General features: G+C 53.9%; 49 protein-coding genes (1 of these 49 running past the window's edge). 25 read left to right on the forward strand and 24 right to left on the reverse strand.

The genetic code is table 11. From position 1 onward, the window contains the following. The first annotated feature begins 216 nt into the window (after nt 1-216). Both ADG72_RS01385 and ADG72_RS01390 read left to right on the forward strand, forming a co-directional pair. Entirely contained in the window at nt 217-765 is a 549-nt protein-coding gene (locus tag ADG72_RS01385; RefSeq protein WP_080978626.1) for a DUF3000 domain-containing protein, read from the forward strand. A 3-nt stretch (nt 766-768) separates the two neighbouring features. Then, entirely contained in the window at nt 769-2,007 is a 1,239-nt protein-coding gene (locus tag ADG72_RS01390; RefSeq protein WP_048711639.1) for an HRDC domain-containing protein, read from the forward strand. Here the strand turns inward: ADG72_RS01390 and dxs are convergent. Further along, on the reverse strand, nt 1,993-3,900 hold the full coding sequence (gene dxs, locus ADG72_RS01395) for a 1-deoxy-D-xylulose-5-phosphate synthase (RefSeq protein ID WP_048711641.1): 1,908 nt from the start codon (nt 3,898-3,900) through the stop codon (nt 1,993-1,995). The two genes, ADG72_RS01390 and dxs, sit on opposite strands and share 15 nt — an antisense overlap. Before the next feature lie 149 nt (nt 3,901-4,049). Here dxs and ADG72_RS01400 point away from each other — a divergent pair, with 149 nt between their 5' ends. Further along, complete coding sequence (locus tag ADG72_RS01400) at nt 4,050-6,047, forward strand: alpha/beta hydrolase family protein (RefSeq protein ID WP_048711643.1); 1,998 nt, start codon at nt 4,050-4,052, stop codon at nt 6,045-6,047. Nucleotides 6,048-6,157: 110 nt separating this feature from the next. On the opposite strand, the gene ADG72_RS01405 is transcribed toward ADG72_RS01400, so the two are convergent. Together ADG72_RS01405 and ADG72_RS01410 are read right to left on the reverse strand one after the other, a co-directional pair. After that, nucleotides 6,158-7,420: a class I SAM-dependent RNA methyltransferase gene (locus tag ADG72_RS01405; RefSeq protein WP_048711645.1), complete on the reverse strand. Its 1,263-nt coding sequence runs from the start codon at nt 7,418-7,420 to the stop codon at nt 6,158-6,160. A 14-nt stretch (nt 7,421-7,434) separates the two neighbouring features. Continuing rightward, nucleotides 7,435-9,423 carry an APC family permease gene (locus ADG72_RS01410; RefSeq protein ID WP_048711647.1) on the reverse strand — a complete coding sequence of 663 codons (1,989 nt, stop codon included), beginning with the start codon at nt 9,421-9,423 and terminating at the stop codon, nt 7,435-7,437. A 122-nt stretch (nt 9,424-9,545) separates the two neighbouring features. Between ADG72_RS01410 and ADG72_RS01415 the strand changes: the two genes are divergently transcribed. Next, a complete protein-coding gene (locus tag ADG72_RS01415; RefSeq protein ID WP_048712045.1) occupies nt 9,546-10,196 on the forward strand; it encodes a potassium channel family protein in 651 nt (216 codons plus the stop codon). 3 nt (nt 10,197-10,199) lie between these two features. Beyond that, nucleotides 10,200-10,883 (forward strand): potassium channel family protein, encoded by a 684-nt coding sequence (locus ADG72_RS01420; protein WP_048711648.1) that lies wholly within the window; start codon nt 10,200-10,202, stop codon nt 10,881-10,883. Between the two features lie 9 nt (nt 10,884-10,892). Here ADG72_RS01420 and ADG72_RS01425 read toward each other — a convergent pair whose 3' ends face one another. Genes ADG72_RS01425 through ADG72_RS01440 form a run of 4 tightly spaced genes read right to left on the reverse strand, consistent with a single transcriptional unit; the run spans nt 10,893 to nt 12,889 of the window. Next, on the reverse strand, nt 10,893-11,564 hold the full coding sequence (locus tag ADG72_RS01425; RefSeq protein ID WP_048711650.1) for a DUF3159 domain-containing protein: 672 nt from the start codon (nt 11,562-11,564) through the stop codon (nt 10,893-10,895). Beyond that, on the reverse strand, nt 11,554-11,931 hold the full coding sequence (locus ADG72_RS01430) for an OB-fold nucleic acid binding domain-containing protein (RefSeq protein ID WP_048711652.1): 378 nt from the start codon (nt 11,929-11,931) through the stop codon (nt 11,554-11,556). Before ADG72_RS01430 ends, ADG72_RS01425 begins: the two co-directional genes overlap by 11 nt. Beyond that, a complete protein-coding gene (locus ADG72_RS01435) occupies nt 11,924-12,568 on the reverse strand; it encodes a DUF3710 domain-containing protein (protein ID WP_048711654.1) in 645 nt (214 codons plus the stop codon). Before ADG72_RS01435 ends, ADG72_RS01430 begins: the two co-directional genes overlap by 8 nt. A gap of 18 nt (nt 12,569-12,586) precedes the next feature. Continuing rightward, complete coding sequence (locus ADG72_RS01440) at nt 12,587-12,889, reverse strand: DUF4193 domain-containing protein (protein WP_019126066.1); 303 nt, start codon at nt 12,887-12,889, stop codon at nt 12,587-12,589. A 173-nt stretch (nt 12,890-13,062) separates the two neighbouring features. Here ADG72_RS01440 and sepH point away from each other — a divergent pair, with 173 nt between their 5' ends. Continuing rightward, complete coding sequence (gene sepH / locus ADG72_RS01445; RefSeq protein ID WP_048711656.1) at nt 13,063-14,034, forward strand: septation protein SepH; 972 nt, start codon at nt 13,063-13,065, stop codon at nt 14,032-14,034. On the opposite strand, the gene ADG72_RS01450 is transcribed toward sepH, so the two are convergent. Beyond that, on the reverse strand, nt 14,031-15,173 hold the full coding sequence (locus ADG72_RS01450; RefSeq protein ID WP_048711658.1) for an alkaline phosphatase family protein: 1,143 nt from the start codon (nt 15,171-15,173) through the stop codon (nt 14,031-14,033). The genes sepH and ADG72_RS01450 overlap by 4 nt on opposite strands. After that, nucleotides 15,163-15,696, reverse strand: coding sequence for a DUF5998 family protein (locus ADG72_RS01455; RefSeq protein ID WP_048711659.1), 534 nt, complete (start codon nt 15,694-15,696; stop codon nt 15,163-15,165). Before ADG72_RS01455 ends, ADG72_RS01450 begins: the two co-directional genes overlap by 11 nt. 66 nt (nt 15,697-15,762) lie before the next feature. On the opposite strand from ADG72_RS01455, the gene ADG72_RS01460 reads away from it, so the two are divergent. Further along, complete coding sequence (locus tag ADG72_RS01460; RefSeq protein WP_048711661.1) at nt 15,763-18,228, forward strand: DNA gyrase/topoisomerase IV subunit A; 2,466 nt, start codon at nt 15,763-15,765, stop codon at nt 18,226-18,228. 31 nt (nt 18,229-18,259) lie between these two features. Here the strand turns inward: ADG72_RS01460 and ADG72_RS01465 are convergent, their stop codons facing one another. Continuing rightward, nucleotides 18,260-19,870 (reverse strand): ABC-F family ATP-binding cassette domain-containing protein, encoded by a 1,611-nt coding sequence (locus ADG72_RS01465; protein WP_048711663.1) that lies wholly within the window; start codon nt 19,868-19,870, stop codon nt 18,260-18,262. A gap of 93 nt (nt 19,871-19,963) precedes the next feature. Here ADG72_RS01465 and ADG72_RS01470 point away from each other — a divergent pair, with 93 nt between their 5' ends. Genes ADG72_RS01470 through ADG72_RS01485 form a run of 4 tightly spaced genes read left to right on the forward strand, consistent with a single transcriptional unit; the run spans nt 19,964 to nt 25,080 of the window. Beyond that, complete coding sequence (locus tag ADG72_RS01470; RefSeq protein ID WP_048711665.1) at nt 19,964-20,641, forward strand: queuosine precursor transporter; 678 nt, start codon at nt 19,964-19,966, stop codon at nt 20,639-20,641. Further along, nucleotides 20,638-21,957: a tRNA guanosine(34) transglycosylase Tgt gene (tgt, locus tag ADG72_RS01475; protein ID WP_048711668.1), complete on the forward strand. Its 1,320-nt coding sequence runs from the start codon at nt 20,638-20,640 to the stop codon at nt 21,955-21,957. Before ADG72_RS01470 ends, tgt begins: the two co-directional genes overlap by 4 nt. A 32-nt stretch (nt 21,958-21,989) precedes the next feature. Beyond that, on the forward strand, nt 21,990-23,792 hold the full coding sequence (locus ADG72_RS01480) for an AMP-binding protein (RefSeq protein WP_048711670.1): 1,803 nt from the start codon (nt 21,990-21,992) through the stop codon (nt 23,790-23,792). Further along, on the forward strand, nt 23,785-25,080 hold the full coding sequence (locus tag ADG72_RS01485; RefSeq protein WP_048711671.1) for an AI-2E family transporter: 1,296 nt from the start codon (nt 23,785-23,787) through the stop codon (nt 25,078-25,080). Before ADG72_RS01480 ends, ADG72_RS01485 begins: the two co-directional genes overlap by 8 nt. 7 nt (nt 25,081-25,087) lie before the next feature. Here ADG72_RS01485 and ADG72_RS01490 read toward each other — a convergent pair whose 3' ends face one another. The 4 genes from ADG72_RS01490 to ADG72_RS01505 all read right to left on the reverse strand — a co-directional run bounded on the left by ADG72_RS01490 (nt 25,088) and on the right by ADG72_RS01505 (nt 33,662). Continuing rightward, nucleotides 25,088-28,348: an error-prone DNA polymerase gene (locus ADG72_RS01490; protein ID WP_048711673.1), complete on the reverse strand. Its 3,261-nt coding sequence runs from the start codon at nt 28,346-28,348 to the stop codon at nt 25,088-25,090. Between the two features lie 61 nt (nt 28,349-28,409). Beyond that, nucleotides 28,410-31,589 (reverse strand): DEAD/DEAH box helicase, encoded by a 3,180-nt coding sequence (locus ADG72_RS01495; RefSeq protein ID WP_239667619.1) that lies wholly within the window; start codon nt 31,587-31,589, stop codon nt 28,410-28,412. 32 nt (nt 31,590-31,621) lie between these two features. Continuing rightward, the gene (locus ADG72_RS01500) at nt 31,622-33,217 is read right to left on the reverse strand and encodes a hypothetical protein (RefSeq protein WP_157857677.1); all 1,596 of its coding nucleotides are present in this window, start codon (nt 33,215-33,217) and stop codon (nt 31,622-31,624) included. Further along, complete coding sequence (locus tag ADG72_RS01505; RefSeq protein WP_048711677.1) at nt 33,192-33,662, reverse strand: hypothetical protein; 471 nt, start codon at nt 33,660-33,662, stop codon at nt 33,192-33,194. Before ADG72_RS01505 ends, ADG72_RS01500 begins: the two co-directional genes overlap by 26 nt. A gap of 98 nt (nt 33,663-33,760) precedes the next feature. Here ADG72_RS01505 and ADG72_RS01510 point away from each other — a divergent pair, with 98 nt between their 5' ends. Beyond that, nucleotides 33,761-34,300, forward strand: a complete 540-nt coding sequence (locus ADG72_RS01510; protein WP_048711679.1) for a YbhB/YbcL family Raf kinase inhibitor-like protein — start codon at nt 33,761-33,763, stop codon at nt 34,298-34,300. Nucleotide 34,301: 1 nt separating this feature from the next. After that, the gene (locus ADG72_RS01515; protein ID WP_048711680.1) at nt 34,302-34,763 is read left to right on the forward strand and encodes a tRNA (cytidine(34)-2'-O)-methyltransferase; all 462 of its coding nucleotides are present in this window, start codon (nt 34,302-34,304) and stop codon (nt 34,761-34,763) included. Here the strand turns inward: ADG72_RS01515 and ADG72_RS01520 are convergent. After that, nucleotides 34,760-35,290: a hypothetical protein gene (locus ADG72_RS01520; RefSeq protein ID WP_048711682.1), complete on the reverse strand. Its 531-nt coding sequence runs from the start codon at nt 35,288-35,290 to the stop codon at nt 34,760-34,762. The genes ADG72_RS01515 and ADG72_RS01520 overlap by 4 nt on opposite strands. A gap of 192 nt (nt 35,291-35,482) precedes the next feature. On the opposite strand from ADG72_RS01520, the gene lpdA reads away from it, so the two are divergent. From lpdA to ADG72_RS01555, 7 genes are all read left to right on the forward strand, one after another. After that, nucleotides 35,483-36,856, forward strand: coding sequence for a dihydrolipoyl dehydrogenase (lpdA, locus tag ADG72_RS01525; RefSeq protein ID WP_048711683.1), 1,374 nt, complete (start codon nt 35,483-35,485; stop codon nt 36,854-36,856). Nucleotides 36,857-36,881: 25 nt separating this feature from the next. Continuing rightward, nucleotides 36,882-38,654 carry a 2-oxoglutarate dehydrogenase, E2 component, dihydrolipoamide succinyltransferase gene (gene sucB, locus ADG72_RS01530; protein WP_048711685.1) on the forward strand — a complete coding sequence of 591 codons (1,773 nt, stop codon included), beginning with the start codon at nt 36,882-36,884 and terminating at the stop codon, nt 38,652-38,654. Between the two features lie 194 nt (nt 38,655-38,848). Next, nucleotides 38,849-39,427: a YagU family protein gene (locus ADG72_RS01535; protein WP_048711687.1), complete on the forward strand. Its 579-nt coding sequence runs from the start codon at nt 38,849-38,851 to the stop codon at nt 39,425-39,427. A 95-nt stretch (nt 39,428-39,522) separates the two neighbouring features. Continuing rightward, nucleotides 39,523-40,218, forward strand: coding sequence for a DUF4191 domain-containing protein (locus ADG72_RS01540; protein ID WP_048711689.1), 696 nt, complete (start codon nt 39,523-39,525; stop codon nt 40,216-40,218). A gap of 133 nt (nt 40,219-40,351) precedes the next feature. After that, nucleotides 40,352-41,281 carry an ABC transporter substrate-binding protein gene (locus ADG72_RS01545; RefSeq protein WP_048711691.1) on the forward strand — a complete coding sequence of 310 codons (930 nt, stop codon included), beginning with the start codon at nt 40,352-40,354 and terminating at the stop codon, nt 41,279-41,281. A gap of 35 nt (nt 41,282-41,316) precedes the next feature. Further along, complete coding sequence (locus ADG72_RS01550; protein WP_048711692.1) at nt 41,317-42,213, forward strand: amino acid ABC transporter permease; 897 nt, start codon at nt 41,317-41,319, stop codon at nt 42,211-42,213. Beyond that, entirely contained in the window at nt 42,210-42,986 is a 777-nt protein-coding gene (locus tag ADG72_RS01555; RefSeq protein ID WP_048711694.1) for an amino acid ABC transporter ATP-binding protein, read from the forward strand. Before ADG72_RS01550 ends, ADG72_RS01555 begins: the two co-directional genes overlap by 4 nt. Before the next feature lie 43 nt (nt 42,987-43,029). Here ADG72_RS01555 and ADG72_RS01560 read toward each other — a convergent pair whose 3' ends face one another. From ADG72_RS01560 to ADG72_RS01570, 3 genes are read right to left on the reverse strand one after another with little or no spacing between them, the layout of a single operon-like run. Next, nucleotides 43,030-44,058 carry an N-acetyltransferase gene (locus tag ADG72_RS01560; RefSeq protein WP_048711695.1) on the reverse strand — a complete coding sequence of 343 codons (1,029 nt, stop codon included), beginning with the start codon at nt 44,056-44,058 and terminating at the stop codon, nt 43,030-43,032. A 15-nt stretch (nt 44,059-44,073) separates the two neighbouring features. Beyond that, the gene (locus ADG72_RS01565) at nt 44,074-45,093 is read right to left on the reverse strand and encodes a GNAT family N-acetyltransferase (protein WP_048711697.1); all 1,020 of its coding nucleotides are present in this window, start codon (nt 45,091-45,093) and stop codon (nt 44,074-44,076) included. 54 nt (nt 45,094-45,147) lie between these two features. Then, nucleotides 45,148-47,256 (reverse strand): DNA gyrase/topoisomerase IV subunit B, encoded by a 2,109-nt coding sequence (locus ADG72_RS01570; protein ID WP_048711698.1) that lies wholly within the window; start codon nt 47,254-47,256, stop codon nt 45,148-45,150. A 150-nt stretch (nt 47,257-47,406) separates the two neighbouring features. On the opposite strand from ADG72_RS01570, the gene ADG72_RS08500 reads away from it, so the two are divergent. From ADG72_RS08500 to ADG72_RS01580, 3 genes are read left to right on the forward strand one after another with little or no spacing between them, the layout of a single operon-like run. Next, the gene (locus tag ADG72_RS08500) at nt 47,407-47,628 is read left to right on the forward strand and encodes a DUF7455 domain-containing protein (RefSeq protein ID WP_080978627.1); all 222 of its coding nucleotides are present in this window, start codon (nt 47,407-47,409) and stop codon (nt 47,626-47,628) included. Between the two features lie 60 nt (nt 47,629-47,688). Then, entirely contained in the window at nt 47,689-48,144 is a 456-nt protein-coding gene (locus ADG72_RS01575) for a YbjN domain-containing protein (protein ID WP_009409333.1), read from the forward strand. Nucleotides 48,145-48,160: 16 nt separating this feature from the next. Next, nucleotides 48,161-48,628, forward strand: coding sequence for a YbjN domain-containing protein (locus ADG72_RS01580; protein ID WP_009409332.1), 468 nt, complete (start codon nt 48,161-48,163; stop codon nt 48,626-48,628). Nucleotides 48,629-48,709: 81 nt separating this feature from the next. Here the strand turns inward: ADG72_RS01580 and ADG72_RS01585 are convergent, their stop codons facing one another. Continuing rightward, a complete protein-coding gene (locus tag ADG72_RS01585) occupies nt 48,710-50,341 on the reverse strand; it encodes an RNA polymerase sigma factor (RefSeq protein ID WP_048711700.1) in 1,632 nt (543 codons plus the stop codon). A gap of 107 nt (nt 50,342-50,448) precedes the next feature. Further along, nucleotides 50,449-50,850: a universal stress protein gene (locus ADG72_RS01590; RefSeq protein ID WP_048711702.1), complete on the reverse strand. Its 402-nt coding sequence runs from the start codon at nt 50,848-50,850 to the stop codon at nt 50,449-50,451. Nucleotides 50,851-50,924: 74 nt separating this feature from the next. Between ADG72_RS01590 and ADG72_RS01595 the strand changes: the two genes are divergently transcribed. Then, nucleotides 50,925-52,016, forward strand: coding sequence for a polyprenyl synthetase family protein (locus ADG72_RS01595; RefSeq protein ID WP_048711703.1), 1,092 nt, complete (start codon nt 50,925-50,927; stop codon nt 52,014-52,016). A 52-nt stretch (nt 52,017-52,068) separates the two neighbouring features. On the opposite strand, the gene ADG72_RS01600 is transcribed toward ADG72_RS01595, so the two are convergent. After that, entirely contained in the window at nt 52,069-52,419 is a 351-nt protein-coding gene (locus tag ADG72_RS01600; RefSeq protein WP_192831720.1) for an Rv2175c family DNA-binding protein, read from the reverse strand. A gap of 96 nt (nt 52,420-52,515) precedes the next feature. On the opposite strand from ADG72_RS01600, the gene pknB reads away from it, so the two are divergent. Continuing rightward, the gene (gene pknB, locus ADG72_RS01605) at nt 52,516-54,498 is read left to right on the forward strand and encodes a Stk1 family PASTA domain-containing Ser/Thr kinase (protein WP_048711706.1); all 1,983 of its coding nucleotides are present in this window, start codon (nt 52,516-52,518) and stop codon (nt 54,496-54,498) included. Between the two features lie 146 nt (nt 54,499-54,644). Here pknB and ADG72_RS01610 read toward each other — a convergent pair whose 3' ends face one another. The 3 genes from ADG72_RS01610 to ADG72_RS01620 form a co-directional block, all read right to left on the reverse strand. Further along, nucleotides 54,645-56,060, reverse strand: coding sequence for a class II 3-deoxy-7-phosphoheptulonate synthase (locus ADG72_RS01610; RefSeq protein ID WP_048711708.1), 1,416 nt, complete (start codon nt 56,058-56,060; stop codon nt 54,645-54,647). A gap of 2 nt (nt 56,061-56,062) precedes the next feature. After that, entirely contained in the window at nt 56,063-57,277 is a 1,215-nt protein-coding gene (locus ADG72_RS01615; RefSeq protein ID WP_048711710.1) for a pyrophosphate--fructose-6-phosphate 1-phosphotransferase, read from the reverse strand. 119 nt (nt 57,278-57,396) lie between these two features. After that, a protein-coding gene (locus ADG72_RS01620; protein ID WP_048711712.1) for a lysophospholipid acyltransferase family protein crosses the window boundary here: on the reverse strand, nt 57,397-57,671 show its end. It continues 550 nt past the right edge of the window; the window shows 275 of its 825 coding nt (coding positions 551-825); its start codon lies beyond the right edge, outside the window — the gene reads right to left on this strand; its stop codon occupies nt 57,397-57,399.

A 57,671-nucleotide genomic window follows, 5' to 3' on the forward strand; every position in this document is an offset into this window, starting at 1 on the left:
ACCCGCGACCCTCACCTTGGCAAGGTGATGCTCTACCAACTGAGCCACATCCGCGTTATCAAACCGCCGGAACGGTTTCGCAACGGATGAAAGGCTAACAGGGTTTGCACCTCGAACACAAATCAAGACGGCGTGTCCCCGCTCACACCCGATTTTTTCAGCGCACGGCGGCGCGCCTTCCGCTGCGAGATAACACAGACTCATAAAGTCGAGGACGTGATCGAAGTGGCACCACCCGAGGATTTTCGAACAGCACTCATGTCATTACGCAGTGCTGTCCATCCTCATGTCGAAATTGAGGAAGTTCCCGCACCGCGCGCACTTGCTCCTTTCACTGCTGCACTTGCACTTCGCACGACACAAACCGCCCACGACGAAGCCCTTTCCTTCGGTCGTTTTGTTATCCTCCATGATCCCAACGGACAAATGGGTTGGAACGGTCCATTCCGTCTTGTCGCACAGCTCCGTGCACAAATTGATGCTGATATGAGTTCCGATCCCCTGCTTTCTGAAGCACTGTGGAACTGGACTCACGACTGTCTTGAAGAGCGCGGTGCCGGTTTCCATGACCTTACCGGCACTGTGAGCAAAGAAGTGAGCGAATCTTTTGGAGGCTTGATCCTCATGGGGTCGACACTCGCTGTTGAGATTCGCGTTTCGCTCACGCCAAATACCCCCTGGATTGGCGAGCATCTTCTGGCGTGGCAAGATCTCATGTGTCGAATTGCCGGTGTTGAAAATCAACGATTCCTTGAGAGGGCATAGAACGTGCTCATTGAGAATCCCTACGGCATCGCCGTGGGAGACAGCGAGGACCCTGAGCTCATTGCTTTCCCTCGCGATGGAATCCCAGAAATTATTGACACCCAAAGTGCTTTGGAACGGGCAGCTAAGGACCTCTCAGCTTCTTCCCTTCCGGTTGCAGTGGACGTCGAGCGGGCTCAAGGGTTTCGCTACGGATCTTCGCCCTATCTCCTCCAGCTGCGGCGTGAGGACGTTGGCTCCTTCCTGATCGACACTGCGGCTCTCCCCCACCTCGAATGCCTTCAAGCAAGCATGAACTCGACATGGATTCTGCACGACGCTTCTCAAGATCTTCCAAATCTTCGTGAACTTGGCCTGGAAATCCCCGCTCTTTTCGATACGCAAGTCGCGTCACGCCTGCTCGGGATGACTCACTTCGGACTCTCTGCGGTTTGTGAGCAAGTCTTGGGACTGACACTTGTCAAAGACCACCAAGCCTCAAACTGGTCGGTGCGCCCGCTCCCAAAGGACTGGCTGCGATACGCGGTTCTTGATGTTGAGCTCCTGACTGCTCTTAAAGACTCCCTTGAAGAGCGCTTGGATGACCTTGGCCGCACCTCGTGGGCGCAGCAGGAGTTTTCACACATTGCCGAGGCCGCCCCACCTTCGCCGAAAAAAGATCGTTGGCGTTCGATTTCCGGCATTGGCAAGTTGACCTCCAAACGAGCTCTTGCAATCGCACGCGAGCTTTGGATCGAGCGCGATGCGATTGCGCGCGAAATCGACCTTGCTCCCGGACGCTTGGTACGAAACAGTGGAATTATCCACGCTGCTCAACGTCCGCCAAGGACTCGCCACAATCTTCTTTCGATTGCCGAATTTCGTTCACCTCAGGCACGACGTTACGCGCAGCATTTCCTTGACGCAGTCACTCGCGCACTAGCCCTTCCAGAAAACCAACTTCCACCCCGGCATCGAACGGAAGACGACGGGCATACTCCTAGCGTCAGGCATTGGCAACGTATTCATGCCGAAGCACACGAGCTTCTTCTTGAGATTCGCGAGGCCGTTGCTAAGCAAGCCGAAACCCTAGAAATTAGCCCAGAAATTGTCCTCGAGCCACGGGTTCAGCGCGCTTTGGCATGGGAACATACCCAACAGGGATTGGGTATGCCAGTCGACGATTTCCTCACCGCGCAGGGTGCACGTCCCTGGCAGGTTTCGTTGATGGCCACTCCCCTCACCGATCTACTCTCCCGCTAAAGCCTGACGAATTCTTTCACTGAGGCCCTGTGCGTCAAGACCAAGAGTCGTCACAATGCTTGCTCGGGTAGCCTGCTGTAGAAATTCCTTTGGAATACCTGCAGTGACGACTGGGATTGATCGCGTCGATACATTCGAAGAAAGCAGATCACGCAGCGACCACCCAAATCCGCCATCAACTAAGCCATCCTCAACGCTGAGCACAAGCTCAGCTCCTTCGACAAGGCCAACCAAGGCCTCGGAAACTGGAAGGGCCCAGCGGGGATCGACCACGCGCACGCTCGCCAAGCCATCATTCTCAAGAAGAGAAGCTGCTTCCATGGCAGCTGGGACCATTGAGCCCAAGGCAACGATGCAGATCTTCGAGACTTCAGCGCCCTCATCCCAATCTTTGAGGACATCACAGCCACCCACACGACGAAGCTGAACAATTGGATCAGTCAAGGCCCCCTTCGGATAACGAAGGACTGTCGGAGCGTCATCGACCGCTACGGCTTCGCGCAATTCTTCGCGTAGTGTCGCCTCATCACGCGGGGCAGCAAGGCGTAAGCCAGGGACGGAATTCAGCATCGAAATATCCCACATTCCATTGTGAGAGGCCCCGTCATCACCAGTAATTCCGGCTCGATCAAGAACAAAGGTTACACCGCAGTGGTGAAGCCCAACATCCATAAGGATTTGATCAAATGCTCGATTCAGGAAGGTCGCATACACCGCAAAAACCGGATGCGCTCCAGCGAACGCCATTCCAGCGGCGGAGGCAACCGCATGCTGTTCCGCGATCCCCACATCAACCACGCGCGAAGGGAAGTCTTCCTTGAAGGGGCCCAGGCCAACAGGCAACATCATCGCAGCAGTTAGGCCCACAATATCTTCGCGTTCGTGTGCGAGCTGACGAATCTCGTCAGCAAAGACACTGGTCCAAGCAAAACGTGTTGGCGCGATAGGAAGTCCGGTTTCCGGATGAATCTTCCCCACTGCGTGGAATCGATCTGCAATGTCTTCTTCCGCGGGGGTGTAGCCACGTCCCTTCTGCGTCATGACATGAATCAGGACCGGCTCATGCAAGGCTCGCGCACGATTAAAGATCTCTTCCATGGCGGCAATATCGTGGCCGTTGACGGGTCCGAGGTACTTCAGTCCGAGGTCCTCAAACATTGCCTGCGGGATGAGCGCATCTTTAATACCGCTTTTGAGGCCGTGAAGAGCTCCGTATGTTGCGCGTCCAGGTTCCCCAAAATGCATCAGAGTTCGTTTACCCCACGACAGCGCCTTTTCGTAATTTTGCGAAGAACGTAGAAGATCAAGATGGCGAGCTACAGCACCAATAGTTGGTGCGTAGGAGCGCCCGTTGTCGTTGACAATGATGATCGCGCGTCGCTTGTGATCGGAAGCAATATTGTTTAATGCTTCCCAAGCCATTCCACCTGTCAGTGCACCATCACCAATGACACCAATCGTCCATGTCGGATCACCGCGTCGAGATTTTTCGCGGGAAATACCATCGACCCACGATAGTGATGAAGATGCATGTGAGCTTTCAAGAACATCGTGGACGGATTCTTCACGACTGGGGTATCCCGATAGGCCACCTTCTTGCCGAAGCTTCGAAAAGTCTTGGCGTCCCGTCAGCAATTTGTGAACGTAAGTCTGATGACCAGTATCGAAGACAATCGTATCCGCAGGTGAACGGAAAACCCGGTGAAGAGCGATAGTCAATTCAACAACGCCCAAATTTGGCCCAAGGTGCCCGCCTGTCTTTGAGACGTCTTCGATGAGCTTCGTGCGGATCTGTGCCGCTAAATCGTCCAATTCTGCCGCTGGGACACGCCTCAGGTCACTGGGCGAAGAAATCGTACTCAATAAAGAGGCCTGATTTTGGGCATGGGTCATGAGAAAGATTCTAGTGTCATGGTGACTGATGAGCCGAATGATGCGCGCTAAAAAGACGAGTGTGAAGTGCAATCGGACTTCAAAGCACGTTATCAATGCAGGAATTAGAATGAAGGTGCGACGACTTGACGTATAGAGAAGGAGACACGATGAGCGTGCAACGTCCGTATGGACAGTGGGACTCTCCGGTCGAAGCCGATTCCTACACTCAGACATCAGTGCAGCTGTCACAGGTTCGCGTCGACGAAACCGATACCTACTGGGTCGAGGGTAACCCTCGCGATAACGGTCGAAATACTCTTCTGCGCGCGGATTCGATGGGGCAAATCTCAGAAGTTCTTCCGCTTATTGATGGTATCCGTTTGCCTGACGTCCGCACCCGTGTCCATGAATATGGCGGACGAGCATACGCAGTTTCTGACGGTTTCATCGTCTTTTCTGATGGCTTCGACGGTCGTGTCTATGCCTTCAACACCCGCGATCCGAGGCGCCAGCTGGTTCCGCTCACTCCTTTGGGTAAAGTCCGCTACGGTGACTTCGAAATCGCTGACGTTCGCGGTTTGGTTTATGCGATCGCAGAAGATCATTCGAATCCCGGTGAACCAGTCAACTCCCTTGTCGCAATTCCCCTGGACGGACGCGCAGCGCGCAATGCTTTCGAAATCATCCCGATTTTTGGTGGATCTGACTTCGTCTCATCGCCGACCTTGAGTCCCGATGGAACCAAGCTCGCATGGCTCTCATGGAACCACCCCAACATGGCATGGACACGCTCCGCGCTCCACGTTGGCTCATTAGATTTCGAGGGCAAGATCGCAGCCTCGTTGATTTTGGTTGATAAGCCAGAGGTCTGCGTTTATGAACCACGTTGGACTCTTAACGGGGACCTGATCCACGTTGATGATTCCTCCGGCTGGGCAAACCTCTATCGCACAGAGGGATTCCAGTGGAACGAGGACGAAGATCAATTTGCTTGGATGACGCGTCTTCGCACACGCCCCTTGCACCCCAGTGCGCGTGCGTTCTCGCATCCCCACTGGCAGCTTGGCCTTCATTCATACGATAACTTCGACTACGAAAACCTCATTTGCTCATGGGCAGAAAACGGGACCTGGCATCTGGGCACTGTTCGTCTAGATAACGGTATGTGTGAAGAGTGGCGCACTCCTTGGTGGCCGACCGGAAATGTCGCTTGCTACGAAGGCCGTGTTGTTGCCCTCGCCGATTCGACAACCCATGAGCCCGCAATCGTTGAGGTTTCTGGTGGGGCATCTCGAGTCCTCCGCTCATCTTCTCAAGAACACCTGAGCGATGATCTGATTTCAGCTGCGCAGGCAGTTTCATGGACCAGCAGTGACGGAGAGACTGTTCACGGTTTCTACTACGCACCGAAGAACCCCGAGTTCTCTGCTCCCGAGGGATCTCTTCCTCCGCTCCTCGTTAACGTTCACGGAGGACCGACTTCCTCTGCTCGACCAGGGCTATCAATTGCTGTCCAATACTGGACCTCTCGTGGATTCGCCTTCCTTGACGTCAATTACCGCGGGTCAACTGGCTACGGTCGCAAGTACCGCCAGCGCCTTAATGGGCACTGGGGCGTGCTTGATGTTCAAGATTGCGCTGAAGGAGCACAGTACTTGGTTTCCCAAGGACTAGCTGATCCTGAGCGCATTGCGATCAGGGGTCGCTCTTCGGGTGGTTACACAGTTTTGTCAGCCCTTGCTGACAGCGATGTGTTTACTGCTGGCACCTCCCTTTTCGGTATTGGTGACCTCAAGCTACTCGACGCAACCACCCATAAGTTCGAGTCTCACTACGACCAATTCCTTATCGGATCGGATGATCTTTCTGATCCCGTGTGGGCCGAGCGTTCCCCAATCAACAAGGTCGATCAGATCCACGCACCACTCCTCCTGCTACAGGGCACCGAGGATAAGGTCGTTCCTCCCTCGCAGGCAGAATCCATGTTCGAGGCCCTTCGTGACAGCGGTCGCCCCGTGGCACTGCGTCTCTACTCGGGCGAAGGCCATGGATTCCATTCGGCAGCAAACATTAAGGATTCTTGGGAAAGCGAACTCAGCTTCTACTCTCAAGTCTGGAAGCTAGACGCAAAGGTACCCGTGAACCTCGAGATCGAAAACCTCTAAAGCTCGTCCAAGACGAAGATTGATGCGGTTGGGGGCAGGCCAGAGAGCCTGCCCCCAACCGCATTGGAACTGATAGGTATATTCCTTCAATCAAGGTCCAAAGAAGAGCTCTAGATCCTCTCTAGTACCGTCATCACTTCAAAGTGGTGCGTGTAGGGGAATAGATCCCAGGCACGCATATCGGTGATCTGGTAGCCCACCTCAAGAAGATCATGCAGGTCACGCGAAGCTGCAGCGGGATCACAGGACACAAGCAGAATGTGCTCTGCCCCGGTACTGGCCATCGCACGACAGACTTCTTTGCCAGCTCCGGATCGTGGAGGATCAGCGATGATAATCTCCGCACCCCCCAATTCACTATTGAGTTCGCGCACCGCAGGAGCATCACAGTCGCCAACAAAAGCGTCAAGCACATCACTACCAACGTTTGCCACGGCATCTGCAACGGCGGCCTCGTCAACCTCAAGGGTAACCAAGCGACCAGCGCTGCCCACAAGGCGTGACAGCGGCAGCGAAAAGAGTCCTGCCCCCGAGTAAAGCTCCATCATCCGGGAAGCACCGAGCGAGGCGACGATATCCTCAACATTTCGAGCCAAAACTTCGGCTCCACGACGATGCGTTTGCCAAAAACCTTGAGGGCGAACGCGATACTGATCCGCTCCATTTTCGCGGGAAACTGTCCACGTCACCGGTCCCTTCCACGCATCTGCCTGAGCATCCCAGCAGCCCTCATCCGTGCAGATCAGTGCCGGCTGACCGGGAGCAGCAATCAAACGGACGCGCGAGCCCTCGGGAAGGTGAGAAAAAGCATTATTCCCCTCCCAGACATCGAGTTCATTGATCTCTTCGGCAGCTAAAGGCATCGATTCCAGTACCTGGATCTCATGCGAGCGATAGCGGCGCATACCAAGTCGGCCAGCTTTATTCACGACGCACTCGATACGTGTACGTCGTCCCAGAAGTTCTTCACGGTTCTCATCACCAGGTGCCGGCTGAACGCTCACTCCCCCAATGGCCTCGACCTGCTCGGCTACACGCTCACGGCCGATACGCCGCAATTGGTCTTCTAGAACATCGGTTTTCCAGTGACGTCCGCCTTCGGGAGTGACGAAGGAGAGTTCTCCCCCACCTACGCCACCGGGGCCAGCTGCTGGCCACACGCTGGGAATTCGATCAGGGCTGGGCTCAAGAATCTCAACGGCCTCGGCCCACAACATACGCTTATGTGAATCGATGACACGTGCGCGCACCTTCTCGCCTGGAAGGGCGAATCGAACAAAAACCACACGTCCGGAATCATCGCGTGCAACGCAGGCACCACCATGCGCAGGCGCACCAATCGTGAGCTCGATGAGTTCATCAGAATTGCTCATACGTAAATCTCTCCTCACTGGCGCTTGAATGGATCATTGACGCTCTGGGTTCCATCGACCTGGATATCTTCGCCAAGCTTCCAGGGGACAATGGTGAGCACGACGCCGGGAATTCGTAGAAGAGATCGAGATAACCGCAACGCCATCTGGTTATGGAGAATGTTCTCCCACCAGTGTCGAACCAAGAACTCTGGAATATACACAACCAGCATTTCTTCTGGTGAACGCTGACGCCTTGAGCGTACATACGAAATGACGACTTGTGTGATGTCCCTAAATGGTGAGGCGACCAGCGTCAAAGGAACAGGAAGACCTGATTCCTTCCATTCGCGACGAATATGCTTTTCTTCCTCGAGGTCAGAGACGACTGAAACAATTTCCAAATTGATGGGAGCCTGTGCGCGCGCCGTCGCAATGGCACGCATTGAAGGCTTCGATAAATTCGAGACCAAAACCAAAGCGCGAACGCGTGAAGGTAGCGCACGCCGCGTATGCCAGTCCTCCACCCGCAGCTGGCCACGAATGGTGTCATAGTGACGCCGAATTAAACGCTGGATGGTGAAGACCAGAGCAATGAGCAAAACGGTGATCCATGCGCCGTGGGTAAACTTCGTGACCAGAACGACAGCAAGAACGAATCCGGTCATCATAAAGCCGATGATGTTCACGGAACGCGAGCGAAGCACCTTGCTGCGGTCACTGCCATTTTGGGGAAGACGAAGGCGTTTATTCCAGTGACGAATCATCCCCAGTTGGGAAAGCGTAAACGAAACGAAGACACCGACGACGTAGAGCTGGATTAGCCGGGTCACGCTTGCATTGAAAAGAATCACCAATGCCGAGGCGCCCACAGCAAGCGCCATAATGCCATTGGAGTACGACAGACGGTCACCACGCTTGTAGAGCTGACGAGGCAGGAAGGAGTCACGCGAAAGAACCGAGGCGAGGGTCGGGAAGCCGTTGAAAGCGGTGTTTGCCGCAAGGATCAAAATAAAGCCCGTCACTGCGGTCACGAAAATAAAAAGTAATGAGCCGTCGCCAAAAATCGTCGAGGCCAATTGGCTAATCACAGGAGCAAAGTGCACATCAGGTTGGGCACTACCGTGGAGATAAACCATCGAGGTATCGTCAACCATCTGCAGCCCCGTATAACGCGCTAGTACGAGGATAGAGATCATCATCGAAGCGGCAATACCGCCGAGCATCAGCAGGGTAATTCCTGCATTACGCGACTTAGGACGCTTAAAGTTCGGGACGCCGTTTGAAATGGCTTCAACCCCCGTTAAGGCCGCGCAGCCAGAAGAGAAAGCACGCATCAGCAAGAAAACCCCACCCAAACCGGTGAGCCCGTCGAGGTGCGAACTTGCTGCGTGGATGTCATAGGCAGCGCTATCCGCCATTGGAAGATTCCCCATGAATAGTCGCACAAAGCCAACACTGATCATCACGGCGATTGCGATCATGTAAGCGTAGGTGGGGATCGCGAATGCGGTTCCTGCTTCTCGTGTTCCTCGAAGGTTGACCAGAGTCAGGAAAATAATCAGTGCAACCGCAATGGGAACTTCTGAACCGCGCAAACCCGGGAAGATCGTAGTCAGGTAGTTTGCGCCGGAAGAGATCGACACCGCAACTGTCAATACGTAATCGACGAGAAGCGCCGAGGCCACAAGAAGTCCCCAACTGGGGCCAAGATTCGTTGTGACAACCTCGTAGTCGCCGCCACCTGAAGGGTAGGCGTGAACGGTTTGACGATAAGACAAAACGACGACAGCCAAAACGCAGGCAACAACCACACCGACCCACACCGACTTGATGAGAGCAAGCGACCCTGCCAATGCAAGGGTCAGCAGAATTTCGTCCGGCGCGTAGGCAACAGACGAAAGCGCATCGGAAGCATAAATCGGAAGAGCAAGTCTCTTAGGGAGAAGTTGACGGGCCGCCGCCTTGGAACGAATAGGACGTCCGATTAAAACGCGTTTTGCGGACTCAACGAATGATGACACCTCTTAAGCGTATCCTCTGGATGACAGAGCGTCACTTTTGGACACGTACAGAGCGACTTTTGAGTCAAACAGATGCCATGACCGCTTTGTGCGAGTAGCGTTGGAATGTGCACTTTGTGATTATGGGATGCGGCCGGGTCGGCGCCAGTCTTGCCACTATTTTGGATGCGCAGGGACACTCCGTCGCAGTCATCGACTCTGATTCCAAGGCTTTCCAACGCCTTTCTCAGGACTTTTCGGGCCGCCGAGTCACTGGACTTGGCATGGATCGCGATGCCTTAAAACAAGCGGGAATTAAAGATGCCTACGCCTTTGCTGCGGTATCAAATGGCGATAATTCGAATATCATTGCCGCCCGTGTTGCGCGCGAAACTTTCCATGTCGAGCGTGTCGTTGCTCGAATCTACGACCCAGAACGGGCCTTCGTATACGAACGCCTGGGGATTCCCACGGTTGCCACGGTCAAACGAACGACTGAATCGGTGCTTCGTCGCCTAATGCCGCCTGATGCCGCTGTGACATGGACGCACCCCTCCGGACTTGTTTCTTTGGTCACCGCCACTCCAATCGCTGATTGGTACGGACTTTCTTTCCCCACAGTCGAGAACTTGACGGGTGAACGGATTGCCTTTGTCTCTCGCTTAGGAACGATTCTTCCCGCCCGCCCAGAGTTGGTCATACAAGAACATGACCAGTTGTATTTCGCAATCTCTGGTGAAGATCCGCTCCCCCTGCGTGACATCTTGACACGCGCACCACGCTTAGAGGACTAAGAGATGAAGATTGTTATCGCCGGAGCTGGATCCGTTGGACGCTCGGTAGCCCTTGAACTGCTCGATCACGGTCACGACGTGACCCTCATCGATAAAAAACCCGACCAGCTGCGTGTCGCTTCAGTGGCTGATGCCGAATGGATTCTTGCCGATGCATGCTCCCCCGAAGCACTTTCGGAAGCGGGAGTGCGTGATGCCGATGTCGTCTTGGCAGCAACCGGAGATGACAAAGCAAATTTGGTGATCTCGCTTCTTGCGAAGACTGAATTCGCTGTCCCACGTGTTGTTGCACGCCAAAATAATCCAAAGAACGAGTGGCTATTCGACGCCTCTTGGGGTGTGGACGTTCCCGTTTCGACTCCGCGCATTATGACTGCCTTGGTCGAGGAAGCAATCTCTGTCGGAACCCCGGTGAAGCTCTTTGCCTTCCACTCTGCACAGGCTGCGATGTACGCCTTTGTCTTGCCAGACGACTCACCAATCATTGGCAGAAGCATTGGCGATGTCGCATTCCCGCCGCGTGTTGTCTTGAGCGCGCTCTTGCGTGACGGCGCGCCTTTTGCACCTCAGGCAGATGATTCCTACCAGGCTGGTGATGAACTTGTTCTGCTGATTTCAGATCGCGGAGGTCAGGTTCTAACCGCCCTGAACCGCATGCTAACGCGGGAAGTAGAATCCGAGGCCTAGAGATACGAGCTAGTCCTCTTCAGCATTCTGCGCAGAATCGGAATGCGCACGATGCAGCCGGAAATCATCCTTCAAGAGCCACCACGTGAGCCAAGCAACAGGAATGAAAAGCGGAATTCCCAACACGATTTTCATTGCTGAAAGCCACGCGACTTGTTCGCTCAGCCATAGGGGTACCTGAACAGCCAAGCGGATGATGAAGACCGCAGACCAAGCCAAGGTCAGCCATACGCATTTAACTGCAAGATCGCGCGCTTGCGGCTCCTTGACCCAACGAATAGGACGCCCAGTTAAGAGTGCAAAAAGTACCGAAACTAGAGGCCAACCAATAACCAAGCTGACCAGTAAGACCAATGCCCAGGCTGCATTTGTCACAAGGCCCCAGGTAAAGAAGTTAATACCCTTCCCCGAGACCAGTGCCCATACCAGAGCAATCCCAACCCCAAGAAGCCCTGATAGAGATTGGACAATCGACTGTCGTTGAATAAGGCGGATGATTGCAAATAACACCGAACACAGGGCCGAGGCGATCGCAGAGGATAGAAGCGCACCGCTGAGTAGGTAGCAGCCTAAAAATACGAGGCCAGGAACCACGGCCTCGGCAATACCGCGCGTTCCCCCAAGAACGTTAGAGGCCGAAAATTGATCTTGGGCAAGCCATGCGTATCGGTTATTCGACATTGTCCTCAGCAATTAGACGGTAGAGCGGGTTCGTCATAATTTTCACACCATTACTGACGCCGATTGTTCCCTCCACTTCGAGGTGCACTCCCGCATGCATTCCGGGGATGTCGCTGCGTCCAGGCCAGCGAAGGACAATTGTCCCTGTTCCGTCAAAGAGAGTGGCATCAATCAGCGGACGAATATCTTCCGGGTAGTAGGTAACCGACTGAATCGTCCCGAAGAGAACAGCTTTTTGGCGATCCTGCACGTCAGCGACGGCTAAACGCCCACGTTCTTCCCGGCTCTGTTTTTCATCGTTAGCGTCGATGTCTTCACGACTCAGTGAAAGCCTTTTCACTGCGCGGTCGATGAGCTTCTTAAACATTGGGAACTCGTGTTGCGTTCTGATCGGGAAGATGAAGTGGCAACAGATCCAGTCGTGGTCGGGGTTCATCGCCGCGTACGACAACAACGCGGTCGATGAGTTCCTCGAAGTCATCAGCTTCTTGACCGCCCAATGCTGCAGGGCCGACCATGTCGATTCGCGCGAACCAACGTTCACCCTCACGTCCGATAATTCGGGTCCGCGTGGTGCCCTTCTTCCCATCGGGAAGCGTCACTGCCTCGTCAACTTCAAGCTCATCACCGTAGCGAGTGTGCTTTTCGCTAACTGTACTGCCGCCCTCTTCATAGGCAGCGCGAATCTGCGGACGAAGTTCATCCCAAGTTCCGCCCGAACGCGGCGCAGCGGCGATAGAGAACTGGAGTCCCGAAGAAGCGAGCACCAACATAATTCGAATGATGCTTTGACCATCTTCGCCAGCTTGTGCACGAATCTGCATGCCCGGTACGGCAGGAATACGCAGCGAACCTAGGTCGACATAATCAACCGAGGTATCAACTTCGTATTCTTCGCGGGGGCCGGGGATTTGCCACAGTTCTGACTCGTCGTAGAGCTGGGGGCGTACTTCCTCTTCTACCTCTTCTTGAACAGTGTCTTCCTTGCGTGAACGTCCGAACATAACTGAATTATCTCACGCTCAGCCAGCACACTCAGTGCAGACGGGCTGTCCATTGTCATCGACGTAGGCGAGCTGAGAAGCGTGATGGACCAAGAAGCACATCGAGCAGGTGAATTCGTCATCCTGCTTGGGGACAACGTGAACCGTCAGTTCTTCCTTCGAAAGGTCTGCACCGGGAAGCTCAAAATTCTCTGCGGCCTCATTTTCATCCTCGTCGACATTTGCCGAACCAGAATCATTGCGACGCGACTTCAGCTCCTCAATGGAGTCTTCAGCAACATCGTCATCATTCTTACGAGGTGCATCGTAATCGGTGGCCATTTTGCCCTCCCTTTTCTCTCATCATGTATTGCGCTCCCGCGTAACACATTCGCTGCGCTGCAGGGTAACACGTTGAAAGTTTACGCGCTACTGAAAAGGACACGCGCCCCGGCAATCAAAGATTTTAACGCCATCTTTGAGAAAATTTGACCACGAAGCAAGGAGGAAAAGCGATGATCGATCTTGATCTTCTCGGAGTAGGTGCTGACGAAGAAACACTGGTATTCACAGATAGTGAAGGCCGTCGTTACACCACCCCGATCACAGGCGAACTGCGTGGCGCTGTCCGTCGCGATCGTCCGCGTATCGAGGCGATTACCGAAGATAAGCCCTTGCGTCCTCGTGAAATCCAAGCCTTGCTTCGTTCTGGTGCACGAGCCGTCGATATCGCACGCGAACACAATGTTGAGGTCTCGCAAATCACTCGCTTCGAAGCTCCCGTTCAGGCAGAGAAGGATTATGCGCTTCAGCGCGCTCTTTCCAGCCCTATTGGAAATCTTCCCGACTCCCCCGTTATGGGCGACTTGGTGGTTGATCGCTTGGCAGCCCGTGGGGTCTCCCCCGATTCCTTGCATTGGTCAGCATCGCGTCAGGCGGATTCCCCGTGGGTGATTCATCTGACCTTCATCCAAGGCGCCGTGGAGCACGGTGCACAGTGGCGTTTACAGTCTTCCGGCCATCTCGAGGCCATTGACGAAGAAGCCCGTTGGCTGACCGAGACCGCTTCCCCGACCGGAGTCCAGAGTTTTACTTCGCTCCCTCTTCCAGCACCCGTTGTCTCTGCGGATCGCTCTGATATCGAAGAACGTGAAGCGCTGGTCGAGCAGCTCAATGCTCAACGCGGCAAGCCTCAAGAAATTGAGTACGAGCTGGATGATGAGGAAGACGAAGAAGAGATTTTCGAGGAGCGTCCACATCTACCCGCCGGGGTTGAATCTTTGGCAGCGCGTATCCATTCCCTAACCGAGGCACGAAAAAGTTCTCCAGAGGTAAAGGAACCTGCACAGACAATAGAGGCCGTCGAAGACCAGCCTCTGCCGCTCGAACAGCTTGAAGATATTCCTCAGGCTCCTGCTGCTGCGAAGAAGTCGAAGAGGCGTTCGGTTCCCAGTTGGGACGAGATCGTTTTCGGCTCGCGTCCCTAAGCAAGAACCGCTAGCGGAATTAGCATTTCATCGGGTGTTAAGGAGCCGTGGACGCCAATGAGTGTCATTGCTCCCGGGCTTTGAGTACGACTATCGACTACCCCACCACGGCCTCGTGAGAAGACAACGAAATCTCCACTCTCAGCAAGACCCGGGCCCGTACCGATCAGATCTGGTAGTTCATCAGCTCCCACTACCCATGCATGCTCGCCAAGGAATTCTTCCCAACGGCTGCGTACCTGCAGTTCGTTCGTACCCGGAAGACAATGAACATGAACTGCTCGTGTTTCCCCAGCGATTGCGCGCACGCCCTCGCTCAAAGGAGAAAGCTCAGCAACGTTATACAGCTGACCAAAATCAATATTCACCATGCCGTGGTCGGCAGTGAGGACAACGCGAACGTCGTCTGGAAGAGAGCTCAGGAAATACCCAAGTCCTGCATCGAAGTCTTCTAAGGCATCACTCCACCGGCCTGATCCAACCCCATGCGCATGGCCCGCAGCATCGATGTCAGACCAATAGAGATAAACCAACTTGGTCCCGGAGCGAATCTGCTCAATTGCAGCCCGGCACCGTTCTTCCCATGAGGTAGCCGGCACGAAACGAGCACCTCGAAGAGCGGCTGAAGTGAGTCCAGAGCCAGCAAACTTGGCTGGAAGGATGGTTGCGCACGAAACCGAGGCAGCAGAAAGTTGTTCGAAGAAGGTCGGGCATTCTTGCCACTGCGTTGGATCAATCCCATCCGTGAAGGCAAGAAGGTTAAAGAGGTGCTCTCCGTGAAGGACGCTGTAACCAACCATGCGGGTACGACCAGGAAGCTGACCTGTTCCGCAGGCGGTAATACCTGCAGCCGTTGTCGAGGGGACGACTGAGTAAGCAGTGTGGATCTCATCCCGGAGTCCGCGAAGGTTTCGCGTGTGTCCTAAGTGATCCATCAAAGGAATGAGGCCCAGGCCGTCGACCAGAATCACCACTGCGGCTTTCGCGCGTTCCAATCCCAAACTTGAAGAAAGATCGGGGCGCGCAAGAGACAGTTCGGGTTCGACTGCTCCCATCACTGCGGGAATCACCTGCGTCAGGCGAAAATCATCCGCGCTCGGTAAGGCAGCTCCTGTAGCGCGAAGATGATCAGTGAGCATTGCGGACCACCTCAAGAAGAGCATCAACCAAAACTTGAGCATCCGTATATGTCCGTGAGCCATCTGCTAGCTGCGAGACTCGAAGAGAAATATCATCGGGATAGCTACGCGCCATAAAACCGTGATCGGCTTGGCATGTCGGATCATCACAGCGCAACTGTTCGATATCACTGCGCTTTTGAGAGCCCATATCGATGCTGATCGTCATCTCAGAGACCTCATGTCCTTGAGTGGGATCAGCAATCACCTCTTGAACTGAGACTCCCGATATCGCACGAATAGGACGGGCAGCCGAAACTACAACAGCGCTGTGGTTATCCCCCTCATCAACGTGCACCTGAATGAAGCAACTCTGAGTGAGAACAAGAACTGTTAAGTGACGGAACATTGACCCACGATCGAATGCCGCCTCAACCTGCACAAGCGATGCGCGGACCTCTTCATTACCAAGCAGGCGATGAACGGCTCGAATTGCAAGGTCAGGAAAGAAGCCAGCACGTTCGATATCGCGATCTAATTTCACCGTCTAATTCTATCAAGAGCGGCGTGTACCTGGCGGTTTTACGCCAATTTCGTAGAGAATCGACCCATGCGAACGAAGGACGAAAAGCTGAACCTCCCCGATGCTGATCAGAACATCACCGAAATCGATGTCTCGACAGAAATGAGGGGCTCCTTCCTTGAATACGCAGTTTCTGTCATCCATGCACGAGCTCTTCCTGATGCACGTGACGGATTAAAGCCTGTTCAACGCCGCATTCTTTTCCAGATGGACCAAATGGGGCTCCGTCCTGATCGGGGTCACGTGAAGTCCCAACGGGTTGTCGGTGAGGTTATGGGTAAACTCCACCCCCACGGCGACTCGGCAATCTATGATGCGCTAGTCCGACTGGCTCAGCCATTCAATCTTCGACTCCCCTTGGTTGACGGACATGGAAACTTCGGTTCTCTTGATGACGGTCCGGCTGCTGCACGTTATACCGAAGCACGGATGGCTCCAGCAGCTTTGGACCTGGTCGCCTCTCTTGATGAAGACACGGTCAACTTCGTTCCCAACTACGACAATCAATTCATGCAGCCGGAAGTGCTCCCTGCCGGTTTCCCTCAGCTTCTCGTCAATGGTGCTTCAGGTATTGCTGTGGGCATGGCAACGAATATCGCGCCTCACAATCTTTCAGAAACAATTGCTGCAGCTCAGTATCTTCTCAAGCATCCCGATGCCTCCGTTGCAGATCTCATGCGTTATGTGCCCGGTCCTGATCTACCGGAAGGCGGCGTCATCGTCGGCTTGGAGGGCATTAAGGACGCCTACGAAACAGGCCGCGGGGCATTCAAGACTCGCGCAAAGGTCCAGGTTGAACGTGTTACCGCGCGAAAGATGGGCCTTGTCATCACTGAGCTCCCTTACATGGTCGGACCCGAAAAGGTCATTGAGAAGATCAAAGAAAATGTTTCTGCCGGTCGTTTGAAGGGCATCTCGGCGGTTCAGAACCTCACTGACCGTATTCACGGTTTGCGATTGGTCATCGAGATTAAGAACGGATTTAACCCAGAAGCAGTTCTCCAACAGCTCTATGCTCGTACCCCTCTGGAAGATTCCTTCTCGATCAACGCAGTTGCATTGGTTGATGGCCAACCAAGGACGCTGGGGCTCAAAGATATGCTCCGGGTCTTCCTTGACCATCGAATCGACGTCACAACTCGCCGGTGCAACTTCCGCCTTGGAAAGTGTCGTGATCGCCTGCATCTGGTTGAAGGCTTACTCATCGCAGTTCTCGATATCGATGATGTTATTGCCATCATCCGTTCTTCCGATGACGTCGAAACCGCGCGCGAACGCCTTCAAACTGCTTTCGACCTCTCTGAAGTCCAGGCAAACCACATTCTTGAGTTGCGTTTGCGTCGACTCACAAAATTTTCTCGCATCGAACTCGAAACTGAACGTGATGAGCTCAATGCGAAGATTGCAGAGCTGGAAGAGATCTTGGCTTCTCAAGATCGTCTCTACGCGCTCATCAGCCAGGAGCTTTCTGAGGTTGCCGCACGTTTGGGAACGCCTCGTCGGACCCTTCTCCTTTCAGCAACTGGCACCCGGGTTGACCAAGCGCAGCCCGGCGCCGCGCTCGCTGCAATCCCCGCGGCAACTGGGAAAACGACGACAATGTCGCTCGAAGTTCCCGATGATCCGTGTGTTGTTGTCCTCTCGGCAGCAGGATCACTGGCCAGAGTAGAAGGTGCAGATCCGATCGAAGCCGGTCCTCGCGCCTCGCACGACGGAATCCGTGCGCAGCTTTCGACCTCTGCTCGTTCGCAGATTGCAGTCGTGACCTCCGATGGCATTGCCCACCGCATTGACGTCGTCGATCTTCCCGCACTTCCGCGCTTTGAGACCGGATTGTCCTTCGCGGCTGCAACTCCCAGTGCCCTGCTGATTCATACCGATGCGCCTGCAGTCGGCCTGCTTGATCCCGAAGCCGATACCATCATGGCAATGGGCACACGCATGGGCGTTGTCAAACGTTTGAAACCCGATGTGCTTCAGCGCGACGAATGGGAAGTCATTTCACTTGAAAAGGGAGATGAACTGGTTGGATTTGGCCCCAGCAGCGACACCTCCGACCTTGTTTTCATCACCTCCGACGCTCAGCTTCTTCGCACTTCTGCCGAGAAGGTCCGCCCACAGGGACGCACGGCCTCGGGAATGGCAGGAATGAAGCTTTCGGATGAGGCAAACGTGCTGGGCTTCTGGGCGGTAAGCAGCCCGGACGAGGCTGTAGTTGTAACCGTGGCCGGTGCAGCTGGAGCGCTCCCGGGGACGGGACAAACAACAGCGAAGGTCACTCCCCTAGCCGCATATCCCTACAAGGGACGAGGCACCCAAGGCGTACGCGTCCAGCGTTTCCTCCGCGGAGAGGATCGCCTGGATATTGCGTGGGTTGGGGATAACCCACGAGCAGCCTCGGCTGATGGAACTCCGGTGGAGCTTCCCGCGCTCGACGAGCGCCGCGACGCTTCGGGAACCCCGATTACGCACGCAATCGCCACTATCGGTTGAGATAGCGGCCTCGTGCTTGTTCTATCTGGGCTTAGGTGAGTGTCACCAAGTCCAGATAGGAATCATCCCAAAGGTCTTCATCGGCATCGGGAAGAACCAATACACGCTCGGGGGCAAGTGCTGTCACGGCACCCGGATCGTGGGTGACCAGAACGACCGCGCCCTCATAGGAATGGAGCGCGTGCAGAATTTCTTCGCGCGAGGCAGGATCCAAGTTGTTCGTCGGCTCATCCAAGAGGAGAACGTTTGCACCCGAAACAACCAAGGTTGCCAGCGCAAGACGGGTCTTTTCTCCACCAGAAAGTACGTGTGTCGGTTTGTCGACATCATCTCCGCTGAATAGGAACTGACCCAAGACATTGCGCACTTGAGTATCGTCAAACCCCGGGGCGCTATGAGCCATGTTTTCCTTAACAGTGGCATTCATATCTAGGGTGTCGTGTTCCTGAGCGTAGTAGCCAAGCTTGAGGCCATGACCGTCTTCAACTACCCCACTATCGGGTTCTTCAACGCGAGCAAGTAGACGAAGAAGAGTTGTTTTACCCGCACCATTAAGCCCCAAGACGACAACTTTCGAACCGCGGTCGATGGCAAGATCAACACCGGTAAAAACCTCCAAAGAGCCGTAGCTCTTTGACAGGCCATGCGCACTCAGCGGTACTTTTCCGCAGGGAAGCGGTTCGGGGAAACGCAGCCGCGCAACCTTTTCTTGGACCTGTTCGCTTCCTACAGAGGCGACCAATTCTTCGGCGCGACGAAGCATCTGTTGAGCAGCAACGGCTTTCGTGGCCTTTGCGCGCATTTTTTCGCCCTGCACGCGCAACTGTTCGGCTTTCTTTAGCGCGACAGCTCGTTCTTTTCTGCGTCGCCTCTCATCTTCCTCACGCTGTTTGAGGTATGCAGCCCAACCCAAATGATAAATATCGACATGCGCACGATTAGCGTCCAGGTAGAACACCTGATTCACAGTGTCCCCCAGAAGTTTCACATCGTGGGAGATTACCAAGACCCCGCCGGGGAAAGTCTTGATCCAGTCACGAAGCCACAGAATGGAGTCGTGATCAAGGTGGTTTGTCGGTTCGTCAAGCAGCAGGGTATCTGCCCCCGAAAAAAGCACACGTGCAAGTTCAACCCTTCGACGCTGACCGCCCGACAGCGTTGAGAGAGTCTGCCCCAATACGCGATCATCTAGGCCTAAGGAGTGAGCAATCTGTGCGGCCTCCGCATTCGCCGCCCACCCGCCTGCCTGGGTAAATTCATGGTCGAGACGAACGTAACGCTCCATAGCTTTTTGCTGACGCGCACCTTCGGTCGTCGACATTTCTTGTTCGGCACGCTTGATTTTCTTAATGATCGCATCGATACCGCGAATCGAAATAATTCGGTCGCGCGCCAGTTGATCGGGATCACCTTCGCGTGGATCTTGGGGAAGATACCCAACAGTTCCGTTACGTGTAATTGTGCCTTCATACTGGGCAGCGCCGTGGTCTTCTTCTCCGGCCAGGAGCCGCATCGTCGTTGTTTTACCCGCACCATTGCGACCAACTAATCCGATGCACATCCCCTTATCAATCCTAAAAGAGGCATCTGAAATGAGCTCGCGCGGACCGATCCGCAAGGAAAAGTGAGAAACATTGATCACTCTGCCATTCTAACGGGGTGCCCAGCGCGCATGCTCACGCACCAAGCAGGCACAATAGAAGGGTTAAATCACGCGCATAGAAAGTTGAGATTGATGACCGAGCACGCCGAACGCAGCGCACAGCCTCGTGTGTACGACATTGTTGCTGTTAGTTTCGTTGCTTTCCTACTCATTTCGAATATCGCAGCAACGAAGGTCACGGCGCTTGATGCGGGCACAATCCACCTGGTTTTCGATGGCGGTGCTGTCCTTTTCCCGCTCACCTACATTCTTGGTGACGTTCTCTCTGAGGTGTACGGCTTTGCTCGGGCACGTCGGGTCATCATCATGGGCTTCGCAGCATCTTTATTGGCCTCGCTCACCTTCTGGGTCGTTCAGTCAATCCCAGCCGGCCCCGGGTATGAGAATCAGGATGCTTTTGTTGCAGTCCTCGGCTTTGTCCCCCGCATCGTTGCCGCTTCGATCGGCGGATATTTGGTAGGCCAGCTCATGAACTCGCTGGTTTTGGTGAAAATTAGGCAGCGCTGGGGCGCCAAGCACCTGTGGGCACGTCTGATCGGTTCAACCCTGGTTGGCGAAGCTTTCGATACCGTTATTTTCTGCACGATTGCTTTTGCGGGCATCATCCCTGGAATGGAATTCGTGAACTACATCGTTACTGGCTACGTCTACAAGGTCGGTATTGAAGTTATCTTCTTGCCCATCACCTACCGCGTGATTGCGTTGGTGCGCCGCGTCGAGCACCTGAAGAGTGACGAGGTCTTGGCATGAGTGCTTCCTCCAATTGGCTGAGCAGACCAGCTGAGTTCATTGGCCCCTTCCCGACCTCGGATCGCGATCGTGGTTTTGATTGCCGAACGCGACTTGACTATGGTCCAGGCTTAGGACGAACCGGCACGATTCACACCGCACACGGCACTATTTCGACTCCTGCGTTCATCCCGGTTGGAACAAAAGCAAACGTCAAAGCCCTTATCCCCGAGATGGTGCGCGATCTGGGTGCACAGGCTGTACTTGCCAATGCATACCACCTTTATTTGCAACCAGGTTCGGACATTGTTGACGAGGCCGGTGGCGTAGGTTCCTTCATGAATTGGGGCGGCCCGACCTACACGGATTCTGGCGGTTTCCAGGTTCTTTCTCTGGGGGCCGGGTTTAAGAAAGTGCTTTCAGCCGAGTTCAGCGGTCAAGCAAGCTTCGATGATCCCAAACTCAATAAGCAGGCTGTCAAGGCTTCACGTGCAGTCGTCGATGAAGAGGGTGTGATTTTCTCAAGTCACATCGATGGTTCGAAGCACCGCTTCTCTCCCGAAGTATCGATGAGCATTCAGCACGAATTGGGCTCGGACATCATGTTCGCCTTCGATGAGCTGACCTCGCTGCTTCACCCTCGTTTCTATCAAGAAGAATCTCTTGAACGTACCCATGAATGGGCCCGTCAGTGTTTGGCTATTCATCAGCGTCTCACCAACGAGCGCGTCGGAAAGCCCTACCAACAGCTCTGGGGCGTTGTGCAGGGAGCGCAATACGAGGATCTTCGCCGACATGCCGCCCGCACCTTGGCTGAGATGGCTGTTAACGGCCAGATCTTCGATGGTTTTGGCATCGGTGGTGCGCTGCAGAAGGAAAATCTGGGAACAATCGTCTCTTGGGTGAGTTCTGAGCTTCCCGAGGATCGTCCTCGTCATCTTCTGGGGATTTCCGAACCCGACGACCTTTTCCGTGGTGTCGAGGCCGGTGCGGACACCTTTGATTGCGTGAACCCTTCTCGCGTCGCGCGAAATGCAGCAATCTACTCCCCTGACGGTCGTTTCAATATTACAAACGCCCGCTTCAAGCGTGACTTCACTCCCCTGGTCGAGGGCTGTGGTTGCTATACCTGCACTCATTACACCCGTGCATACATCCACCACCTGTTTAAGGCAAAGGAAATCTTGGCTTCAACGCTGACAACGATTCACAACGAGTGGTTCACCGTTCGTCTAGTCGATGCCATTCGTGATTCGATTGACAACGGCGAATATTCAGCGTTTAAAGAGGAAATGCTTGGGCGTTTTTCAGGCGCCACGCGCGCTAACCTACGCTAACGTAAGTAGTAGTTTTCCTACTAGGAGTGGACATGGTTTCAGACCTCACATTGCAATCCCGCAGGCAATACGACCCGGGAACGCCACTAGAGGTACCCGTGCCGGATACATCGTTGATCACTCTTTTGGAGACCTCTGCGCGGCTCTACCCTGAACGCATTGCAGTCGACTACTTCGGCGCTACGCTGACATACGCTCAGCTCTATGCTCAGGTACTTCGCGCCGCACAAGTACTGATCGAGACAGGCTTGCGCCGCGGCGATGTCTGTGCCATCTGTCTTCCTAACTGCCCCCAGGCACTAGTTGCTTTCTATGCCTGCATGCGCATTGGTGTCGTCGCTGCTGAGCACAATCCGCTGGCACCCGCTGAAGAAATTCACCAACAACTCGATCGCCATCGCGGGAAAGTTGCAATCGTCTGGGAAAAATCGGTTGACGCATTTATTCGCGAGGGTGATAAATCGCTAGATACGATTTTCACTGTCGATATCTCGGCCGGAATGCCGCGCTCACAGCGAGTGCTTTTAAGCCTTCCAATTGAACGAGCACGGCAGACCCGCGAACAAATGCGTGCCGCGCGCCCTAAAGGTGCCCGCTCATGGGATCAGGCAGTCGCTCACGCACGACTGGTTCATCCTGATACTCCCCAAGCAACCGGCGATGATTTAGCGGTGATCCTTCATACCGGTGGCACGAATGGTATTCCCAAGTCAGTTCCTCTCACCCACCGCAATATTGGAACGAATGTCAATCAATGTCGCATGTGGGTATGGAAGCTTCACGAAGGTGCTGAAACCTTCTACTCACTGTTGCCCTACTTCCACGCCTATGGATTGACCTTCTTCATGTGCGCCGCAGTTCATCTTGCTGCCACGCAATTGCTCCTTCCAAAGTTCGATGTCGATTTGGCATTGGAAGCACATAAGCGTCGACCTGTGACTTTCTTTGTCGGTGTTCCCCCGATGTTCGAACGCGTGATGAATCGCGCTGCCGAAAAGAACGTTTCTCTGAAGACAATCAAGTGGTCGATTTGCGGTGCGATGCCCCTCTCGAAAACCTTGGCCCAGCAATGGGAAGAGGCAACCGATGGGATGATTATCGAGGGATACGGGATGTCCGAGACGTCTCCCGTTATCGCCGGTTCGCCCCTTGCCGATAATCGGTACCACGGCGCTTTGGGAGTCGTTTTCCCCTCGACCGATGTCCGCTTAGTCGATCTTGAAGACCCTAGCATCGATGTTGAAGACGGCACCCCCGGTGAGATCATCGTTAAAGGCCCTCAGGTCTTTAGTGGCTACCTTGATGCGCCCGAAGAAACGGCTCGCGTTTTCACTGAAGACGGATGGCTGCGTACCGGCGACGTTGCGATCAATAAGGACGGTTTCCTTGTGATGTCCGATCGCAAGAAAGAACTGATCCTTTCGGGTGGCTTCAACGTCTACCCCTCTCAAGTCGAAGCAGCAATTCGCTCAATGCCCGGTGTCAAGGATGTTGCAGTGGTTGGGCTGCCCGCAGGAGAAGCCCGCGAAGAAGTTACCGCAGCGCTGATCCTGGAAGATGACGCGCCAATGATTACCCTTACACAAGTCCGAGCATGGGCCGAGAAGTACGTCTCTCACTACGCCCTTCCACGTCAGATTGCGATCATCACTGACCTTCCCCGCAATCCGCTGGGTAAAGTCATGCGCCGCAAGGTCAAGGAGCAGCTTCTTGACCCCGCAAACCGAATGATTGAAAGTGCGCAAAGAGCAATTGGCGAGGCCGCGGCAGCAGTAAGTGAGCGCCTCTCCCCCGGCGATACAGCTACAGAGCAGAAGACTGACGAGAATGAGTGAGAAACCTCAGCGCCAGAGCACGCGCCTCATTCGTCATTCACGGGCGCTTGTCACCTCTCTCTCCCAAGGAGCTCAACGACTGGGATCGCATACTGCTGCACGTCTTAAGGCGCGCAGCAGAACTCAGGCGGCGCCTCGACACCACCAGGCTCCACCGAGAGTCCAGTGGACCCCGCCTACGCGACCACCCTCCAGTAGCCGCCGAGTTCTCAACGGCACGACCCGTAAGCCTCTTGTGCCTCGCTGGCTTGCCCAAGCGGGAGTTGGCTCATGGGCAATTATCGGCGTCATCATTGTCATCTCTGCGGTGGTTTTCGCAATTGCACAGGCCACCCCTGTCTTCGTGGCGATCTTTATTGCACTTCTTCTCACCGCAATATTGAATCCCCTGACAAATTTCCTCAGCCGTTGGTTGAATCGATGGCTAGCTGTCTTTGCCTCTCTTCTGGCTTTCATCGGCACTTTTGTCGCACTCATGACACTCGTGATTACCTCGATCGCTGGCCAATGGCCGAACCTTCTTGTCGAGGTCGAAAACGGGCTTGTGAAGGTCTCTGATCTGGTTTCCCATCTCAAGCTCCCTTTCCAAATCCCCATCAACGATCTCACTCATCTGAATGAAACTCTGATGAACCAAGGCAAGCAATTCCTTGCCTCGAATTGGTCGGGATTGCTCAGCGAGACCGTGGCGAATGTATCGAGTGCGGCTGTCGTTGCTTCGGTCCTCGTCCTCTCCTTCTTCATCACGATTTTCTTCTTGCACTCCGGCAGCCAGATGTGGGCGTGGTTTGTCGCGCTCCTTCCCTATCAGCGGCGAGCGGTAACGAACCGCGCAGCGCAAGCCGGATGGGCAACTTTCTCCGGCTATGCACGAGGAACCATGCTGGTAGCTGGAACAGATGGTCTATTTGCCGCTATCTTCTTGCAGATACTGGGAGTCCCCGTAGCTCCTGCGCTGGGAATTTTGGTGTTCATCGGCGCCTTCATTCCGCTTATCGGTGCTCCAACAGCAATGATCCTTGCCATGATCGTTGCTCTTGCAGCCAAGGGCATTGTCACCGCCGCAATTGTTGGTTTGGGTATTGCGTTGATTGGCCAGATCGAAGGCCATATTCTTCAACCGCTCATCATGGGGCACCAGGTGTCCTTGCACCCCGTCGTCGTAGGTATTGGTGTCATGGTGGGAACTTTCACCGCTGGGCTGCTGGGAGCAATCATTGCGATCCCGATCATTTCAGTGATTTGGTCGATCTTCTCTGAGCTCTACGTGCCTCGCGAGCGCGCATAACCCCGCTTTAACGAAAATCGCGTGAACGCACGCATAGCTCCGTATTCATCGGATAGATACGGAAGGCGCGTACGCTTCGTGTCCCATACACATTTTCACAGTAGCCGTCGACAATAACCGCCGGAGCCATGACCTCTTGGCGAAATTGCCGCCATGTGTTTTCGGTGACCGTAACGTTCACACTCCCGGTTTCATCTTCTACACTCAGGAAGAGGACGCCTCCGCCACTACTGGGACGCTGACGATGGGTAATAATTCCCCCCACTCTGATACGAGCACGATTCTCACACGCGGTGACCCGACAGGCAGGTGTCACCCCCTGAGCGTTCATGTCGGGGCGAAGAAGCACAAAAGGATGCTGTTTGGGCGACATCCCCATGGACTCATAGTCCAAATTGATGCGGGCAAAATCATCCAAAGGTGGAAGCTCGGGAAGATGATATTCCAAGCCAAAGCCATCAAGCATTGGTTGATATTCCTCAGTATCTCCTCCGTCTTGAGCCAAGCTCCCGCTTGCCCAGATTCCTTCGCGTCGCTCATATCCCAAAGAATCTAGGGCTCCCGCCTGGGCGATCTTTTCCAGATCAACGCTGCGGAGCCTAGCTCTGGATGCCAACTGCTCAAAACTCACATACAAGCCATCCTGGCGTTCGCGCACAATCCTCTGGATACGAGATCGATCAAGCCCTTTAATAGCATCAAGCCCTATCACGATCCCCCACTGCGCGTGAGAATCAACCAATCCTTCTTTTCCGGGGACTACCTTTCCACGCGCCTCGGCAAGCGCCTGCGCGCCAATGACACGCTCAATTTCATTGATGGGGAGAACCCTGGTTTTCTCACCCGAAAGGTTAACGTCAGGCGGGCACACAAGCAGGCCATGGCCTCGTGCATCATGAATGAGCGAGGAGGGTGAATAAAAACCCATCGGTTGATGAGACAAAATCCCCGCATAGAAATGCTCGGGATAGTGGACCTTCAGCCAAGCCGATGCGTACACAATGTAGGCGAAAGAAAAGGAATGCGACTCGGGAAAACCAAAATCAGCAAATCCTTGAACCTGCCTAAAAATTTCCTCGCAGATATTTTGAGGAATACCGCGCTGGCGTAAACCCTTCATGAAAGGCTCACGAAGCTTCTGCATCTTTGGAATGCTGCGCGAAGAACCCATGGCACGCCTAAGCTCATCCGCCTGCGTAGCGCTAAAGCCTGCAACATCCATAGCGATATGCATCATCTGTTCTTGGAACAGGGGAACTCCCAAGGTTTTTTCCAAAGCAGGACGAAGAAGTGGATGCAGATAGCTCACCTTCTCTTCTCCCCGGCGACGACGCAGGTAGGGATGGACTGCTTCGCCTTGAATCGGCCCCGGACGCACCAAGGCAACCTCGATGACAATGTCATAAAAACACCGAGGTCGAAGCCGAGGAAGTACATTCATCTGTGCCCGTGATTCCACTTGGAAAACCCCTACTGTATCGGCCGCACACAGGAGGTCATACACCCTAGGATCTTCATCTTCGAGTTCGTATAAAGAAAGAACTTTCCCCCGAGAATTTCGCACGCCCGATTCTTGAAGAGAATCAAAGATTCCTCCAAGCGCCCCCAACATCCCCAGTCCTAAAAGATCAAACTTCACCAACCCGGCATCAGCGCAATCTTCTTTATCCCATTGAATGACACTGCGTCCGCTTGTACGGGCCCAACGAATGGGACATACCTCGCTCACGGGTTGCTTCGTCAAAATCATGCCTCCCGAATGAATGCCCATATGACGTGGAAGACCGCTCAGAAGCTGCGCACAGGTTCCAAGCATTTCTTGCGAAGTCGATGACTCATTACTTTGGGAGCGCTCCCGACGCTGAGCGCGAGTAGGCACGCTATCAGGCGCAATCCCCAAAGCTCGAGCTGCATCCTTGTAGGCCAGTTGCGAACGATAAGTAATCACGGTCGCGACCTGCGCGGCGCGTCTTCGCCCATAGCGGCGATACACATATTGAATGACTTCTTCACGACGTGCGCTATCAATATCAATATCGATATCGGGAGCCCCCGATCGCCCCGGAGAAAGGAATCGTTCGAAAAGCATATGATGCTTGATCGCATCAACAGCTGTGATACCCAAGCAGTAGCAGACAGCAGAATTTGCAGCTGACCCTCTGCCCTGACACATGATCCCAGAACGACGACAAAAATCGACGATGTCATGAACAATCAGGAAATAGCCCGCAAAATCTAGTTTTTCGATAATTGCCAGCTCATGATCGATCACCTGCCACGCCTGCGGATAAGCACTGCGCTCACCGTAAATTTCTACTGCCCGAGAATAGGTGAGTTCCCTGAGCCAGGAAATCGTCGTGTGACCTGGGGGAACTTCCGTATCGGGAAGATCCAAGGAATCAAAAGATAAGGGGTAGTAGCACTCGCTTGCGCATTCGAAGGCATTGTTTACTGCCTGAGGTGCACTACGATGCAGAGCCAGCATTTCTTCGGCACTTCGCAGGAAAGCATGCTGTGCTGGAAGTCGATACTGAAGATCATCAAGACTGCGTCCCCGCCTTAATGAGCACAAAAGATCCGCTCGATATTTTGATTGAGGGTAAGCCATGACAGGAGCAGCACTTGCAACAAGAGTTAGACAATTCGCTTGTGCAAGTTCAGCAAGCTCGCGTCCGAGATCATCTTGCCCAGGCATCAAGACGCTCTCAAGAAGAACACGTTCATGTCCAAACAAAGCGATGAGATCTTTAAGGAATCGATCGGCCTGTGTATGCCCTTGCGCATGCAAAATCCGCCGCAGAGGCCCCCTGCTTCCTCCCGTCAAAATACGGATATCCCCCATCTGCGCAATATTTCCGAGGCCGTGGGCTGGGCTTTCCAGGGCATCATGCGTCAGCGTGTACTCGCTCATGAGATGACACAGATCCCGATAGCCCTGCGCCGAGGTCGTAAGGACAGGAAGGCGAATTCCGCGATCTTCCCACCCCTTGGGTAACCCCCACCCCTGAGCGACTTCTTTTGATGAGCTATATCGGGAGAACTGCCTCGCATCTAGAGTCAATTCGCTGCCAATAAGAAGGGGTAAAGAAGATTCTTTTGCTGCCTGTAAAGCCCGAATAAGGGAATACATTCCATCGACTTCCAGTAGAGCAAGAGCACTAAGATCCAGATTTTGGGCCGAAGAAACGTAGTCCTCTGGCGCATCTGCCCCCTCAAGAAAGGTGAAGTACGAATGCGCGTGTAGCTCAGCAAAGTGATGGGATCCCACCCAATCAGCATATCGAACACATGTTCGATATGCAGTGAATTTACCTCAAGAAAAGATTGAGCTAAACGCGCTCATCCTGATCTTCTTGGATGAGCTTAAGTAGCTGCTGAATATCAGCGGAACTACGCCCTTCTCCCAAGTTTTGTCCCACAACACTGTCAACAAGCAACTGTTTGTGAGCCTGAAGCTCACACACCTTTTCTTCAATGGTGTCTTGAGCAACCAAGCGATAGACATTTACCCTGCGATCCTGACCAATACGGTGCGCACGATTAACTGCCTGCGCCTCAACTGAAGGATTCCACCAAGGGTCCATCATGTAGACATAATCTGCCTGAGTCAGGGTAAGTCCCACTCCCCCTGCCTTGAGGGAAATTAAGAACACCTGCACGTCTCCATGCTGAAATTCATCGATCACCGCATGACGGTTACGTGTCTTTCCTTCAAGAAGAAGGGAGGCAATCCCACGTTGCTCCAAGGAATGACGAATTCGTTCCAAGAAAGCAACAAATTGACTGAAAACCAAGACTTTATGCCCCAGCGGGAGAATCTGCTCCAAGTGTTCGCATAGCAGATCAATCTTTGCCGAGCCGACAGAGTCATACCGCTGATCAACTAGGGCAGGATCCAAAGACAATTGACGAAGGCGCGTAAGCGCAGCCAAAACCTCAAATCGTTCACGAGTGTCATTTTCGAGCTCAAGATGAAGAAGACGCGCGCGCTCGCGGGTCAAGTAGCGGTCATAAATTTGTCGCTGTTTACGACCGAGCGGCACAGGAAGAAGAGTTTCAACACGCTCAGGCAGTTCGGGCGCGACCTCTTCCTTCGTCCGTCGAAGAACAAACGGAGCAATCAGCGAATGCAAAAGATTGAGAAGATCAGGTGAGCGTCCTGCTTCAATCGGGCGCCGAAATTTCTCATTGAAAGAAGAATGGCTTGAGAGGAGGCCCGGGACCGCTAAAGACATCAGCGACCAGAGATCTTCAAGAGAGTTTTCAATAGGAGTTCCGCTGATACACACCCGCCAGGCAACAGGTAGATCTTTCAGGTATCGATACAGTTGCGTGCGCGGGTTTTTGGCCGCTTGAGCTTCGTCGATAACAACTCCTGCTAACTCTCTGTTTTTCCACTGCTCACAGTCGATGCGAAAGAGCGTATGCGAGGTAACAACAACATCCGCGCGATCCAGCCCATTCCATCCCTGCGGGTCACGCGCATAGGTTGATTGAATGAGAGAAAGCGCCATTTTCGGGAAGCAACTTTCAGCTTCATCCCGCCAGCTCGACATGACGCTGGTGGGGACGACAACCAGAACGGGCTGGCTGGTATAACGTCGAAACTTTTCAATTGCCCCCAGGATCTGCCTTGTCTTCCCAAGTCCCATATCATCGGCAAGAACACAACCGAAACCTGCCCGAATTCTATTGAGAACCCAATGAGAGCCAATCACCTGATAAGGACGCATTCGTGGCTCATCCTCGACGGGCACATCTATTTCTTCCTCAGCCAGCTCTCTGAGACCGTCAATGCGTCTTCGCCATTGCTGATCTTCTTCACGCGTATCAACAAACTCGCTCAGGTTTTCCCACAGTCCAAATTGGGAGGTTGTTAGCGAAATATTATCGAGAGAACGCGATCGGTGAAGTTGCGCCGCCTGTCTAAGAAGCAGGCGTAAGCGATCGATATCAACGCCTTCAAGATGGAGCCAACGACCATTATCGAGGCGAATATAGTCTTGGTCCTCAGAGAGCGCACTGAGGACTCGAGAGATCGGCAATTCTTCATCTCCGACGCGAACAGTAACGCGCAAATTCCACCAGTCTGGAGAATCCGTTGCCTGGATCTGCGCATTAATCTGCACCTTTTCGTCAACGATGCGAGTCTCTTCAAGATGCTGATCAATATCCCAGGTCACCGAATCCACCGGCCAGCTATTTTTTAATGCGCGAAGCAGCTCGGGGACTTTCGGAAGCGGGATGAGCAGTTCGTGAAGTGTTGGCGCCAGCGAGGCAGCAGGAAAGTAAGCGCGTAATGCCGCGTGGGCAACGTCAAAGTCACGGGCAAGAGAATCGCTCAGATGACTAATTTTTGTCTGCGGGGACAAATAAGAGCGGAACCGCTTTTTCTCTAAGCTGTAATCCACCGCCCAGCACACATAGGCATACTGCGAATTTCGCTCCCGCAGACACAGTCGCAACTGTGGCAGGAGGTCATCAAAGGGGAAAGTCCTCATCGAAGATATACATCGGTAGTGCGCGCAAAGTGCGGCAAGCTCATTCCTGATGAAATCTCCAATGGCAGACAATGGAATGCGAACACAAACCTCGTTGAGAGGGGCCAGCTCGTTTTGATCGATGGGATCTGCAACTGCGCCTTCTCCTCCATCAATGAAGGTCAGTCCCATCTCATCAGCACGTCGCGGAAAAGGCAAGGTTGTACCAGCCCGGCCAATTTGTTCACGTTTATAGCAGACTTCAAGTCCTTTTCTGCTGAGGTTCATATCAATCGCGACAGCAAAAGAACTCATCTGAAAGTCAAATCGATGGAGTTGTGGTGTCAGAAGCGCAACTCCCGATTTTTGAAGCTCATAGAGCCAGATGGGTGCACTGCGACCCAGTGATTCCAGCGAGACGTCATAGCTGCCAGGCGAATATTCACGCGACTTTCTACTGCTTTGGTAGAGACGTCGCAAGGTTATGAGGTGATGCGGCGAAAGCGTATCCAGGAGGCCATTCCACTGCGACTGTGCAAGTTCAGACCAACTGAGACGTCGAGGTTCTTGATTGCGAAGAAGAACCAACGGAGTCAGCCATACCGGTTGAGCAGGATCGTGGGCATCAACAATAAGCCCCATAGCTTGAGCACCATCTGTGGATAACAAGCTTTCAAACTCACTCATCCACACGGAGCCTGCCGGATTTTGAGTTGAAGAATCTTCACCGTATTCGCGCCGAGCACGGTGAAGCAAGGCAGCTGCATGGACACAAGCACCTGCAAGATAACAAGAACACGTCAAATGAAGATGCGTCTTTGAGGAATCTACGTAACGAATGACGCTTCGGTACATGACGCCTGGTGCGCGGACGCGGGCCGAAGCCTCGGTATCGCTCCAAGCTATTTCCTGAACATCACCGCGCGCATCCGCAAGAGCCGCCTGCGCCCATAAGGCGTGCCCAAGAAGCGCAACTGCGTCTTCTTCACTGCAGGCGCGAAGAGCTTGACGAATCTGTGACGTACCCATCCCTTCAGGATAATCCATGTGAATGATTAGCCTTAATGATCTTCATACATTCCAGCAAGACTCCAAGAGCCTCGTTCCCACATCAGCAGAAGATCCGAGGAATTTTCACAAGTCACTCTGAGGTAGTGCGTACAGGGAGCATGGACAATGGCCTCGGCCGACTCTTGCCACCACGAATGCGGCATACTCCATGGACCTTTCCAAGAAAGCACCCCGTATCGGTGTTGTCGCCCCGAAACTATTGCAACAATTTCTTTGGGATTATGCGTGAGCGTAGAACGATCACTAACTGCCACTTGTACATGCTCTTGCAAAGAAGACTGAGCGTAAAGAAAAGCCGGAAGAGGCGTGGGGTACACCTTCGAGGGAGCCTCTTCCACTGCGCCTTCAGGATAAAGGAGATCACCGGAGCTCGTCACCCTTTGATCAATACAGGTAAATCCTGCTCTTTGCATGGGGGTATACCCCGGAATTAGACATGGAACACGAACAGCATCTTCGCCTTTATAAGCGCAAATTTTACGAAGGGCCGAATCGCGTTTTGGTGAGCGATGTGTTCTCCATAGAGTGCTCACTCCTGCTGAAGGGATGCAATGCAAGGCTTGAACGCTGATGCGAATCAGCCCCTCCTCGGTAGTGGAAGCAGAAAGCCAAGCTACAAGCTGCCAGCGAATACGATCTGCAATTTCTTCTTCATCCCCATCGATTCCCCACCATTGTCTTTCGTAAGTTTCATAGCTCTGATCGTGCGCAGTGATCACGATACTCGAGCAACGCAGCTGCTCTCTTTCAAGCTTTTCGCAGATTTGACGCGCTAAACGGCGCGAACAGAAAGCGGCCTGTTCTTCATTCTCAATACTTTCCTCACACTCCTCATCCACTTGCACTTCACGTACAGGAATTTCATGTTTCGGAATCCAAAGATCTTTCCCGCTAAATAATTCGTAGAGCTGCTGACCGATATCCCCAAAACGTGTATACAGAGCACGTTCTCCCATGCGCATCAAATCACGCCCATGCATCACTCCCACTGAGCGGCACGTATCAATGACCTGTTGGAGCTGCTCGTGCTGTTTTTGGGGAAATAATGGAAGACACTGCGCAAGATCAATATGGTCGAGAAACTCTTGAGTCCGCTCTGGGGGCACAATAATTCCGCGCCTTGCCGCCGCATAACTTGCAAGGGGGCCAGACGCTATCCCCACATTGCTTTCTGATCCACTCCATCGAGAAATCGAATCAACAATATTTTCGGCCAGTTGTTCTTCACTGCCGCTCCACCGAGCCGCTCCAGCGGCAGGGGCCCATGCCAGCCCCGGACGCACACATGCGATACCGGCAACCCATTGCTCACAAGCTTGGACAATTACTTCGAACGAGTTCAATTCTCTACGCGGATCACTTGGAAGAATAAGGAGATCTGGACATAGATAACGTGCCATCGACACGCGCATCCCCTGTCGCACACCACATTTCCGCGCAGAAGGAGTCACCGTTTTAACATGTCCACGCTCTTCAATTGCTCCATGAGCCCCCGGAGGAATATCGACGACCAAAGCATTAATTTCCCAATTGGGAATCCACACCATGAGACAGCGCATATCATCCCGCCTTTTGATAAATACCAAGCTCTTCTCCCCATGGGCGACTGAACCCAACCCATGGGCACTTAGTCAACAAAATTGTTTCTTCTTTTCGCACCTGGGCACCCAAACGCCGCATATCACGAAGGGCTAATGAGCAACGGTCCACATAGACCAATCGGCAATGCGGAAGGAGAAGCGAGATTACCTGCGCATCCGCACAGGAAGAGGGAACATAGAGGCAACGCGCCAGATTCAATCCCTGTTTAAAGGCATATTCCCAGCCAAAATCATCACTTCCAATGAAAGCGCAGCATCCCTCTTGGAGATCAAGAGAAAGAATGACATGAATCAATTGCGGGTAAGTCCCGCCGTATTCCCAGACCCCCACGCAGCGCGACGAAAGATCCGAAAAAGCCTGATTTTTCTCAAGCCCCAGGCGACTTTCGGTATCGCGCAGAACTTGACGAGCAAGGTCTAAACGCTTCATAAAATCACCTCAATCGAACAAGTGTTCTATTAGTGTATGCACCTGCTCATCATTTGCGTCCACTTTGGTTCCTTCTGAAGAAGTGAAAGAATATGGGCATGCGCCTCTTTGATCGTCCTCTTGCTCCCAACCCGTACGAGGGGCTTCCCCCCAGCGCAACATTTACCATAGTGTCGCAAGATCTAAGCAACGGCCTCCCCATGCCAAAGCTGCACACAGCAGAAGGCGGCAATATCTCGCCGCACTTAGAATGGAGCGGCTTCCCTGATCAGACAGAAAGCTTCTTTGTTTCCTGCTTTGATCCAGATGCCCCCACGCCATCGGGCTTTTGGCACTGGATGGTGATCGACATCCCCGTCTCATGCACATCTCTTGCGCGCGGAGCTGGCAGTTCTGATCTTGAACTTGACGGAAGCGCTTTCCACCTTCGAGGGGATCACGGCGATCATTCATATTTCGGCGCCGCGCCGCCAGCAGGTGACCGTCCCCACCGCTACATCTTTTCCGTTCATGCCCTAGATATTCCAACCCTAGGCTGCGATGACGACACCTCACTAGCAATGTATTCTTTCGAGGCCATAGAACACACCATCGCCCGTGCAACTTTGACCGCAACGTACCAAACACCATCGAACTGACATGCTTCACATCATTTTTCTTGAACCTGAAATCCCAGGAAATAGCGGCGCTGCAATTCGCCTCGCTGCGTGTACAGGAGCTTTTCTTCACTTAGTTGAACCGCTGGGGTTCGACATGTCCGACACCAAGCTCAAGCGCGCGGGATTGGACTACCACGATCTGGCACACGTCAAGGTCCACTCCAATTTTGAAGACGCGTTAGCCGAAATTCCCGGGCACATCTGGGCATTTACCGGACATGCTTCAGATCATTACAGCGAGGTTCACTACGCCGATGGAGATGGCTTACTGTTCGGCCGCGAATCGGTCGGCCTTCCTGAATGGGCAATGACTCATCCACGTGTCACTCAATGCGTGCGCATTCAGATGCTCCCGGGAGTGCGTTCACTCAATCTTGCAAATTCCGCATCGATTGCTCTTTACGAGGCTTGGCGCCAGTTGGGGTTCCCGAACGGAATCTAGCCGCGGGCTGCTTCCGTCTCATCCACCTCTTCTGGGGCCTCTGATTTTTTCGAGGCAAGAATCCCCCTACCGGGTCGCTCTACTTGCTCGGCAATTTCAACGATCCTGCGAGGATTAGAAACCCACATCCATATGGCCCCGATAGCAGCAACGACCAGTGAAAGATAGGCGAAGTCAGCGCCAAAAGCATTCCAAGCATTCGGCATCAGGCTCATTGAGGATAAGGAAGCTCCAGCTGCGCCACACGCAAGAGGTCCGATAAGGCACAGAGTAATCATGCACCATCCGAGGATGCGCATACGCCTTCCATTGTGCGTCAGGCTAATAGCAGCAACTACGTAAATTGCTCCAATAAGCACCGCAATGATGCGTGCCCACAGCGGTATCTCTCGAAGATAGTAGGAATCAGCAAGCGCTCGAAGAGTGACAGTCACGCTAAAAATCCAGTACAGGGCAATAACCAATCGTCCCGATCCGCGTGCGGGTGGGCGATTATCCTGAGATTGCTCGTGAACCGCTTCGCTCACCTTTCCTCCTTTAATCCACTGCCATACTAGTTGCTCCGCGCCGCTCCCCACGACTTTTTGCATGAAAACATGTGTGCTGTCTAACCGCCAAGTAGACGATTTTGTGACGGACAAAAGTAGTGAGTAGTGGAAGAATGGGACCTAAGTCGGACATTGAAGGTCCGTTCTCTTCATTATCAAGGAGTGGAACACGTGAGCGAGTCTGTATACGACCTCGTGATTCTGGGTGCGGGTTCAGGTGGCTATGCCGCGGCTTTACGCGCCTCCCAGCTGGGATTGAAAGTAGCCCTTATCGAAGGTGACAAGGTTGGTGGAACCTGCCTCCACCGTGGCTGCATCCCGACCAAGGCTTACCTGCACGCAGCAGAGACTGCTGACACCGTCCGCGAATCCGACACTTTCGGCATCCAGGCAAGCTTCCAGGGAATCGATATGGCAAAGGTTGGCCAGTATCGCGATTCCATTATTAATAAGTTGTACCGAGGCGTTCAGGGCCTGCTTTCATCTCGCGGCGTAGAGATTATCCAGGGATGGGGCCGTTTGGCTGCACCTGACACCATTGAGGTAGGCGGACAGCGCATCGTTGGCCGCAACATCATTCTTGCGACAGGCTCTTATTCTCGTTCAATCCCAGGTTTGGATATTTCGGGCCGCATCATCACCTCTGATCAGGCCCTTCAAATGGAATGGGTACCTCAGAAGGCTGTCGTATTGGGCGGCGGCGTCATTGGCCTAGAGTTTGCTTCCGTCTGGCGTTCCTTCGGCGCGGAAGTCACAATCATCGAGGCGCTCCCCCACCTTGCAAATAACGAAGACGAGGCAGTTTCCAAGCACCTCGAGCGTTCATTCCGCAAGCGTGGCATTGCTTTCCACACCAATACCCGTTTCGCCAGCGCAACACAGGACGACTCCGGTGTTCACGTCGCAACAGAAGATGGCAAGACCTTCGATGCCGATGTTCTCCTGGTTGCAGTCGGACGCGGCCCTGTCACCGAAGGTTTGGGCTACGAAGAAGCCGGTATCAAGATGGACCGCGGCTTTGTTCTCACCAATGAGCGACTGCACACCGGTGTAGGCAACATCTACGCAGTCGGAGACATCGTTCCGGGACTTCAACTTGCACACCGCGGCTTCCTGCAGGGGATCTTCGTCGCGGAAGAAATCGCCGGTCTCTCCCCCACGATGATGGACGAGTCTGGAATTCCACGAGTAACCTTCTGCGAACCCGAAATCGCCTCTGTTGGCCTGACTGAGAAGCAGGCACGCGAGAAGTACGGCGACAAGGTGCGCACGGTCGAATACAACCTTGCGGGCAACGGAAAGTCTAATATCCTTGGAGCAACGGGCTTCATTAAGCTCGTTTCCGTGGAAGATGGACCCATCGTCGGATTCCACGGAATTGGCACGCGCATTGGCGAGCAGGTTGGCGAAGGAGAGCTCATGGTCAACTGGGAAGCCTACCCAGAGGATCTCGCAGCACTCATCCACGCTCACCCGACACAAAATGAAGCTATTGGCGAGGCAGCCATGGCTCTGGCCGGCAAGCCTCTCCACGCACACAACTAACCTGTCACCGACAAGGAGATTGAACATGGCAACCGCAGTGATCATGCCCGCTCTGGGCGAGTCGGTGACCGAAGGCACCGTGACCACCTGGCTCAAATCAGTGGGCGACACCGTCGCGCTCGACGAGCCCTTGGTCGAAGTTTCCACCGACAAGGTCGACTCTGAAGTTCCCTCCCCCGTGGCAGGCGTCCTTCTTCAGATTCTTGTCCCCGAAGACGAAACCGTCGAGGTCGGTACTCAGCTGGCCCTCATTGGTGATGCTTCCGAGGCCCCGCAAGATGCGCCTGCTCCCGTTCAGGAAAGCGCACCCACGCCGGCGCCCGCTCCAGAGGCGCAACCCACTCCCGCCGCTTCCGCTCCTGCGCCGGCCTCGGCACCGGTAAGCGGAACCGAGGTCGTCATGCCTGCGCTTGGCGAATCGGTAACAGAAGGCACCGTCACCACCTGGCTGAAGTCTGTTGGCGACGCCGTTGAAACCGATGAACCGCTGGTTGAGGTTTCGACCGATAAGGTGGACTCCGAAGTTCCCGCTCCCGCTTCAGGCTTCCTCGCAGAAATTCGCGTACCAGAAGATGAGACCGTTGAGGTTGGCACTGTCCTAGCAGTGATTACTGCTCAGGCTCCTTCGGCTGCCCCCAGCGAACCTGCTGCACCCGCTGCTCCTGCAGCGGCTCCTGCGGCTCCGGCTCAGCAAGCCCCTGTTCCTGCTTCACCAGCACCTCAGGCTCCTGCACCGGCTCCCGCTGCACCGGTAAACCCCTTCCCGACTCCCGCATCCTTGGCTCAGACTGCAGAAACTGGCCAGCTGGCCCAGTCTTCTGCATCTACCCCTGCGCAGGTTTCCCAAACCGGCTATGTGACGCCTATCGTCCGCAAGCTTGCGCGCGAGGCAGGAATTGAGCTTGCAGAGGTAACCGGCACCGGGATTGGTGGCCGAATTCGCCGTGAAGACGTCGAGGCCGCAATCAAGGCACGCGCGGCAGTGCAAACTCCTGCAGCTCCTGCAGCGAGCGCAGCACCTCAGACAGCCGTAGCAGCAGCCCCTGGCGACAATGTCTTCTCCGGCCGCGAGGCATCACCGCTTCGCGGAACCACTGAGAAGATGTCGCGTTTGCGCCAGACTATCGCCCGCCGCATGGTCGAGTCACTCGCAACCGCTGCCCAGCTCACCACCGTCATTGAAGTAGACGTTACAAAGATTGCCGCTCTGCGTGCGCGCGCAAAGGACGCATTTGTTCAGCGCGAGAACACCAAGCTGACTTTCCTCCCCTTCTTCGTCAAGGCTGCGACCGAAGCGCTGCGCTTCCACCCCAAGCTCAACGCAACGATTAATGACAAGGAAGTAACGTACTTCGATCACGAGAACATTGGTATCGCGGTAGATACGGAGCGCGGCCTGCTGGTCCCGGTCATCAAGAACGCCCAGGAAATGACAATCGCCGACGTTTCGCGTTCAATCAACGATCTTGCTGCACGCACACGTTCGGCAACGATCGGTGCTGATGAGCTTTCGGGTTCGACCTTCACCGTCACGAACACTGGTTCAGGTGGCGCGCTTTTCGATACGCCAGTGCTCAACATGCCGGAAACAGCAATCATGGGCGTGGGCACGATCGTGAAGCGCCCAGTGGTTGTTAAGGACGAACTCGGCAACGATTCGATCGCGATCCGTTCAATGGTTTATCTCTCATTGTCCTACGATCACCGTCTGGTTGACGGCGCAGACGCATCCCGTTTCCTCATGGATGTGAAGCGCCGACTTGAAGAAGCTGCATTCGAGTCAGAACTCGGCCTGTAGACTTCACTGATCTAATTACTGTGGTGGGCAAACCTAGGTTTGCCCACCACTTTTATTCCACCTTGTCATCAACAGGCCTACTATCAAGCGATCTACGTGCAAAGGTGAGAGACTGTCAACCGATACACGAGGTTACGTCGCCTCGCGACGTCATCCGTATCCATACTCTGCAGTATCGACAGAAATGCCTGAAGATGTTTAAAAACCTTTTCAAAAAGACTGATTCCAAGCGCCGTCGTATTGGCGTAGCCGCAGTCACCGGCCTCATCGGCGGTCTTTTTTCCGCGATCGTTAAGTTCGGATGGGAAGTTCCTTTCCCGCCTCGCACGCCCGAGCGCAACGCAACAAACCCGCCACAGATGCTCCTCGAGCAGCTCGGGATGACCCCCGACCAGGTTCACACAACAGTTTCCTTCAACGGAAACGATAACCTGCCGATTTATTCTTTCATCATCCACTTCTCCTTCGCGATTGTCTTTGCACTCTTCTACTGCATTGTCGCGGAGTATTTCCCCGGAATTAAACTCTGGCAAGGTGCCGCATTCGGCCTGCTTGTCTGGATCGGATTCCACCTTGTCCTGATGCCTCTCATGGGCACAGTTCCCTCCCCTTTCCCCTGGGTTGAAGGCGGACAAAGCTGGGCTGAGCACTTCTCAGAAGCACTGGGACACATTGTGTGGATGTGGTCGATCGAAATTGTTCGTCGCGACCTACGTAACCGCATCACTCATGAACCCGATGCAGAGGTCCCCTTGGCTGCTGCAACTCGCTGAGATAGCGGAGCAAAGTGGGGTGTGGAGATCAAATGATCCCCACACCCCCTTTCACATTCCGTGACAGACGAAAAAACCGCTAAGATAGACCCGTTATGAGCGAAAACAGCACACCCCAGAAAAAACGGCGCTTCTATCACAACCTGATGGACGCGTACCGAATTGCCGCCCGCACATATCCTTGGATCGGCTGGCTGATGATCGGCGTTACCGTCGTCGCAACCGCACTTGGAGTTCTAGCTGCGGCACTTATCCACGGTAGCTGGTTCTCACTCATCCTCTTGGGCCTACTTATCGGTGTTTTGATCTCGACCATCCTCTTGTCGACTCTTACCGAACGCGCAACATATGCCCAGGTTGAAGGAACTGTCGGCCAGGTCTACATGGTAATTAGCCGCATCCGCAGCGGCTGGATTGCCAATCAACAGCCGATCGCCGCAAATCCCGAACAGGATCTTGTTTGGCGCCTTATCGGCCGTCCTGGAATTGTGCTCATTTCCGAAGGCCCCAGCTCCCGCGTTCGCACCCTACTTGAGCAAGAACGCAAGAAGGCACAGCGAATCATGCGCAACGTCACCGTCACCACCATTCAGGTTGGTACCGAAGAGGGACAGGTTCGCTTGGCAAAGCTTCAACGCGAACTTCGCTCACTCAAAAAGACTCTTACTCGTGACGAAGTTCCTCTGGTTAACCAGCGCCTGAGCGCTCTGGACCGCACCTCTGCACCTATCCCGAAGGGGATTGATCCAACCCGGATGCGTCCCAACCGACGCGCACTACGCGGACGCTAATCTTTCATTTGAGGCCTGTGAACCAAGTTGTTCACAGGCCTCAATTTTTGTGTGAGGACTCACCCATAATCAATTTATGCATAATATGCATTCTGATGTATGCTTATTTCATCAGAACTCAAGGAGAGACATCATGAACACAAAACTTATTGCAATTCCATCCATTCTGGTGCTGAGCGCAGCAGGTATTGCAGCTTGCTCAAACCCCGATGAAAAGCCTTCAGCAGATGGTTCAGCATCCACCTCTCAGACAGCAAATCTCAGTTTCGATACCTCATCGATCCAAGCTGTCCCTGAAATTGAGGCATTGGTTCCCGAGTCCATCAAGAAAGCGGGAGTGCTGAAGAACGGCGCATCAATCGATTATGCACCGGCAGAGTTCTTCAAGTCAGATGGCACCACCCCCACCGGTTATGACGTCAATATGGCCGATGCGATCGCGCATGTCATGGGCCTGAAAGGCGCGACCACAGAGCACGCTGAATTTGCGACAATCATTCCTTCGCTTGGCTCGAAGTTCGATATCGGTATTTCCGGCTTCACGATCACTGCTGACCGCGAGAAGGAAGTCAACATGGTCAGCTTCATCGAAACTGGTACCGCCTTCGCAGTTGCAAAGGGCAATCCCAAGAACTTTGATCCAACGCACGTGTGCGGAACAACTGTTGGTGTCCAGAATGGCACCTTCCAATTCGACTACATCACTCAGCTCTCCAATGACTGCACCGCTAAGGGTGAAAAGGCTGTGAAGATCATGCCTCACGACCTTCAAACTGACATTGCAGTGCGTGTTGCCAGCGGCCAGTACGATGCAACCCTTGCTGACTCCCCCGTCATTGGCTACACCATTGAGCAATCTAATGGTTCGCTCGAGCAGGTCGGAGATGTGGTCGAATCTGCACCACAGGGAATCATTGTTCCTAAGGATAACGAGCAACTCACGAAGGCCATCCAGGCAGCTGTCCAGTACCTGATGGACAACGGATACGTTGAGAAGATCCTCGCAACCTACGGATCGAACCAAGGCGCACTCAAGACCGCAGAAATTAACCCGCAGGTCTGATATTCCCTCGCTAGTATCTCTAAGGAATTCACGTTATGCCCGAAAAGACCAAAGACGGGGTTGAGTTGATCCAATCCCGACCTGTCTTCCACCTAGGTCGTTGGATCAGCGCGATTATCGTTGGACTCTTGGCATTGGGATTGGCCTACATCCTTGTCACAAACCCCAAATTTAGGTGGGATGTGGTGTGGGAATGGCTCTTTTCAAAAATGATCATCACCGGCCTGATGATGACGATCGTCTTGACGGTTTTATCCATGGCACTTGGCACGGTGCTTGCCATCACCATGGCGATCATGCGACAGTCAATCAATCCCGTTTTACGAGGTGTAGCTTCTGCCTATATTTGGTTCTTCCGTGGAACGCCTATCTATACGCAGCTGATTTTCTGGTCACTACTACCTACTCTCTACCAGACAATTAGCTTGGGAATTCCCGGAACAGAATTCGGCATTTCCTTCGAGACGCGCGAATGGTTCACACAATTTTGGATGGCATTTATCGGGCTCGGCCTCAACGAAGGCGCTTACCTTGCCGAAATTATCCGCGCAGGACTGCTCTCGGTGGATAAAGGGCAATGGGAAGCGGCAACGGCTCTGGGAATGTCTCGCGGGAAGATTTTCCGTCGGATTATCTTGCCTCAAGCTATGAGAGTGATTGTCCCACCCATTGGTAACGAGACGATCTCGATGCTCAAGACCACTTCTCTGGTCAGCGCAATCCCCTACACTCTTGAGCTAACCTACGTTGCGAGCCAAAAGGGACAAGAACTATTCCAGCCAATTCCTTTGCTTATTGCAGCTGCAATCTGGTACTTGGTTGTCACCAGTATCCTCATGTGGATCCAAAGCCGCATCGAAGCTTACTTCGGCAAAGGATTTGATCCTGACAATCAGTCTGTAGATACGACTTTCATTGAGGTAACACCATGACAGATCAGTCTGCGCTCATTCAAATCCGCGGAGTCCATAAGTTTTTCGGCGACCTCCACGTCCTGCGCGGGATAGATCTCGATATCGCCAACGGTGAGGTCTGCGTGATCATGGGACCGTCAGGCTCAGGTAAGTCAACGCTGCTGCGTTGTCTCAACCAGCTAGAGACAATCTCTGCGGGGGAAATCTTCATTGATGGCGAGCTCTTGGGATACCGAAAAGACCCCTCAACGGGGGTACTGCACGACCTAACAGACAAGCAAATCGCTAGTCAGCGCTCACAAATCGGAATGGTTTTCCAACGTTTCAACCTCTTCCCACACATGACTGCTATAGAGAATGTTATGGAAGGCCCAATTCAGGTCTTGGGGCGTCCTAAGGCGGAAGTTGCACGGGACGCCCAGGAGTACTTGGAATTAGTAGGTTTGGGAGATCGTCTTAACCACTACCCCTCGCAGCTTTCTGGCGGCCAGCAGCAGCGAGTGGCGATTGCTCGTGCCTTAGCGATGAAACCCGAACTGATGCTCTTTGACGAGCCCACTTCTGCCCTAGATCCCGAACTCGTCGGCGAAGTCCTGAGCGTCATGCAGGATCTCGCGAAGGCAGGAATGACTATGGTCGTCGTCACCCATGAGGTTGGTTTTGCGCGTGAGGTAGCTGACCACGTCGTCTTCATGGACGGCGGAACAATCGTTGAAGAGGGAAGCCCCGAGGACGTGATCGTGAATCCACAAAATCCCCGTACTCAGGAGTTCTTCTCAAAGGTCCTCTAACAATAGAGTTCTGAGTGGTCCCGGATATCTCAAAGGTTCAGGCTTAGGAGATATCCGGGATATCTATTGCGTAGAGTCGCTGCTGACCAACGACTCGAAAACCAAGATATTCAAAAACCGATAGCGTTGCAGAACCTTCGGTTTGAGCAATTCCCGTTGCGATAAGATCCATACCGTCTTGTGCCTGTGCGCGCATCGAGGCAACCACTAAGGCATCAAGAACCGGGGTATTCCTCCACTCGTCTCCAACACCGATGTGGTCGATATAGCCTTCTTTCCACCCCAGTGCAGGCCAATCTTGCTCGTACTTTGAAACAAGCGTAAAACCCGCAATCCGAGGGCGATCAGAGCGACGATCCACCGCGATATAGGACCAATCGGGAGCAAAAGAACTACGTCCCATCGTCCACTGCTCTTCGGTAAGAGCGGCTCGGCCTTGCTGTTGCGCAATTAGGTTTGCTGCGCGTCGCAGCTCATCATCCCATGAAGGGCTCCACTGCTCGATCGTCATGTACGAACCGAGCGAAGGCGCTTGCGGAAGTGGGTCGAGTTTCGCCCGTAGGTCGTAATAGGTACGTTCCCAATGGAAGCCTCGAGCCTTAAGGGCGTTTTCAAGTTCGTCCTGCCAATTTTCGACGAAGCTCACGATCGCGCGCTGGCCATTATCTTCATTTCGCTCAAGCATTGAACGAGCAGCTGCAATTTGCCATTCAAGCAGCGAACTACCTAAACCGATTCTACGAAAATCGGGGTCAACTCCGCCTTGGCAGACACATTCAATACGCTCTGAAAAACGCAATCGTGTCTGAGCGAAAGCGACCATTCTCCCCTGCGCGATTCCTTTCGTCGCAAATGCCGCAATCCCCCACCATGACGAGGCCGGGGAAAGCATTTCTTCGACTTCAGCCAACGCCGTGCGATAGGGAGGATTATCCCTTGCCTCCATTCGCGCAAAAAGAGCGCTCAGGGCGTGCAGGTCACGAAACTCCAGCTGGCGCCAGACGATTCCATGGTGTTCCTGGGGGAAGGGAGGATATGCCTCGACTCCCCTTTCTACTTGATATGAAGCCATTGACGAGTACGCGCCCTACTGATCAATACTGTAAAAGACACGTGTACGGTCATTGAGAAAGCCCAGATGCTCATATACGGCTTGTGCATGTGTTGGGCTCTTGATATCCGCATCAATCCCAATACGGCTCATCCCGTCTTGAGCAGCAGCGTGCGTTGCAGCAGAGACCATTGCTGAGGCTACGCCCTTGCCTCGATATGCCGGCGCAACACCAATGGTATTGATATAAGCCTCAAGACGACCATGGGCAATCCAGCTTTCTGCTGGGCGACCAGACATACAGTAGCCAGCTATTTCGCCATCATCATCGAGAGCAACAAAAGACCAGCGATCTTCGTAATCTTCAAGTGCGCGTCCCCACCAAAAATCTCGAGCTTCGGTGAGAGGGTGATCCGCAAAAACTTCGGAATGCACGTGATGGAGCTTGGAGAAAGAAACCTCACTCATAGGCACAATATGCAGTCCATCGGGTACCGGTCCGCGGCTCTCTGAGCCCTCCAGATCGCGATACATCACTTGGAACATGTGCTTTGCATAAAAACCCGCGGCAATATACAAACGACGACGATCTGTCATGTGACCGTCAACCCAGTTAGCAATAGACGTTGGGAGTTCACAGTCGCGGCCAAAATACTCAACAAGCATTTGGCGTGCACGCCCGTCCTGCCAGTGAAGCAGAGAACGGCCAACACCACGGCCTCGCCATGATGGGTGGATCACCGCGTTAACGATCGCTACCGCGGCCTCGGTTAGGCTGGCCAGAATCTTCACAGAACCAAGAGCGACAATACCTTGGTCCTGGGCAATCCCCACGATTACTTCGAGGGGTGCAGCACCGCACTGTCCTAATGCCAGGTCAGCGATTTCTTTCGACGATGTCCTGAAAATCGCGTCATCTTCTTTCTCAACCTGACGAATCAGCTCAGCGACAGCCCCAAGATCCGAAGGAATCAGAGACCGCCAACGCAGACCAAGGTGAGAACCTGGAAAAGAGACGAGCGCGGGCGGTTTTAAACGCTCCGCAAGTCCAGTCATGCACATATTCTACGGGATTACGGGCCTTCAGTCCCACTTGAGTGGGACGTTGAGCTATGCGTCAATGCGCTCGCGATCAATTCCTGCTGCTTCCTCAACAATAAAGTCACGTCGAGGACCAACGACTTGTCCCATGAGGAGCTCAAAAACATCTTCAGCCTGACGCAAGGCAGCCTCATCAGCCAAAGTGATTCGGCGAAGTGCGCGATGGGCTCTATCCATAGTCGTTTCAGCTAGCTGATCGGCATCCATTTCACCGAGGCCCTTGTAACGCTGGATAGGTTCTTTCCAGCTTCGGCCTGCCTTGCGAAGAGCGGCAAGCTGACGGTGAAGTTCCTCTTCTGAATACGTATAAATAAACTCGCGAGATTTGCGTCCCTTACCCGCTACCTCGATGCGGTGCAAGGGAGGTACCGCAGCATAGACCCGGCCAGCTTCAACCATCGGTCGCATATAGCGGAAGAACAAGGTGAGGAGCAGAGTGCGAATGTGCGCCCCATCAACGTCAGCATCAGTCATCAAAATAACCTTGCCATACCGCGCCTGTTCAATATCAAAAGTCCGTCCAGAGCCCGCTCCGATCACCTGGATAATATTCGCGCATTCAGCGTTCGCCAACATATCTGCAGTTGAAGCCTTTTGGACGTTCAAAATCTTCCCTCGAATGGGGAAAAGGGCCTGATATTGCGAATTTCTCGCAGCTTTTGCAGTGCCAAGGGCAGAATCGCCCTCCACGATAAAGAGCTCGGTCTGTTCAACGTCCTCAGAACGGCAATCCGCGAGTTTCGCAGGAAGAGAAGACGTCTCAAGTGCATTCTTCCGCCGGGAAATTTCTTTGTGAATGCGCGCAGAGACGCGCGCTTTCATCTCGCCGACAACCTTCTCGAGAAGTGCACTGGTCTGTTGCTTATCATCACGCTTGGACGAAGCAAACTTACTCTCGAGCCAATCCCCCACAACGCGTGCAACAACCGTACGAATCTGCGCTGTTCCCAAGATTTCCTTGGTTTGGCCTTCGAACTGTGGTTCTGGGAAACGAACTGTGACAACCGCTGTCATTCCCGCTAGAACATCGTCCTTTTCAGGGCGGCCATCTTTCGCGCCGACCTTGAGCTTTCGCGCGTTCTTATCAACCTGGCTTCTGAGCACCTTCAAAATTGCCTGTTCAAAGCCTGCAACATGCGTTCCCCCCTTCGGGGTGGCGATGATATTAACGAAGGATTCCAGCTGCGCATCGTAACCGATCCCCCAGCGAAGGGCGCAATCAACTTCGCAGATACGCTCGGTTTCAACAGCGCGAAGATGGCCGCTTTCAGGATCCAACGCTTGAACAGTCTCAGTGAATGTTCCCTCACCCTGGATATGCCAAGTGTCAGTGACAGCACCGTCGTTAGAAAGCCAATCGACGAAGTCGACCACGCCGCCATCAAAGCGGAATGATTCGTGGACGACTTCTTCCCCGCGCTCATCAAAGCAATTAATCGTTAGGCCGGGCACCAAGAATGCCGTCTGACGCGCACGCGCGAGCAAGGTTTCCCAGGTAAAACCCTCATCGGATGGGAAAATCTGGAAGTCCGCCCAGAAACGTACGCGGGTACCAGTCTTCTTTTTCGCAACTTTCCCGATGGTCTTTAAACGAGATTCATCGGTGAAGGGAGTAAAGGGGGAATTTGGAGTGCGCTGGCGAGAATCGTCAAATTCACCAGGTTCACCACGCCTGAAGCACATCTGCCAGGTCTTCCCGCCGCGATCGACCTCGACATCCATTCGGGCAGAAAGAGCATTGACAACAGAAGCGCCAACACCATGAAGGCCACCTGATGCGGCATACGAACCGCTACCGAATTTTCCTCCAGCATGCAGCTTTGTGAAGACAACCTCAACGCCCGATAAACCGACCCCTGGCACCTCATCGACGGGAATGCCTCGACCGTTATCGGCGACCGAAGCCGAATGATCCGGGTGCAGTCGAACATCGATTGTGTCGCAGAAACCCTCAAGGGCCTCATCAACGGCATTATCAATAATTTCCCACAGGCAGTGCATGAGGCCACGGTGGTCCGTCGAACCGATGTACATGCCGGGGCGTTTGCGAACAGCTTCCAGACCTTCAAGGACTGAGAGGTGGCGCGCAGAATAGTCTGAGGCTTGGGTTTCACTCACCCCGATAGTGTACGAAGGACAATCAATTTATCGCGTATTTACGCACCGAAAGCGCAAAATTGTGACCCTTTCCAGCGAAAATTTCGGCCATTGGCAGAAAAGACGGAAAAACTCGGCGAAATACAGCAACGGCATGGTCTTATAGATTCTATGAATACCGTAACTACTGAGAATTCACGCCAGACCCTTCCCCCTATCCTCACTGCTCAGGATCGATGTGATCAATGCGGTGCTCGGGCGTGGGTTCGCGTGACTTTAGCTACGGGGACGCTCAACTTCTGCGCTCATCATGCGAACCAGCACCTCGAGGCAATTACTCCAAAGGCTCTGGACATTATTGATGAGCGAGAGCTTGCTACCCAGCAGAGCTGACTTTTAGATCACATTCGTTTACCATTGTGGTGAAATTTCCCTTCCAAGGAGGACATACACATGGGTCTGTTTTCACGGCCAAAACCGGAAGAGAGCGCTCCGCTGACTCCGGCGATCTCTCAGGAAAGGCTCATCGCTCTTTTCAAAGAACGCGGATGGCACTACTTCGTCGATTCAGATAATGATCTCGGCGGCACCTGGGATGATGACACCTATTACTTCATGCTTCGTGGCAAGGACCAGGAGATTCTCCACATTCAGTCCATGTGGCACCTCTCGATTCCGATCGAGCGTCTTGAAGAGGTCCGCGCGTTCATCCGCGAATGGCACCGCCAAAAGCTCTGGCCGAAGGCTTACCATCGCATCAATGACGAGGGTGAGATTCGCATTTTCTGCGAGAACTCGGTCGATTGGGAACACGGTGCAACTGACGCACAGCTGAACCAACAGATCGCGTGCGCGCTGGGAACTGGCCAAGAGTTCTATAACGAACTTGCCAAGGCACTGGGACTCTGAGAGGAAGGACGTCACTATGGGTTGGTTTGATTCCGCTGAAACGGGTGACTCAGTACGCCCCATCTCCAAGGAACGCATCGAAAAGATCTTCGACGGCCAGGGTTGGTACTACGGCCGCGATGATGACGACGACGTTTGCGGCCGCTGGGACGGCGCGCCGTTCTTCTTCCTTTTCATGGGGCAGGACCAGGAAATCTTGCAGGTCACCGCACGTATGGCCGAAGAGGTTCCCGCTGAACGTGAAGATGAACTCGCAAGCGTCATCGAAGATTGGCACCGTGACCGCATCTGGCCGAAGGCATTCTATGCCCCCAGCGAGGCAGGTCCTCTTCGTATCATGACCGAAGTCAATGTTGATTACGAGCACGGCGCAACCGATGCGCAGCTTCTCCAGCATGTCAATTGCGCAATCGCAACATCGCTGTCGCTCTTCGATCACATTCGCGAGACCCTTGGTATTCCGAAGGAAAGCGACGAAGACTGATATTTAACATCAGTCGATATACATGTGAGTGTGGGCCGGAAACCTTCAGGTTTCCGGCCCACACTCACATGTATCTAGTTCTCAGTCGAGATAGTCACGCAGGACTTGCGAACGAGAGGGATGACGAAGCTTCGACATCGTCTTGGATTCAATCTGACGGATACGTTCGCGCGTCACTCCGTAGACCTTGCCAATTTCATCAAGAGTCTTAGGCTGTCCATCTCCAAGACCGAAACGCATCGAAACGACGCCTGCTTCGCGTTCAGAGAGGGTGTCGAGAACGCGGTGCAACTGCTCTTGAAGCAGAGTGAAAGACACAGCATCTGCAGGAACAATAGCTTCAGAATCCTCGATCAGATCTCCGAACTCGCTATCGCCGTCCTCACCAAGAGGAGTATGCAGAGAAATCGGCTCACGTCCGTATTTCTGAACCTCGACAACCTTTTCAGGAGTCATGTCCAGTTCTTTGGCAAGCTCTTCAGGAGTAGGTTCACGACCGAGATCTTGAAGCATTTGACGCTGGACGCGAGCAAGCTTATTGATGACTTCGACCATGTGGACGGGGATGCGGATAGTACGCGCTTGGTCTGCCATCGCACGCGTAATCGCCTGACGAATCCACCAGGTCGCGTACGTCGAGAACTTATAGCCCTTCGTGTAGTCGAACTTTTCAACCGCACGAATAAGGCCAAGGTTGCCTTCCTGAATCAAATCCAGGAATTGCATTCCGCGCCCGGTGTAACGCTTTGCCAGCGAGACAACAAGACGGAGATTGGCCTCGAGAAGGTGGTTTTTTGCTTGCTGTCCGTCTTGGGCAAGAATATGCAGTTCGCGTCGCTGGCGAGAACTCAAATCGTTGGAGGTGGTCTTCAGCAATTCTTCGGCATACAGGCCCGCTTCGATTCGACGGGCAAGATCGACTTCTTGTTCTGCATTAAGAAGCGAAACCTTGCCGATCTGCTTGAGATAGTCCTTAACCGGGTCGGCCGTCGCACCCGCGACAGTAACCTGTTGAACCGGCTCATCGGTCTCATCAGAATCAGAGACCACAAAACCGCCCTTTGAACGGACAGCTGCTACTGCCTGCGGCTTTGAATCCTGATCTTGTGACGAAGCATCGTCATCAGAGTCCTTCTCCTCTGAGTCATCTTCATCCGCATCATCGGAATCTACCTCAATGTCGACGACATCGGTATCAATATCTTCAACATCTTCAAGTTGGGCTTCTTCGACGATGTCTTCTTCGAGATCCTCAACCTCTTCCGACTGAGAATCTTGAGGAACCTCTTCGACCTTTTCAGCCTTCTTCTTCCGCGTCCGCTTCACAGGCTTCGCAGTAGCTTCCTCAGCAGAAGTACCTTCTTCAGCCTTCTTTGTCTTCTTACGCGTTGTCCGCGACTTCTTTTCCGGTTCTGCCTCTGCAGCGCCCTCATTCTTTGCGCTCTTCGAAGCAGTCGTCTTTTTGGGCGCCCGCTTTTTAGCGGGAGCCTTCTCTTCCGTTGCAGCGGCAGAATCAGTGGCGGTAGATGCGGTCTTCTTAGTCTTCTTCGCCTTCGCAGCCTTCTTTGGCGCTTCGGCCTCTTCCGCTTGGGCTTCTACCGATGTAGTCTTTGACGAGCGACGCGTACGCGTTGCTTTCTTGACCTCAGGGGCTTCATCTTCAGTATCGCGGGCGCTGGTAGCGCGAGATGGAGACACTCGAATCCCTTTCATGGGTTGACAGATGAGCCGCCAATCCACTGGACGGCGACAGACTGCCTACAATTATAACTATCCCTTTGTCACTCGCGCAGCATGAAAGTGCGTAAATAAGGGTGAAACTAGGCGCTCGTATCCTCAAAACGCCATGACGATGTCATCACCGGACACGGAGCATCAAGCAAAATCTGAGTCGCCGTATTACCGATTGTTGTACTCTTCGAACCACCGGGTCGCAGGCCAATAACGATCATATCCGCGTCGATCCTACGCGCCCAATCAAGCACGGTTTCTGCCATTGACATATCACGTCGGCAACGCATGACTTCAAAAGAAACCTCGGTTCCGCCTAAGCGTTCCCACAGATGTGCCTCAGCCGAATTCTCATCAGCGAAGATACCCCCACACTCGTGAGATGCGACGACAATCATCAATGATGTCCGCATCCAGGACGCCAGACGTACTGCCTGATCCAGCGCGGCATCAGACTCGCGATTCCCGTAGTAGCTCAAAACAATTGCCACGAAACCTCCTTAATTGCATTTTCATCATAAGAGCCGGGGCTTAAAGACGTGAAATTGTTCTATAGACTGGTCACATGACTTCATTGAGCGAGCAGCTTCAAGCCTTAGCACCACGGGTCGAGGAGCGCGCCCACACCATCCTCCAAGACCTTGCTGACACTATCGCGCCAGCTGCTCAGATCTCACCGCTTCTCCAGGTAGCCCATTCAAGTCTTGAGGAAGGCAAACGTTTCCGGGCATTCCTCGCATTTGTCGGCGGTAGTGTTGCGAATCATTCACCTCTGCAGACACTCAATCTGGACGACCTTGGCGCAGCATTAGAGCTCTACCAAGCCAGCGCCCTGGTTCATGATGACATCATCGACCACGCGCCCACACGCCGTGGTCGCCCCTCTGCGCATGCTGCTTTCGCTGCACATCACCGTTCCGCCTTGTCCCGAGGCGATAGTGAAGATTTCGGGATTAGTTCCGCAATCCTTGCTGGAGATTTGCTTTTCTCCGCAGCTGAACTTGCAATGATTCGTCAATGCGAGGCAATCCCCCACTACCGTGATGGCGTTATGGAGCTCTATGCACAAATGCACGCCGAAGTCGCAATTGGACAATTCCTTGATATCGCCGCTGAACAACGACCACTGAATGTTAATGACTCGCAGGCAATTAACGCACAGACAGCACTGACAATCGTCTCTCACAAAGCCGCTAACTACTCGGTCGTCATACCGGCAACCCTTGGAGCCGTCGCTTTGGGCGCTTCGCGAGCAGATACCGATTCGCTGCGGATGATCCTTAGTCCCTGGGGACATGCTTTCCAGCTGCGTGACGATGACCTTGGAATCTTCGGCGATCCACGAGTTACGGGTAAGAGCGCGGGAGATGACTTACGCGAAGGAAAACGGACCTATCTCCTCGCCCTGACGTGGCAAGAAGCAAATGAAAGCGAGCGGGAAAAGCTTGCCCACGGCCTCGGCAATCCTGAACTCAGCGAGAATGAACTCGAAGAACTACGAGCGATCGTCAAGCGTCGGGGACGTCGCCGCCACGAAGAAGTCATTTCAACTTTCGAGGCCGAGGGCTTCCTTGCGTTGGAATCCAGCAATTTCAATGCCGATCAGCGCGAACTGTTGAGCGAGGTCGCGACAATGCTCATTAAGCGCTCGAAGTAAGCGCGAGTTCCAGGAGAAACTCAGGACCTCAAATCGGGATTATCCGTAAAGATTAGAATCCCAAAACAGAGGCAATTCGATTCACGCGGTGGTGGCGTCCCCCTAGAAGAGCAGACATTGGTGTCTCCCCTAGTTCTTCATGCTCGGTGTAGAGCCAACGAGCGGCCTCTTCGGGGCTAAAACCACCGTCTGCAAGCAAAGTGAGCGTTCCGGGAAGATTGAAAAGAGGTTCGTATCCGTTATCAGTCTTGACCAAGATTTCTTCGGGAATCCCAGAGTTTCCTGCTTCATCGGTATAGGTAAAGAGGATGTGATCGCGGACCAATTGCTTAACTCGGCGAGGTTCGATACCAAGCCTGCGTGCAACCTCTTGAACGGACAGAAGGGAAACAGCTTCACTCATGGGACAATGATATAGCGTGGGAAGGGATTCGCGCCCCAGCACGGCTCGCGGGCTTTCCTGCGTGCATCACCTGAAATCTCCAGTAAAATCCTAACGATGACTTCTGAGACAGAATTTGACCCCGAGGACCGCAGCGACGCCGAAAACGGCACTGACGGTCAGGGCTCGTCTGCGCCTTCTGACCCATTGATCGGCCTGCTCGTCGATGAGAGATACCGGATTCAGGCTCGCCTTGCACGCGGTGGAATGGCCACTGTCTACGTCGCGCACGATGAGCGTTTGGACCGTCCAGTTGCACTCAAGGTCATGCACCCACACTTGGCAGAATCTGCTGATTTCGTTGCCCGTTTTAGGCGCGAGGCCCGTGCAGCCGCGCGAATTGTTTCACCGGGAGTCGTTTCTGTCTTTGATCAGGGAGTGATTCACGGCCAGGGCTTTCTGGTGATGGAACTTATCGATGGAACCAACCTCCGTGCGCTGCTGCAGGCGCAGGGAGCCTTCACTCTTGCTCAATCTCTTCAATACACGCAAGATGTTCTTGAAGCGCTGCGTTCTGCGCACCGAGTTGGCGTAATCCATCGTGATATCAAGCCCGAAAATGTTTTGGTACCCAGTGAGGGTCCTGTTCGCGTTACCGATTTCGGTCTGGCACGCGCGGCCTCAGAAGTATCGATGTCAACGACCGGTTCGATGCTTGGAACGGTCGCATACATGGCACCAGAGATCGCAACTACTGGAACCTGCGATGCGCGAAGTGACATCTATGCCGTTGGGATCATGCTTTACGAAATGCTCACGGGCTCGGTTCCGTGGCAGGGTGAAAATCCCATGCAAATGGCCTATCACCACGTGAACGACTCTGTCCCGCTTCCTTCAGAAGTTGAGCCGTGGATTCCACGTGAAATTGACGATCTTGTCGCATCGCTTGCAGCTAAAGACCCCGAGGACCGCCCCGTCGACGCTCAGGAGGCTCTTGATTTGGTGATGCGTGCACGCACGTCGTTGCCCGCAGAGCTAATGAATCGACGAGCGGATATCGACAGCACTGACGACAACGAACAGCGCACCACTGCGTTGGGGCTCGTCGAATTGACTTCGCCCCTTCCAGCACAGAAGCTGCCTGCAACCTCGCAAGCTATCGTCCATGTTTCTGGCGGGATTGCACATGCCGCCCCACAGGTACGAACTCGGAAGCGTTTTGGCAAAGTTCTTGCCCTGATTGTTTCTCTGCTCATTGTTGGTGTCATCGGAGGCTTTTGGTGGTGGCATGAATACGGGCCGGGTTCCTACTTGACCATGCCCGTCACCGATGGACGCGCTGTTTCTGATGTCGAGAATGATCTACGTTCGCTGCATCTCAATTTCCAAGAACGAGAAGATTTCTCAGATACCGTTTCTCAAGGAAACGTCATCTCGTCAACACCGGGAAGCGGCGAAGCCGTCCACAAACGCGCTGAGGTCCTTTTGGTCGTCTCGAAGGGCGTTGACATGCGTAATGCGCCAAATCTCAATGGCATGGAAACAGACGCAGCGAAGAATGCGCTGACAACCGCGGGACTGGCAGTCGGCGATGTTCGCGAAGACTGGTCCGAAGATGTCGAGAAGGGCAAGGTCATCTCGCAGTCCGTCCCCGCAGGAGCATCGGTTCGCCACGATACAAAGGTTGATATTGTCGTTTCCAAAGGCCGTGAGCCCTTAACGGTTCCCGACATTAAAGGCAAGAGTGCCGGGGAAGTCCGTCAGACACTCGAATCGATGGGACTGAGCGCAGAGGAAACCGAGGCATTCTCATCGACAGTCGCCCAGGGAACCGTAATCTCCCAGGAAACTGCTGCGGGTACAACGCTTCATCGTGGAGATAAAGTCCAATACACGGTCTCCAAGGGCCCTGAAACTGTAGAGATCCCCACTGTTCAAGGACTTCAAGAAAGTCAGGCTCGTGCAGCCCTCGAACGTGTCGGCCTTCAGGTCCGTGTTGAACGCTTTATGGGTGGACTATTTGGAACTGTGCGTTCTTCTGACCCTGCAGCTGGAACGGTCGTCCCTCGTGGAACCACAGTGACACTGACGATCGTCTAGCCCCCTTAATTACCGGGAAGTATTAAGACCTGGTTTTAAGTATTAAGACCTGGTTTTACCTATGGGTGTGGGGCGAAGAACATTGGTTCTTCGCCCCACACCCATAATTTTTTCAGAAATTCAAGCGGTAAAGCGATCGGCTTCAGCTACTCTTTCTTTAAGTACTCCGCGACTTGGAATGCCATCTCCAAAGACTGCTGGTGGTTCAAACGCGGATCCACTAGCGTCTCATAGCGATCACGCAAAGCCTCTTCATCAAGCTGCTCGGAGCCGCCAAGAACCTCTGTAACATCATCCCCAGTGAGCTCGACATGAATGCCACCGGGAACCGTTCCAGCTTCACGATGAGCCTCAAAGAAACCAGTGACCTCATCCATGATCGTCTCGAAGCGTCGTGTCTTGTAACCCGTCGAGGAGGTGATCGTATTTCCATGCATCGGGTCGGTCACCCAGGTAACGGGGCGTCCGTCACGTGCTTGTGCTTCCAAGAGAGGAGGTAATGCATGGCGAATTTTATCCGCACCCATACGTGTGATGAAGGTCAGACGCCCTTCTTCACCCTCCGGATTCAAACGGTCAACCAGACGGCGCATATCATCAATTGATGTCGTCGGTCCAAGTTTGACGCCAATCGGATTGCGCACGTGCGCAAGCAATTCGACATGTGCATCGTCAACGCCACGAGTACGTTCACCAATCCACAAGAAGTGACCGGAAGTGTTGTAAGGATCCCCGGTGCGTGAATCGATTCGGGTCATCGCAGACTCGTAGTCCAGAAGCAAAGCTTCGTGAGAGGAGAAGAGATCCACGCTACGCATCTGGGCCACACTGGACACACCGGCTGCCTCAAGGAACTTCACCGCACGGTGAATCTCCTCAGCAAGAGACTCATAACGCGCATAAGCCGGATTAGCTGTAAAACCCCGATTCCAGTGGTGCACCAGTCGCAAGTCAGCATAGCCACCACGAGTGAATGCACGAATCAAATTCAGCGTCGATGCGGCATGATGGTACAAATCCAACAAGCGCGTGGGATCTGGAATCCGTGACTCTGAAGTGAATTCGAAGGAGTTGACAGCATCACCGCGGTATGAGGGAAGCGTGACGTCTCCACGGGTCTCCATATCTGAAGAGCGCGGCTTCGCATACTGGCCCGCAATTCGCCCAATCTTGATCACAGGCAAAGACGCACCGTAGGTCAAAACGACGGCCATCTGGAGAAGAGTTTGGATCTTCAGACGCAAATGGTCAGCCGTCGCCTCGGCAAAAGTCTCAGCACAATCGCCACCCGTAAGGACAAAGGCCTCACCGCGCGAGGCGGCAGCGAGATTCGTTCGCAGATCGTCTACCTCGCCAGCGAAGACCAAGGGAGGCTGACGACGCAACTCAGCCAGTGCGGAGTCTAGGGCCTCGGGATCTGGGTAGCTCGGCTGTTGAAGCGCGCGCTTGGTGCGCCAAGCTTCCCAAGGAGCAGATTCTTCAGAACCGGCAGGAGCAAAGAGTTCAGGTGCGCCGGGGCGCAGCGAAAAATCGCCACGCCCCGGGAGAGAAGATGAAGCCATCGTCACTGCGCTGCAGACACAGGCTGGCCAATCTGGGAGAGCAGATCGGTGAACCACGGCTGCGTGGTGTCGAAAGGCTTACCGCCGGCAATACGCGGGAAGGCAATCGCGGAAAGCTGATCGCCGTTCTCCTCGTCCTGGCCGATGACACCGCTTTCACCGCGGAGTGCGCACTCGACGGCAAGATCACACATCTGCTTGATCAGTGCGAGATCTTCTTCGTGTGCTGCTGCCGCGCGTGAGTAGTAACCGGACTTCTGAACCATGACCTTTTCGGCACCAATAAGCGCTGCAAACTTGCGCGCGAACCACTGGCCGGGGTTGATGGTGTCGAGCTTGACGTGGCCGAAGGGATCACGCTGAACCTCTTCGCCATTGGCTTCCATCTCGGCAATGATTTCGGGAAGGCCTGCACCTTCCGACAGGAAGATGTTGACGTTGCCCTGCTCGTCCATGATCGCCTTCAGGCGCTCAGCCTCACCGGCAATGTCAAGAGCAGCCTCGGGAACGTAAACGCCATGGACATCCCAACGCTCACGGGTCAAGCCCAAGGAAGGCGCCCAGTTCTTGGTATCGAGCAGCTCGTGGTAGCGGCGAGCGGTCTCTGCGGTCAGGTAGCCGCAGTTACGTCCCATGCACTCATGAACAATGAGCATACGGGGATTCGAGCGGTGTTCGCCGATCACATTAAATGCGAAACGCGCACCTTCGTCCGCCGCGGTCCATGCGCCCAGAGACTGGCGGATCGGAACAACGTCATTATCGATGGTCTTAGGAAGGCCAACCACGGTGAGTTCGTAGTTGTGCTCGTGCAGGTAGGCGGCAAGATCTGCTGCGGTCGTGTTTGTGTCGTCACCACCAATGGTGTGCAGAACATCAACGCCATCCTTGCGCAGCTGCTCGGCAGCAAATGCAAGCGGGTCGACGCCTTCTTCAACCAAGCCTCGGTCGACAAGGTTCTTCGCATTGGTCAGCTTGACGCGAGAATTACCGATGGGCGAACCACCAAACTCACGAAGAATACCTGCGTTACGGCGTCCTTCTTCGTCGACGACAACATAGTTACCGGTCAGAAGGCCGTGGTAGCCATACTGGTAAAGGATGATTTCTACCTCGGGAGCAACCTGGGTGTAGCGCTCGATGAGATCACCAACAGCAGCCGAAAGACAGGGGGCAAAGCCACCAGCGGTCAAGAGAGCAACACGACGAACCGTCATGAGTCAACCTTTCAGTTTTCTTCACGCGCAGCAAGAGAAGCGCGCCAGGTACTTATCTTATCGAGAGTGTAGTTTCTTCGCCGCCCCGGACCTTTTTCTGGGACACGGCGATGTCGCTATCAGTCTTCATTCCCAGATTCATCTGTTTCTTCGGGGAACTGTTCAACGTCTTCTTCGGGTGCGGTCGGAACCTCAACCTCAGGAGCCTCACGCCCACCGGGCGCGCTCTTGCCGTTTGAGGGTACAGGGCCGTCAAAAGCGCCCTCCTCGGCAAGCTGCGCTTTCACATCAGCAGCATAGAGATCGACGTACTCCTGACCAGAAAGGAGCATCAGGTTGTACATAATCTCATCGGTGATCGCGCGAAGAACGTAGCGGTCTTTATCCAGTCCCT

Origin of the sequence: Trueperella pyogenes (assembly GCF_001070855.1) — a bacterium.
GTDB lineage: Bacteria > Actinomycetota > Actinomycetes > Actinomycetales > Actinomycetaceae > Pauljensenia > Pauljensenia pyogenes_A.

Excerpts from the sequence above, each read along its gene's own strand:
- dxs (WP_048711641.1), bottom strand. The coding sequence starts at position 3,900 with ATGACCCATGCCCAAAATCAGGCCTCTTTATTGAGTACGATTTCTTCG.
- ADG72_RS01400 (WP_048711643.1), top strand. The coding sequence starts at position 4,050 with ATGAGCGTGCAACGTCCGTATGGACAGTGGGACTCTCCGGTCGAAGCC.
- ADG72_RS01405 (WP_048711645.1), bottom strand. The coding sequence starts at position 7,420 with ATGAGCAATTCTGATGAACTCATCGAGCTCACGATTGGTGCGCCTGCG.
- ADG72_RS01415 (WP_048712045.1), top strand. The coding sequence starts at position 9,546 with ATGGGATGCGGCCGGGTCGGCGCCAGTCTTGCCACTATTTTGGATGCG.
- ADG72_RS01420 (WP_048711648.1), top strand. The coding sequence starts at position 10,200 with ATGAAGATTGTTATCGCCGGAGCTGGATCCGTTGGACGCTCGGTAGCC.
- ADG72_RS01425 (WP_048711650.1), bottom strand. The coding sequence starts at position 11,564 with ATGTCGAATAACCGATACGCATGGCTTGCCCAAGATCAATTTTCGGCC.
- ADG72_RS01430 (WP_048711652.1), bottom strand. The coding sequence starts at position 11,931 with ATGTTTAAGAAGCTCATCGACCGCGCAGTGAAAAGGCTTTCACTGAGT.
- ADG72_RS01435 (WP_048711654.1), bottom strand. The coding sequence starts at position 12,568 with ATGTTCGGACGTTCACGCAAGGAAGACACTGTTCAAGAAGAGGTAGAA.
- ADG72_RS01440 (WP_019126066.1), bottom strand. The coding sequence starts at position 12,889 with ATGGCCACCGATTACGATGCACCTCGTAAGAATGATGACGATGTTGCT.
- sepH (WP_048711656.1), top strand. The coding sequence starts at position 13,063 with ATGATCGATCTTGATCTTCTCGGAGTAGGTGCTGACGAAGAAACACTG.
- ADG72_RS01450 (WP_048711658.1), bottom strand. The coding sequence starts at position 15,173 with ATGCTCACTGATCATCTTCGCGCTACAGGAGCTGCCTTACCGAGCGCG.
- ADG72_RS01460 (WP_048711661.1), top strand. The coding sequence starts at position 15,763 with ATGCGAACGAAGGACGAAAAGCTGAACCTCCCCGATGCTGATCAGAAC.
- ADG72_RS01470 (WP_048711665.1), top strand. The coding sequence starts at position 19,964 with ATGACCGAGCACGCCGAACGCAGCGCACAGCCTCGTGTGTACGACATT.
- tgt (WP_048711668.1), top strand. The coding sequence starts at position 20,638 with ATGAGTGCTTCCTCCAATTGGCTGAGCAGACCAGCTGAGTTCATTGGC.
- ADG72_RS01480 (WP_048711670.1), top strand. The coding sequence starts at position 21,990 with ATGGTTTCAGACCTCACATTGCAATCCCGCAGGCAATACGACCCGGGA.
- ADG72_RS01485 (WP_048711671.1), top strand. The coding sequence starts at position 23,785 with ATGAGTGAGAAACCTCAGCGCCAGAGCACGCGCCTCATTCGTCATTCA.
- ADG72_RS01495 (WP_239667619.1), bottom strand. The coding sequence starts at position 31,589 with ATGGGTACGTCACAGATTCGTCAAGCTCTTCGCGCCTGCAGTGAAGAA.
- ADG72_RS01505 (WP_048711677.1), bottom strand. The coding sequence starts at position 33,662 with ATGAAGCGTTTAGACCTTGCTCGTCAAGTTCTGCGCGATACCGAAAGT.
- ADG72_RS01510 (WP_048711679.1), top strand. The coding sequence starts at position 33,761 with ATGCGCCTCTTTGATCGTCCTCTTGCTCCCAACCCGTACGAGGGGCTT.
- ADG72_RS01515 (WP_048711680.1), top strand. The coding sequence starts at position 34,302 with ATGCTTCACATCATTTTTCTTGAACCTGAAATCCCAGGAAATAGCGGC.
- sucB (WP_048711685.1), top strand. The coding sequence starts at position 36,882 with ATGGCAACCGCAGTGATCATGCCCGCTCTGGGCGAGTCGGTGACCGAA.
- ADG72_RS01535 (WP_048711687.1), top strand. The coding sequence starts at position 38,849 with ATGTTTAAAAACCTTTTCAAAAAGACTGATTCCAAGCGCCGTCGTATT.
- ADG72_RS01540 (WP_048711689.1), top strand. The coding sequence starts at position 39,523 with ATGAGCGAAAACAGCACACCCCAGAAAAAACGGCGCTTCTATCACAAC.
- ADG72_RS01545 (WP_048711691.1), top strand. The coding sequence starts at position 40,352 with ATGAACACAAAACTTATTGCAATTCCATCCATTCTGGTGCTGAGCGCA.
- ADG72_RS01550 (WP_048711692.1), top strand. The coding sequence starts at position 41,317 with ATGCCCGAAAAGACCAAAGACGGGGTTGAGTTGATCCAATCCCGACCT.
- ADG72_RS01555 (WP_048711694.1), top strand. The coding sequence starts at position 42,210 with ATGACAGATCAGTCTGCGCTCATTCAAATCCGCGGAGTCCATAAGTTT.
- ADG72_RS01560 (WP_048711695.1), bottom strand. The coding sequence starts at position 44,058 with ATGGCTTCATATCAAGTAGAAAGGGGAGTCGAGGCATATCCTCCCTTC.
- ADG72_RS01565 (WP_048711697.1), bottom strand. The coding sequence starts at position 45,093 with ATGACTGGACTTGCGGAGCGTTTAAAACCGCCCGCGCTCGTCTCTTTT.
- ADG72_RS08500 (WP_080978627.1), top strand. The coding sequence starts at position 47,407 with ATGAATACCGTAACTACTGAGAATTCACGCCAGACCCTTCCCCCTATC.
- ADG72_RS01575 (WP_009409333.1), top strand. The coding sequence starts at position 47,689 with ATGGGTCTGTTTTCACGGCCAAAACCGGAAGAGAGCGCTCCGCTGACT.
- ADG72_RS01580 (WP_009409332.1), top strand. The coding sequence starts at position 48,161 with ATGGGTTGGTTTGATTCCGCTGAAACGGGTGACTCAGTACGCCCCATC.
- ADG72_RS01585 (WP_048711700.1), bottom strand. The coding sequence starts at position 50,341 with ATGAAAGGGATTCGAGTGTCTCCATCTCGCGCTACCAGCGCCCGCGAT.
- ADG72_RS01595 (WP_048711703.1), top strand. The coding sequence starts at position 50,925 with ATGACTTCATTGAGCGAGCAGCTTCAAGCCTTAGCACCACGGGTCGAG.
- ADG72_RS01600 (WP_192831720.1), bottom strand. The coding sequence starts at position 52,419 with ATGAGTGAAGCTGTTTCCCTTCTGTCCGTTCAAGAGGTTGCACGCAGG.
- pknB (WP_048711706.1), top strand. The coding sequence starts at position 52,516 with ATGACTTCTGAGACAGAATTTGACCCCGAGGACCGCAGCGACGCCGAA.
- ADG72_RS01610 (WP_048711708.1), bottom strand. The coding sequence starts at position 56,060 with ATGGCTTCATCTTCTCTCCCGGGGCGTGGCGATTTTTCGCTGCGCCCC.
- ADG72_RS01615 (WP_048711710.1), bottom strand. The coding sequence starts at position 57,277 with ATGACGGTTCGTCGTGTTGCTCTCTTGACCGCTGGTGGCTTTGCCCCC.